General features: G+C 69.3%; 48 protein-coding genes and 4 tRNA genes (1 of these 52 only partly in view). 19 read left to right on the top strand and 33 right to left on the bottom strand.

The window, feature by feature from the left end:
- The 3 genes in view from fusA to rpsL are tightly spaced (at most 39 nt apart) and all read right to left on the bottom strand, a layout consistent with a single transcriptional unit that may run on beyond the window.
- Window positions 1-112, bottom strand: the 5' portion of a protein-coding gene (gene fusA, locus CLV30_RS20245) for an elongation factor G (protein WP_106539050.1). Its footprint begins 1,994 nt before the window's first position; only the first 112 of its 2,106 coding nucleotides appear in the window; it begins with the start codon at window positions 110-112; its stop codon lies beyond the left edge, outside the window.
- A gap of 39 nt (window positions 113-151) precedes the next feature.
- Window positions 152-622 (bottom strand): 30S ribosomal protein S7, encoded by a 471-nt coding sequence (gene rpsG, locus CLV30_RS20250; RefSeq protein WP_106539051.1) that lies wholly within the window; start codon window positions 620-622, stop codon window positions 152-154.
- Window positions 622-996, bottom strand: coding sequence for a 30S ribosomal protein S12 (gene rpsL, locus CLV30_RS20255; protein ID WP_106539052.1), 375 nt, complete (start codon window positions 994-996; stop codon window positions 622-624). The genes rpsG and rpsL overlap by 1 nt, the downstream gene beginning before the upstream one ends.
- A 559-nt stretch (window positions 997-1,555) precedes the next feature.
- Here rpsL and CLV30_RS20260 point away from each other — a divergent pair.
- From CLV30_RS20260 to CLV30_RS20300, 9 genes are all read left to right on the top strand, one after another.
- Window positions 1,556-4,324: an FtsK/SpoIIIE domain-containing protein gene (locus CLV30_RS20260; protein WP_106539053.1), complete on the top strand. Its 2,769-nt coding sequence runs from the start codon at window positions 1,556-1,558 to the stop codon at window positions 4,322-4,324.
- On the top strand, window positions 4,321-4,773 hold the full coding sequence (locus tag CLV30_RS20265) for a hypothetical protein (RefSeq protein WP_106539054.1): 453 nt from the start codon (window positions 4,321-4,323) through the stop codon (window positions 4,771-4,773). Before CLV30_RS20260 ends, CLV30_RS20265 begins: the two co-directional genes overlap by 4 nt.
- Window positions 4,774-4,796: 23 nt before the next feature.
- The gene (locus CLV30_RS20270; RefSeq protein ID WP_106539055.1) at window positions 4,797-5,057 is read left to right on the top strand and encodes a hypothetical protein; all 261 of its coding nucleotides are present in this window, start codon (window positions 4,797-4,799) and stop codon (window positions 5,055-5,057) included.
- Between the two features lie 295 nt (window positions 5,058-5,352).
- Entirely contained in the window at window positions 5,353-5,739 is a 387-nt protein-coding gene (locus CLV30_RS20275) for a hypothetical protein (protein WP_106539056.1), read from the top strand.
- Between the two features lie 7 nt (window positions 5,740-5,746).
- The gene (locus tag CLV30_RS20280) at window positions 5,747-6,166 is read left to right on the top strand and encodes a hypothetical protein (protein ID WP_106539057.1); all 420 of its coding nucleotides are present in this window, start codon (window positions 5,747-5,749) and stop codon (window positions 6,164-6,166) included.
- A gap of 154 nt (window positions 6,167-6,320) precedes the next feature.
- Window positions 6,321-6,830 carry a DnaJ family domain-containing protein gene (locus CLV30_RS20285; RefSeq protein WP_106539102.1) on the top strand — a complete coding sequence of 170 codons (510 nt, stop codon included), beginning with the start codon at window positions 6,321-6,323 and terminating at the stop codon, window positions 6,828-6,830.
- 98 nt (window positions 6,831-6,928) lie between these two features.
- Window positions 6,929-7,738 carry a hypothetical protein gene (locus tag CLV30_RS20290; protein WP_129711109.1) on the top strand — a complete coding sequence of 270 codons (810 nt, stop codon included), beginning with the start codon at window positions 6,929-6,931 and terminating at the stop codon, window positions 7,736-7,738.
- 2 nt (window positions 7,739-7,740) lie between these two features.
- On the top strand, window positions 7,741-8,187 hold the full coding sequence (locus CLV30_RS20295; RefSeq protein ID WP_106539059.1) for a hypothetical protein: 447 nt from the start codon (window positions 7,741-7,743) through the stop codon (window positions 8,185-8,187).
- A gap of 279 nt (window positions 8,188-8,466) precedes the next feature.
- Window positions 8,467-8,892, top strand: a complete 426-nt coding sequence (locus CLV30_RS20300; protein WP_106539060.1) for a hypothetical protein — start codon at window positions 8,467-8,469, stop codon at window positions 8,890-8,892.
- 180 nt (window positions 8,893-9,072) lie between these two features.
- Here the strand turns inward: CLV30_RS20300 and CLV30_RS20305 are convergent, their stop codons facing one another.
- The 13 genes from CLV30_RS20305 to CLV30_RS20365 all read right to left on the bottom strand — a co-directional run bounded on the left by CLV30_RS20305 (window position 9,073) and on the right by CLV30_RS20365 (window position 25,602).
- On the bottom strand, window positions 9,073-12,984 hold the full coding sequence (locus CLV30_RS20305) for a DNA-directed RNA polymerase subunit beta' (protein ID WP_106539061.1): 3,912 nt from the start codon (window positions 12,982-12,984) through the stop codon (window positions 9,073-9,075).
- Window positions 12,985-13,182: 198 nt separating this feature from the next.
- The gene (gene rpoB, locus CLV30_RS20310; protein ID WP_106539103.1) at window positions 13,183-16,653 is read right to left on the bottom strand and encodes a DNA-directed RNA polymerase subunit beta; all 3,471 of its coding nucleotides are present in this window, start codon (window positions 16,651-16,653) and stop codon (window positions 13,183-13,185) included.
- Window positions 16,654-16,959: 306 nt separating this feature from the next.
- Window positions 16,960-17,769, bottom strand: coding sequence for a MetQ/NlpA family ABC transporter substrate-binding protein (locus CLV30_RS20315; protein ID WP_106539062.1), 810 nt, complete (start codon window positions 17,767-17,769; stop codon window positions 16,960-16,962).
- A gap of 88 nt (window positions 17,770-17,857) precedes the next feature.
- The gene (locus CLV30_RS20320; RefSeq protein ID WP_106539063.1) at window positions 17,858-18,523 is read right to left on the bottom strand and encodes a methionine ABC transporter permease; all 666 of its coding nucleotides are present in this window, start codon (window positions 18,521-18,523) and stop codon (window positions 17,858-17,860) included.
- Window positions 18,520-19,503 (bottom strand): methionine ABC transporter ATP-binding protein, encoded by a 984-nt coding sequence (locus CLV30_RS20325; RefSeq protein ID WP_106539064.1) that lies wholly within the window; start codon window positions 19,501-19,503, stop codon window positions 18,520-18,522. The genes CLV30_RS20320 and CLV30_RS20325 overlap by 4 nt, the downstream gene beginning before the upstream one ends.
- Window positions 19,504-19,931: 428 nt before the next feature.
- On the bottom strand, window positions 19,932-20,324 hold the full coding sequence (rplL, locus tag CLV30_RS20330; protein WP_106539065.1) for a 50S ribosomal protein L7/L12: 393 nt from the start codon (window positions 20,322-20,324) through the stop codon (window positions 19,932-19,934).
- A gap of 25 nt (window positions 20,325-20,349) precedes the next feature.
- The gene (rplJ, locus tag CLV30_RS20335; RefSeq protein ID WP_106539066.1) at window positions 20,350-20,886 is read right to left on the bottom strand and encodes a 50S ribosomal protein L10; all 537 of its coding nucleotides are present in this window, start codon (window positions 20,884-20,886) and stop codon (window positions 20,350-20,352) included.
- 414 nt (window positions 20,887-21,300) lie between these two features.
- The gene (locus tag CLV30_RS20340; RefSeq protein ID WP_106539067.1) at window positions 21,301-23,043 is read right to left on the bottom strand and encodes an alpha/beta hydrolase; all 1,743 of its coding nucleotides are present in this window, start codon (window positions 23,041-23,043) and stop codon (window positions 21,301-21,303) included.
- Between the two features lie 102 nt (window positions 23,044-23,145).
- Window positions 23,146-23,856 (bottom strand): 50S ribosomal protein L1, encoded by a 711-nt coding sequence (rplA, locus tag CLV30_RS20345; protein WP_106539068.1) that lies wholly within the window; start codon window positions 23,854-23,856, stop codon window positions 23,146-23,148.
- Between the two features lie 97 nt (window positions 23,857-23,953).
- A complete protein-coding gene (rplK, locus tag CLV30_RS20350; RefSeq protein ID WP_106539069.1) occupies window positions 23,954-24,385 on the bottom strand; it encodes a 50S ribosomal protein L11 in 432 nt (143 codons plus the stop codon).
- A gap of 73 nt (window positions 24,386-24,458) precedes the next feature.
- Complete coding sequence (gene nusG / locus CLV30_RS20355) at window positions 24,459-25,211, bottom strand: transcription termination/antitermination protein NusG (protein ID WP_420842017.1); 753 nt, start codon at window positions 25,209-25,211, stop codon at window positions 24,459-24,461.
- A complete protein-coding gene (gene secE, locus CLV30_RS20360) occupies window positions 25,208-25,456 on the bottom strand; it encodes a preprotein translocase subunit SecE (protein ID WP_106539070.1) in 249 nt (82 codons plus the stop codon). Before secE ends, nusG begins: the two co-directional genes overlap by 4 nt.
- Window positions 25,457-25,529: 73 nt before the next feature.
- A tRNA-Trp gene (locus tag CLV30_RS20365) sits at window positions 25,530-25,602 on the bottom strand.
- Between the two features lie 278 nt (window positions 25,603-25,880).
- On the opposite strand from CLV30_RS20365, the gene CLV30_RS20370 reads away from it, so the two are divergent.
- The 3 genes from CLV30_RS20370 (at window position 25,881) to CLV30_RS20380 (ending at window position 28,916) form a co-directional block, all read left to right on the top strand.
- Complete coding sequence (locus tag CLV30_RS20370) at window positions 25,881-26,492, top strand: hypothetical protein (protein ID WP_106539071.1); 612 nt, start codon at window positions 25,881-25,883, stop codon at window positions 26,490-26,492.
- 82 nt (window positions 26,493-26,574) lie between these two features.
- Window positions 26,575-27,804 (top strand): pyridoxal phosphate-dependent aminotransferase, encoded by a 1,230-nt coding sequence (locus CLV30_RS20375; RefSeq protein WP_420842016.1) that lies wholly within the window; start codon window positions 26,575-26,577, stop codon window positions 27,802-27,804.
- A gap of 44 nt (window positions 27,805-27,848) precedes the next feature.
- A complete protein-coding gene (locus CLV30_RS20380) occupies window positions 27,849-28,916 on the top strand; it encodes an adenosine deaminase (protein WP_106539072.1) in 1,068 nt (355 codons plus the stop codon).
- Between the two features lie 3 nt (window positions 28,917-28,919).
- Here CLV30_RS20380 and CLV30_RS20385 read toward each other — a convergent pair whose 3' ends face one another.
- On the bottom strand, window positions 28,920-29,798 hold the full coding sequence (locus tag CLV30_RS20385; RefSeq protein ID WP_106539073.1) for a PIG-L family deacetylase: 879 nt from the start codon (window positions 29,796-29,798) through the stop codon (window positions 28,920-28,922).
- A 324-nt stretch (window positions 29,799-30,122) separates the two neighbouring features.
- Here CLV30_RS20385 and CLV30_RS20390 point away from each other — a divergent pair, with 324 nt between their 5' ends.
- Window positions 30,123-31,067, top strand: a complete 945-nt coding sequence (locus CLV30_RS20390) for a hypothetical protein (protein ID WP_106539074.1) — start codon at window positions 30,123-30,125, stop codon at window positions 31,065-31,067.
- On the top strand, window positions 31,064-31,456 hold the full coding sequence (locus CLV30_RS20395; RefSeq protein WP_106539075.1) for a GntR family transcriptional regulator: 393 nt from the start codon (window positions 31,064-31,066) through the stop codon (window positions 31,454-31,456). The genes CLV30_RS20390 and CLV30_RS20395 overlap by 4 nt, the downstream gene beginning before the upstream one ends.
- Window positions 31,457-31,477: 21 nt before the next feature.
- Here the strand turns inward: CLV30_RS20395 and CLV30_RS20400 are convergent, their stop codons facing one another.
- The 10 genes from CLV30_RS20400 to CLV30_RS20445 all read right to left on the bottom strand — a co-directional run bounded on the left by CLV30_RS20400 (window position 31,478) and on the right by CLV30_RS20445 (window position 37,093).
- A complete protein-coding gene (locus tag CLV30_RS20400) occupies window positions 31,478-32,545 on the bottom strand; it encodes a UDP-N-acetylmuramate dehydrogenase (RefSeq protein WP_106539076.1) in 1,068 nt (355 codons plus the stop codon).
- A complete protein-coding gene (locus CLV30_RS20405) occupies window positions 32,538-32,993 on the bottom strand; it encodes a MaoC/PaaZ C-terminal domain-containing protein (RefSeq protein ID WP_205741080.1) in 456 nt (151 codons plus the stop codon). The genes CLV30_RS20400 and CLV30_RS20405 overlap by 8 nt, the downstream gene beginning before the upstream one ends.
- The gene (locus tag CLV30_RS20410) at window positions 32,986-33,441 is read right to left on the bottom strand and encodes a MaoC family dehydratase N-terminal domain-containing protein (RefSeq protein WP_106539078.1); all 456 of its coding nucleotides are present in this window, start codon (window positions 33,439-33,441) and stop codon (window positions 32,986-32,988) included. Before CLV30_RS20410 ends, CLV30_RS20405 begins: the two co-directional genes overlap by 8 nt.
- 109 nt (window positions 33,442-33,550) lie before the next feature.
- Window positions 33,551-33,721 (bottom strand): 50S ribosomal protein L33, encoded by a 171-nt coding sequence (gene rpmG / locus CLV30_RS20415; RefSeq protein WP_106539079.1) that lies wholly within the window; start codon window positions 33,719-33,721, stop codon window positions 33,551-33,553.
- Window positions 33,722-33,824: 103 nt separating this feature from the next.
- Window positions 33,825-33,901: transfer RNA gene (locus tag CLV30_RS20420), tRNA-Met, on the bottom strand.
- Between the two features lie 39 nt (window positions 33,902-33,940).
- Window positions 33,941-34,013, bottom strand: a tRNA-Thr gene (locus CLV30_RS20425).
- Between the two features lie 84 nt (window positions 34,014-34,097).
- Window positions 34,098-35,756, bottom strand: a complete 1,659-nt coding sequence (locus CLV30_RS20430; protein WP_106539080.1) for a PH domain-containing protein — start codon at window positions 35,754-35,756, stop codon at window positions 34,098-34,100.
- Entirely contained in the window at window positions 35,753-36,289 is a 537-nt protein-coding gene (locus tag CLV30_RS20435) for a PH domain-containing protein (RefSeq protein ID WP_106539106.1), read from the bottom strand. Before CLV30_RS20435 ends, CLV30_RS20430 begins: the two co-directional genes overlap by 4 nt.
- Window positions 36,290-36,294: 5 nt before the next feature.
- Window positions 36,295-36,909, bottom strand: coding sequence for a TetR/AcrR family transcriptional regulator (locus tag CLV30_RS20440; RefSeq protein WP_106539081.1), 615 nt, complete (start codon window positions 36,907-36,909; stop codon window positions 36,295-36,297).
- Window positions 36,910-37,011: 102 nt separating this feature from the next.
- Window positions 37,012-37,093: transfer RNA gene (locus tag CLV30_RS20445), tRNA-Tyr, on the bottom strand.
- A 133-nt stretch (window positions 37,094-37,226) separates the two neighbouring features.
- On the opposite strand from CLV30_RS20445, the gene CLV30_RS26655 reads away from it, so the two are divergent.
- Window positions 37,227-37,721, top strand: coding sequence for a YajQ family cyclic di-GMP-binding protein (locus CLV30_RS26655; RefSeq protein WP_165358740.1), 495 nt, complete (start codon window positions 37,227-37,229; stop codon window positions 37,719-37,721).
- Between the two features lie 24 nt (window positions 37,722-37,745).
- Here the strand turns inward: CLV30_RS26655 and CLV30_RS20450 are convergent, their stop codons facing one another.
- Complete coding sequence (locus CLV30_RS20450) at window positions 37,746-38,576, bottom strand: M48 family metalloprotease (protein ID WP_205741079.1); 831 nt, start codon at window positions 38,574-38,576, stop codon at window positions 37,746-37,748.
- Window positions 38,577-38,802: 226 nt separating this feature from the next.
- On the opposite strand from CLV30_RS20450, the gene CLV30_RS20455 reads away from it, so the two are divergent.
- A complete protein-coding gene (locus CLV30_RS20455; RefSeq protein ID WP_211300086.1) occupies window positions 38,803-40,704 on the top strand; it encodes a 2-oxoacid:acceptor oxidoreductase subunit alpha in 1,902 nt (633 codons plus the stop codon).
- A gap of 80 nt (window positions 40,705-40,784) precedes the next feature.
- Window positions 40,785-41,819: a 2-oxoacid:ferredoxin oxidoreductase subunit beta gene (locus CLV30_RS20460; protein WP_106539107.1), complete on the top strand. Its 1,035-nt coding sequence runs from the start codon at window positions 40,785-40,787 to the stop codon at window positions 41,817-41,819.
- 27 nt (window positions 41,820-41,846) lie between these two features.
- On the opposite strand, the gene CLV30_RS20465 is transcribed toward CLV30_RS20460, so the two are convergent.
- A complete protein-coding gene (locus tag CLV30_RS20465) occupies window positions 41,847-43,445 on the bottom strand; it encodes an amidohydrolase (protein WP_106539084.1) in 1,599 nt (532 codons plus the stop codon).
- A gap of 218 nt (window positions 43,446-43,663) precedes the next feature.
- On the opposite strand from CLV30_RS20465, the gene rarD reads away from it, so the two are divergent.
- Together rarD and CLV30_RS20475 are read left to right on the top strand one after the other, a co-directional pair.
- Window positions 43,664-44,581, top strand: a complete 918-nt coding sequence (rarD, locus tag CLV30_RS20470) for an EamA family transporter RarD (RefSeq protein ID WP_106539085.1) — start codon at window positions 43,664-43,666, stop codon at window positions 44,579-44,581.
- A gap of 57 nt (window positions 44,582-44,638) precedes the next feature.
- The gene (locus CLV30_RS20475) at window positions 44,639-45,382 is read left to right on the top strand and encodes a GntR family transcriptional regulator (RefSeq protein WP_106539086.1); all 744 of its coding nucleotides are present in this window, start codon (window positions 44,639-44,641) and stop codon (window positions 45,380-45,382) included.
- A 12-nt stretch (window positions 45,383-45,394) separates the two neighbouring features.
- On the opposite strand, the gene CLV30_RS20480 is transcribed toward CLV30_RS20475, so the two are convergent.
- From CLV30_RS20480 to CLV30_RS20495, 4 genes are read right to left on the bottom strand one after another with little or no spacing between them, the layout of a single operon-like run.
- On the bottom strand, window positions 45,395-46,135 hold the full coding sequence (locus CLV30_RS20480) for a sugar isomerase domain-containing protein (RefSeq protein WP_106539087.1): 741 nt from the start codon (window positions 46,133-46,135) through the stop codon (window positions 45,395-45,397).
- The gene (locus tag CLV30_RS20485) at window positions 46,132-46,566 is read right to left on the bottom strand and encodes a PTS sugar transporter subunit IIA (protein ID WP_165358739.1); all 435 of its coding nucleotides are present in this window, start codon (window positions 46,564-46,566) and stop codon (window positions 46,132-46,134) included. Before CLV30_RS20485 ends, CLV30_RS20480 begins: the two co-directional genes overlap by 4 nt.
- Window positions 46,563-46,868, bottom strand: coding sequence for a PTS sugar transporter subunit IIB (locus CLV30_RS20490; protein WP_106539089.1), 306 nt, complete (start codon window positions 46,866-46,868; stop codon window positions 46,563-46,565). The genes CLV30_RS20485 and CLV30_RS20490 overlap by 4 nt, the downstream gene beginning before the upstream one ends.
- Window positions 46,869-46,880: 12 nt before the next feature.
- Window positions 46,881-48,311: a PTS ascorbate transporter subunit IIC gene (locus CLV30_RS20495; protein ID WP_106539090.1), complete on the bottom strand. Its 1,431-nt coding sequence runs from the start codon at window positions 48,309-48,311 to the stop codon at window positions 46,881-46,883.
- Window positions 48,312-48,592 lie beyond the last annotated feature (281 nt).

Consider the following 48,592-nt stretch of genomic DNA (forward strand, 5'->3'; position numbering starts at 1 on the left):
CGGTGTAGTACAGAATCCGCTCGGTCGTGGTGGTCTTGCCCGCGTCGATGTGCGCCATGATCCCGATGTTGCGGACCTTGGCCAGATCGACTTTGCGGAGGTCGGTCGCCATTCCTGCGTCGCTTCCTGGTTCGTCGAATGCCTGCGTGGATTACCAGCGGTAGTGCGCGAAGGCCTTGTTCGACTCGGCCATCTTGTGGGTGTCCTCACGACGCTTCACGCTGGCACCCAGGCCGTTGGAGGCGTCGAGAATCTCGTTCATCAGCCGCTCGGTCATCGTCTTCTCACGACGCGCGCGCGAGTAGCTGACCAGCCAGCGCAGCGCCAGCGTCGTACTGCGCCCCGAACGCACCTCGATGGGCACCTGGTAGGTGGCGCCACCGACGCGGCGGCTGCGCACCTCGAGCGTGGGCTTGACGTTGTCGAGGGCGCGCTTGAGCGTCACGACCGGGTCGGTGCCGGTCTTCTCACGGCAGCCCTCGAGGGCGCCGTGCACGATGCCCTCGGCGACCGACTTCTTGCCGTCGACGAGGACCTTGTTCACCAACTGGGTGACCAGCGGGGAACCGTAGACCGGGTCGACAATGACCGGTCGCTTCGGGGCGGGGCCCTTGCGCGGCATCAGCTCTTCTCCTTCTTCGCGCCGTACCGACTGCGCGCCTGCTTGCGGTTCTTCACGCCCTGCGTGTCGAGCGAACCGCGGACGATCTTGTACCGGACGCCGGGCAGGTCCTTCACACGACCGCCGCGCACGAGCACCATCGAGTGCTCCTGCAGGTTGTGGCCCACGCCCGGGATGTAGGCGGTGACCTCGATCTGACTGGTCAGCTTGACGCGAGCGACCTTACGCAGGGCCGAGTTCGGCTTTTTGGGGGTCGTGGTGTACACGCGCGTGCACACACCGCGCCGCTGCGGGCTGCCTTTGAGCGCCGGAGTTGTGTTCTTGGCGACCTTGTCCTGGCGGCCCTTGCGGACCAGCTGCTGGATCGTGGGCACTACGTCTCCGTTGTCCTCGTGCGTGTGTCGAACTGCCTCGACATCTGGGTTCTCGGATCGCGCTGAACGACAACCTCGTCAGCGGAATGGTGGGCGGCCGCCGTCAGGCGACCCCCGCGGTCGGGCGTGTCGGCCCGACACCACTCCACGCAACCAGGTTCCCGATCAGTGTGGTCGGTGGATCTGTCCGGTATGCGCCAGCTCGTCGGCTGGGCGCGCCGGTTGGCCCGGAACAGTCCAGGCACGAAGAATGAGGTTACCCGCTCGAGGGCACCCAGGTCAAAGCGGGCGCCGCGCTCAGGCAACCTGCCGTCGTGCGGCCACGGTAGCTCACCACGCCCGCCCGCGTCACCCCTGCACTGTGACGCCGAAGTCAAGCGTGAAGGTGAAGCAGTGATCTCGTTGACCGTCGCCGTGACTGAACTCTGTCGAACGTGGTCAGCGACCTGCTACCGTGCGTTCTCCAACTTTGATCATCCACACGGGGGTCGCCGTGCGTGTCGTATCGTCCGAGTTCGCCGCTCCGCGCGCTTCAAGCACACCCCGCCGGACGCGGTAGATGCTCGGGCGCGCCCGAACCATCCGTGCGACGCAGGCGCTGGTCGACGCCGTCGCAATACTTCACCAGGTCGCGGACCGGGACCGACAAGCACTCGAACAGCGGCGTGCCGACGATCTCAAGCAGCTGAGGGCGGGCTTTGCGGAAGAGGCCGGCGATCTGTACGAGGACCATGCCGCCGAGACATCACGACGCCGAACGGCGCTGAACGACGCCGTCACCACCTTCTCAACGCCCCAGCACGATGGGGGCCCGTTCGACGTTGCCGAGTACGTGCGCCTGGGGCAGGCGACGCTCGACACGGATCTGCCCGATCGTGCGGCGTCACCCACGATCCCCGTGTGGGCACCACTACTCGATCACGGAAATCTCGTCCTCACCGGCTCCTGGTCGGACACCGTCGCAGGGCTGATCCGATCGATGGTCCATCAGACGCTGACAGATAGCGGCCCTGGCCAGGTACGCATCCGATCAGTCGATCCGTCGGTCCGGTCCGCACTCGCCGCGTTCTCGCCACTCGCCGACGTCCGCGATGACCTCTTGACACCGCCTGCCACGTCGGAACACGAGGTCGAGGAAATGCTCCAAGGGCTCCTCGCCGACGTTCGTGCCACGGTGGACATGTTCCAGGGGCGGCGCTCCACCCTCGGCCAGCTGCGTCGCGAGACCGGCCAGCCCATCGGCACCTACCAGCTCCTCGTCGTCACCGACTTTCCCGCCGGGTTCTCCAGGCGGGCCACCGAAGGTCTGCTCAACGTCATGCGGGCTGGACCTGCCGTCGGCGTCAGCACGATCGTGCATGTCGATCCCGCCTTTCGGTCCACACCCGGTACGCCCGCCGTCGACACGCTTGCCTCCCAGGCAGAGACGATCGCGGTCACCGATCAGGGGGTGCGAACGGGTTGGCTTCCGGGCTGGACGATGACGCCGGACCCCGAGCCCGACCTCACGACCACCGCCGACCTCGCCGAGAAGGCGCGGGGAGCACAAGCTCCGCAGATCGATTTCCTCGATTGCCAGCCGAACGTTGATCTCCTGTCCGACGTGTCGACCCATCGCCTTACCGCAACCATCGGCCGTGCCGGCCAGCGCCCCGTCACTCTCACGTTGGGTGACGAGATCGATCAACGCCACAACATCCTGGTCTCCGGTGCCGTCGGCCAGGGCAAGTCGAACCTGCTCATGGTGCTCATCCACAGCCTCGCGATGCGCTATCCGCCGAGTGAACTCGAGATGCATCTCCTCGACTTCAAGGAGGGCGTGACGCTCGAACCATTGGGAGCCCGGTCGTCACCCCCGTCGTGGCTCCCCCACGCGGTATCCATCGGGTTGAACAGCGATCGGACCTACGGTGCGTCCGTCTTGTCGCACCTGGTGGCTGAGTTCGAGCGCAGGGCGACGCTGATGCGCGGGCACGGCGACAACATCACGAAGTACCGTCTCGCCGACCCGTCGCACCGGATGCCCCGAATCCTCGTCGTCATCGACGAGTTCCAGGTGCTGTTCGACGCGGACGACGACACCTCTGAACGAGCTCTGGCCGACCTCGAACGTCTCGCCCGGAAGGGCCGCGCCTATGGCATTCACCTCGTGCTCGCGTCGCAGACACTCTCAGGCATCACATCGATGCTCACAAAACAGGATGGGATCTTCGCGCAGTTCCCGATCCGCCTGGCGCTGAAGAACTCCGCAGCGGAGTCTCGCGCCGTCCTGGACCAGAACAACACGGCAGCAGCACGGCTACGCTATCGCGGCGAACTCCTCGTCAATCTCGACTTCGGCGACGTCGAGTCGAACCGCCGGGCCACGGTGTGCTGGGCCCAGGACCGCCAACTGGCTCAACTACGTCAACGTCTGTGCGATCACTCGGGGGCCGACCATTCTCGGCGACCGACAACTTTCGACGGCGCGCATGCTCCTTCACTCGCCGAGGCTCATCAGAAGTTGAGCGGCATTCGCCGGTCACCGGACTCGACAGCGGCTCGGTCGGCGCTACTCGGTACCACGGTCGACGTCCGTTCCGAGCCCGTCGGGTTCGCACTGACCGCCGACAACGGACGCCATCTCGCCGTGGTCGGCGCAGGCGCTCCTCGAAGCGGTTCCGGCATCTCTGAAGCGGACAACCAGGCCGTCGGCGCACTACAGGCCGCCGCCTTGAGTCTCGCCGCCCAGCACGGTGGCGATGGTGCGCAGATCGTCATTGTCGACCTCCTGCCGGAGACGACGTCGACGGCGTGCAACATGAACGAGTTCACGAACATCCTCGGCACGTCAGGCGTGACGGTGACCCGGTACGACAACAAGAACGTCGACGACTACCTAATCAGCCTGAACGACATGATCGAATCGCGTCAGCCGGACGATGCGCCGGTCTATGTCGTCGCGTTCGGCCTCGACCGGGTTCGAAAGTTCCGCCACCTCGATATGGCGCGTGGCGCAACGGTTACTCCAGCTGACGGTGTGCACGCCCTGCTGCGTGACGGACCACCGGTCGGCGCGCACCTGCTGGCATGGTGGTCGAGTTTGCGGGTGATGAACGAGCACCTGGGGCTCGAGGCGTCCGGGACCGTCGACGGCATCCTCGCGCTTCGAGTCACATCGAATGACGCACAGGATCTGTTCGGTCCGTTCACGGTCTGGAAACCTGACGGGCCACGCGGGCTGCTGCACGACCGCGTCGAATCGTCGGAGCCCAGCGTCATTGTCCCGTTCCGGCCTCTCATGACTGCACAGATCGATACGGTACGTCAGATGGTGGAGCAGCTTTGAACGGCTGGGACGCATACAGGCAGGCCGCCGCCCACCTGGCCGAGATGCCCGAGGAGGCCGACGCAGACGTCGAACGACTGGCCGCCGATCAGGAGCAGCGCACCGAATCCGTACGAGCTTCGTTCGAGCACGAGATTGAGCACACGTACGAGCACAAGCAGAAGTGCAACCAACTCCTCAGCGATGGCCGAGACGAACTGCGGCGTGTCCGCGGCCAGGTCCTTATCGACCGTAGCGAACCATTGGCCGACGCAGAGATAGACCCGCGCCTCGACATCCGGGAGGCGACGCGACGCGCTGACGTTGCTCTGGACGAGTTGAGAACGGCGGTGTCGAAGCAGAAGAGCCCGTCAGAACTGGCAGGTGATGTCGCAGGCGGCGTTGGCTTGTTGGTCGCTTTCGCCACGGTCGTGCTGGTCATCACCCTGATCGTGATCCAATTCATCTGACTGCCCCTATTCCGGGAGGAACGTTGTCGCAGCTCTCTCAGCTCAAGTCCCAGGTCGCCGCGCTCGGTCGCGACGCTTCGGCCACAGCCACGTCCCTGGCTGGCTACAAAGCAAAGTTCTCCGAATCGGTCGGTCAAGTCACCGCCACTGTGGGCGGCTCCGCACAGCATGTCGATCAGGACATGATCGCAACGTTGAAGGCCGCCGAGCAGCGCGTCGACGACGCCATAGTCGCACTGCAGCAGGCCGCCAAAGCTGCCAACTCTTACGCCTCCAGCCTCTGAGGCACACTCGTGTCGGAACTGGAAGACCTCGCCCGCACGATCCACGCATTGTGCGAACGGATCCAGCACGACACTCCGCACCTACACCAGAGCCAGCAGCACATCCGTCACCTTCGCCGTCCGCGCCGCACACCTCTCTCGCACCAGCAACGACCCAGGTCTTAAGCGCGTCGCCGACCTCGCCCACCACGCCGCCGAACGTCTCGCCGTCTCGATCACCGCCCTGATCGAAACCAGCAACCACGGTCACCGCTACGCCGACACCCTGACCGGATGGAATGCCGGAACACCGCGATTGTCCACCGGCAACACCGCCTCTGGCGCGCCACGGGATCCGGCACCGGAGACCACCGACACCGAACCCAAAACCGACACCGCGGCGTCACCCCCTCCGGCCGTCAATTCATACGACTGGACAGACACCGACAATCAGATCAACGAGGCGCTGCAAACGGGGCACCGTCTACGCCGTACTGAGCGTACGTGGCACGTCGCACGCGACCGGGCCATCGCCTACGCGCCGACCGGCGGTGCTCTGGTCGCGGTGTTCGCCGGCCACATCCCGGAGCCCATCCGCACCATGGTCGGCCTGCTTGGTGTCGGCGCCGGCGCGCTGGCGGAACCGGCGCAAAACCAGAAGGAGCTAGCCCATGGCACTCGACCCAGCACTCGTCCGCGCTGAAGCCGCCATGCGCCACGGCTTCGCCTGCGCCGGAGACGGAGCCGGAGCCGGCGACGAAATGGTCGCCACATTCGAAGGACTGTCCGACCACGAACACGTCGTCGCGTTCAACCTCGCCCGCCGCGTCATCATCGAAGCCCTCTCGGCCGCCAGGCCGGAAGGAATGACCGACGACGACTTCACCACCCTCGGCGCCAATATGGCGAAAACGATGGCGTGGGCCGACCTCGAACCAAATGGAGTCCAGACCTTCCTGCGCGAAGTCTGGCACGGACAGCCCTATAGCACCGACGAGGCCGACACGTTCGGCCTGGCCATCGTCTGCGGCGGATACCTCGTAGTCGGCCTCGCACCCGACGGTGACTGGTCCACCTTCCTCGACACCCTCCTCGACCGCATCGTCTTCCCCGACGGAACCGCGCAGTGAGTGCACGCCCGAGCGACACTGCCCCGCGGGCAATCGACGTCCCGTCATCGAGCTTTACGACGGGATCGGCAGTCGAGTTGCTGGATATACTTTCGGCGAGGCCAGACGTCTCGATCTCCTCCCGTGCGCACCTCAGGGAGTGGAGCGCCACCCGATGACTGAACGCAAACCTTCCGGGATCGACTTCGAAACGTGGATCGACAAGCAGATCCGCGAAGCGCAGGAACGCGGCGAGTTCGACGACCTGCCGGGCGCCGGCAAGCCCCTGCCGAACCTCGGCCGACAGCGCGACGAGCTTTGGTGGGTCCGTGACAAGCTGGCGCGCGAGGGTCTGTCGACCGAAGAAGTGCTCCCGACTGCGCTGAAGCTGCGCAAAGAGACGCACCGGCTGCCCGAGACGGTCCGCGACCTCACGTCCGAAGACGAGGTGCGTGCGGTGGTCGCCGATCTGAATGCCCGGATCAAGGCCTGGCTGCGAGCACCCTCCGGACCACACATCCGCGTCGGACTGGTGAACGCGGACACCGTCGTCGCGCAGTGGAAGGAAGACCGGGCAGCGTCTGCGTCCGACGCTTCGACGACGGTCCCGGCCTCCCAGGAAGCCGCGGCACCCAGCCGTCCACGCTGGTGGCACCGCCTCACGAGTCGGCAGCATCGAGCGTAGTCACGGTCCCAGTGCGGACAGCGCCGCGAGAACTCGCCCCGTGATGTGGCCATCTGCTCAGTTGTCACACGTTGCCCATGACGTGCACCTACAACGTCATGAGCGCCGAGAGCGGGCAGAACGGCCGCCCGGTCCGGTCGAGCGTGGACGCGTTGACCGCTACGGCGGCCGATTCCCAGGGCATCATCGACGCGGCCGGAAGCGAGATCGATTCGAGCGTGGAAGAGATTGTCCGCGTCGCCGTGTCGGAGCTTCCTCGTGACGAGGCCGCGGCCGTCGAATCCGCCGTCCGTGAGATCGCCGGTGACATGGCGCGCGTCATGGACGAATTGGCCGACGACGTCGGCACGACATTCGACGAACAGGCCACCGAACTCCGAGGGCTGCTCCAGCCTGACGACCATGACCCAGTCGACGTCGGACCTGCCGGCCTGGAACCGGGCCCGGCCAAGCACGACTCCTCGGATGCCGATCTTCGGCGCATCACGCTTCCAGACGGAACCGTCATCGTACCGGGTGCAGCTGCACCCGACCCTGTGGGATGGGAAGCAACCGCTACTGTCGATGACGAGCACATCTCGGACGATGATGACGGCGTGCCGCAACCGCACGCCGGCAGTGCCGCTGCCACCGCGCAGGACGAACCCGAGGAATTCAAAGAACGAAACGAGAATCGCTCCACTCGGCGTTCGGCCTCCCAGCGGGCCAAGGAAGCCAGGGAGATCTGGCTGGGCAATGGTAACGAGATCGGGAACCTCGCCCATGAGATTCTGGTCGAGCCGAACTACGAACCGCCAAAGCCTCCACCCGGGCTTGACGTCAACGATCCCGTCACAGCCTTGTCGATGACGCTGGCAGCTCTGTGGGAGGCACTGGCCCGGTCGACGCACAGAAGGAGAGGACGGTAACAGTGCCCGAGGAACAAACCGTCGAGAAACTGGTCCGCCAGGCGGTCGTTGACGCAAGCCGGGGCGACGCTCCGTCGTTCGCGTCTGCCATCGGCCGCCTCGAGCGACAAGGCTGGGACAAGAGTGGCATCACGATTATCGAGTCGCTGCTTCGGGCGACTGAGGAGCTTCCCTCTGTCGGACCCGCCGTTGCGGCCGAACTGACCCGTAGAGTAAGCGACCGATTTCGTGGTTCGTTGAAGATCAACCGCCCGATAATGGAGGCGATCATCCGCGGTGCGACCGACGACAGAGAGGCGTCGCACGGGGTGCCACGAGACTTGTCGGCAACCTACTCACTGCTCGTTGTCGGCCAACTCGTCCACGAGAGGTACCTGACTGTTGACGAAGCGCTCGGTTCCATGCCAACGGAGGTGTCTCCCGCTGATTTCCCTGACCAAGGCGACTGAGCGCAGCGCAAAGGTTTCGGCGAGTGGCCGGTCTGAAGATGATCTCTACCCGAAGGGGCGACGTAACAGTCTCGGCACTCAAGGTCCATCGCCAAATCTCGCCGAGGTGGGCGCGAGACGCGGACTCGCCGGTGAATGACCGGTCCCGGTTTGCCCACGGCGACCTGCGGCGGCGCGAGCGAAAGCGCGGGCTGACGGCCGTAACCGCCATCGGCAGTCGAACGAACAGCGAGATCCGAGGCGCTACCACGCCACCCGAAACCGAGGAGGACACGCCGTATGCGCGAGCTGATCGCGAGCGCCGTCGACAAAGCTGCCCGCGGCGATGCCGCCGGGTTCGTCGAGGTGACCAAGCGCCTGGAGCAGGACAACTGGGCCAGCAGCCAAGAGGACATCCTGCACGCACTCGCGGTCCTGGTCGACCGGTGCAGGCCCGAGCTCGACGCCACGCAGGCGGCCGAACTGGCTGCTGCGGTCCGTGAGCGTTTCGACAGTGTGTTCGCCGTTCAGCCGATCGCGCTCGAGAGCGTCGTGCGGGGCGTCGCCGGCGAGTCCGAGCTCCTGGAAGGCATGCCGCACAATGTGCTGCTGCTGTACGCGCTCCTGCTGGCGTCGGAACTCATCCAGGATCCCAGCAGCGGTTCGATGGACGACGTGTTCGGCGAGATCGACGACGAGCGCGCTGACCGCGACGCCGATCGCTGACCGCTACGGCGGAACCATCACCAGGATCGTGCACGCGTCACCAGGCGTGCAGGGGTGGTGACGCATGGATTTCCATCCATGCTTCAACAACGTGGATCATTCCGAGCAACGGGTAAGGGGTGTGGCGGCCGCTTGGACGCGGCTGCCACACCCCTCGTGGTGGTACGTCGGACGGGACCGTCAGCTGTAGGAGCCGAAGTCGTAGTCCTCGAGCCGGACCGCCTCGCCGGAGCCCTGGCCGAACTCGTAATCGGAGTAGTCGGCGCCGTAGTCGACCATGGAGTACATGGCCGCCTTGGCCTCCTCGGTCGGCTCCACCCGCAGGTTGCGGTACCGCGAAAGGCCGGTACCGGCCGGGATGAGCTTACCGAGGATGACGTTCTCCTTGAGCCCGATCAGCGGGTCGGACTTGGCGTTTATCGCCGCCTCCGTCAGCACCCGAGTGGTCTCCTGGAACGACGCCGCCGACAGCCACGAGTCCGTGGCCAGCGACGCCTTGGTGATGCCCATGAGCTGCGGCCGGCCGGAAGCGGGGCCGCCGCCCTCGGACACCGCACGGCGGTTCTCCTCCTCGAACCGGGAACGCTCGACGAGCTCGCCCGGCAGCAGGTCCGTGATACCACTCTCGAGCACGGTGATCCGCCGCAGCATCTGCCGCACGATGATCTCGATGTGCTTGTCGTGGATGGACACACCCTGCGACCGGTAGACCTCCTGCACCTGGTCGGTGAGGAACACCTGCACGGCCCGCTGGCCCTGCACACGCAGCACGTCGTGCGGGTCCGCGGTACCGGAGTGCAGCAGCTCGCCCACGTCGACGCGGTCGCCGTCCTGCACACGCCACTGGGCGATGCCCGGCGCGCGCCGGTTCGACCACTCCGACACCCGGCGGCTCAGCGGGAACGACTGCTCGTCGGAACCGTCGTCGGGGACGATCACCGCGTGGGTGCCCTTCGCGTCCTCTTCGATACGGACCCGGCCGGTCACCTCCGACAGCGGCGCCTTCCCCTTCGGGGCGCGCGCCTCGAACAGCTCGACGACACGCGGCAGACCGTGCGTGATGTCCTCGCCGGCGACACCGCCGGTGTGGAACGTACGCATGGTCAGCTGGGTACCCGGCTCACCGATCGACTGCGCCGCGATGATGCCGACGGCCTCCCCGACGTCCACCAGCTGACCGGTCGCGAGCGAACGGCCATAGCACATCGCGCAGACGCCGGTCTTGCTCTCGCATGTCAGCACGCTGCGCACGCGGACCTTCTCGACACCCGCCGCCACGAGGCGGCCGATCTCGACGTCGCCGACGTCGTCGCCGGCCTGGGCGACCGTCGTCCCGTCCGGGGCGACGACGTCCTCGGACAGCGCCCGCGCGTACACCGACGTCTCGGCGTGCTCGTCCTGGACCAGCGTGCCGTCCGAACCCGCCGCCGCGATCGGCAGCACCAGCCCACGCTCCGTGCCGCAGTCGACCTCACGGATGATGACGTCCTGCGAGACGTCCACCAGCCGCCGGGTGAGGTAACCCGAGTCGGCGGTACGCAGCGCGGTGTCCGCGAGACCCTTCCGCGCACCGTGCGTGGAGATGAAGAACTCCACCACGGAGAGCCCTTCGCGGAAGCTCGACTTGATCGGCCGCGGGATGGTCTCACCCTTCGGGTTCGCCACCAGGCCGCGCATCCCGGACAGCTGCCGGATCTGCATCCAGTTACCACGCGCACCGGACGCGACCATCATGTCGATGCTGTTGCCCGGCACGAACGACTCGCGCATCGCCTCGTCGACGGCGTTCGTGGCGTCCGTCCAGATGTCGATGAGCTCCTCGCGGCGCTCGCCGTCGGAGATCACGCCACGGCCGAAGTTGCGCTCGACCTTCTCGGCCTTCGCCTCGAAGCCCTCGAGGATCTGGCCCTTCGTCTCGGGCGCGACGATGTCGTCGACGGACACCGTGACACCGGAGCGGGTCGACCAGTGGAACCCGATCTCCTTCAACGAGTCCAGCGTCGCCGCGACCTGGATCTTCTGGTACCGCTCGGCCAGGTCGTTGATCAGCGCACCGAGGCGCTTCTTCTCCACGGCGCTGTTGACGAACGGATAGTCCGGCGGCAGCGCCTCGTTGAACAGCGCCCGGCCCAGCGTCGTCTGCACCGTCAGCGGCTCGCCCGGCTCCCAGCCCTCGGGGGTCGGGGTCCCGTCCGGCGGCACGACACTGTCGAGCCGGATGGAGATCGGCGCCTGCAACGACAGCTCACCACGGTCGAACGCGGAGATCGCCTCGGCGATCGACGAGAACGCGCGGCCCTCGCCCACCTGATCGTCGCGGTCGGAGGTGAGGTAGTAGATGCCCAGCACCATGTCCTGCGTCGGCATCGTCACCGGCCGGCCGTCGGCCGGCTTGAGGATGTTGTTGCTCGACAGCATCAGGATCCGTGCCTCGGCCTGCGCCTCGGCCGACAGCGGCAGGTGGACCGCCATCTGGTCACCGTCGAAGTCCGCGTTGAACGCGGTGCAGACGAGCGGGTGGATCTGGATGGCCTTGCCCTCGACCAGCTGCGGCTCGAACGCCTGGATACCCAGGCGGTGCAGTGTCGGCGCACGGTTCAGCAGCACCGGGTGCTCGGCGATGACCTCTTCGAGGACGTCCCACACCACCGGCCGCTGCCGCTCGACCATCCGCTTGGCGCTCTTGATGTTCTGCGCGTGCGACAGGTCGACCAGCCGCTTCATCACGAACGGCTTGAACAGCTCGATGGCCATGCCCTTCGGCAGCCCGCACTGGTGCAGCTTGAGCTGCGGACCGACGACGATGACGGACCGGCCGGAGTAGTCGACCCGCTTACCGAGCAGGTTCTGGCGGAACCGGCCCTGCTTGCCCTTGAGCATGTCCGAGATGGACTTCAGCGGCCGGTTGCCCGGGCCGGTGACCGGCCGTCCGCGGCGCCCGTTGTCGAACAACGCGTCGACGGACTCCTGCAGCATCCGCTTCTCGTTGTTGACGATGATCTCCGGGGCACCCAGGTCGAGCAGCCGCTTGAGGCGGTTGTTCCGGTTGATGACCCGGCGGTAGAGGTCGTTCAGGTCGCTGGTCGCGAAGCGCCCGCCGTCGAGCTGAACCATCGGCCGCAGGTCCGGCGGAATGACCGGGACGGCGTCGAGCACCATGCCGCGGGGGTCGTTGCGCGTGGTCAGGAACGGCGAGACCACCTTGAGCCGCTTCAGGGCCCGGGTCTTCTTCTGCCCCTTGCCGGTGCGGATCAGCTCGCGCAGCTTCTCCGCCTCGGCCTCGAGGTCGAAGTGGTCGAGGCGCTCCTTGATCGCCTGTGCGCCCATACCGCCGCGGAAGTACTGGCCGAAACGGTCACGCATCTCGCGGTACAGCATCTCGTCGCCCTCGAGGTCCTGGACCTTGAGGTTGCGGAAGCGGTCCCAGACGGCGTTGAGCCGGTCGACCTCGCCCTCCGCGCGCTTGCGCAGCTGGCTCATCTCACGCTCGGCCGACTCCTTGACCTTGCGCCGGACATCGCCCTTGGCGCCTTCGGCCTCGAGCTCGGCCAGGTCGGACTCGAGCTTCTTCGCCCGCGCCTCGATGTCGGCGTCACGGCGCTGTTCGACCTGCTTGCGCTCGACGTCGATCTGGCCCTCGAGCGACGACAGGTCGCGGTGCCGCGCTTCCTCGTCCACCCAGGTGATCATGTACGCCGCGAAGTAGATGACCTTCTCGAGGTCCTTCGGCGCAAGATCGAGCAGGTAGCCGAGCCGCGACGGCACGCCCTTGAAATACCAGATGTGCGTGACCGGGGCGGCCAGCTCGATGTGGCCCATCCGCTCACGACGCACCTTCGCGCGGGTCACCTCGACACCGCAGCGCTCACAGATGATGCCCTTGAAGCGCACCCGCTTGTACTTGCCGCAGTAGCACTCCCAGTCCCGGGTGGGACCGAAGATCTTCTCGCAGAAGAGCCCGTCCTTCTCCGGCTTCAGGGTTCGGTAGTTGATGGTCTCCGGCTTCTTGACCTCGCCGTGCGACCACTCGCGGATGTTGTCGGCAGTGGCGAGGCCGATGCGCAGCTCGTCGTAGAAGTTGACGTCGAGCACGTGTGTCCTTCTCTCGCTAAGTATCTCGCTGTTGTCGTCGACGCTTGGTGTCGAGTTCGCTGCTCACCCGGGTGGATGGTGTCGGCGGTGGGACGATCTGCTTCGGGCGGTCAGGCTTGATCCCTGCGCATCTCGTCCCACCGCCGACCACCTCACTGTCCGTGGCTCGCTGCGTGTGTCGTCATGCTTCTCGACGCGTCATACTTCCTCGACGCTGCTCGGCTCGCGCCGGGACAGATCGATACCGAGTTCCTCCGCGGCGCGGAAGACGTCCTCGTCCGTTTCGCGCATCTCGATCTGAGATCCGTCACTGGAGAGCACCTCGACGTTGAGACACAGTGCCTGCATCTCCTTGTAGAGCACCTTGAACGACTCCGGCAGGCCGGACTCGGGGATGTTCTCGCCCTTGACGATCGCCTCGTAGACCTTCACGCGGCCGGGGACGTCGTCGGACTTGATGGTGAGCAGCTCCTGCAGCGCGTAGGCCGCGCCGTAGGCCTGCAGCGCCCAGACCTCCATCTCGCCGAACCGCTGGCCGCCGAACTGGGCCTTGCCGCCCAGCGGCTGCTGGGTGACCATCGAGTACGGCCCCGTCGAGCGGGCGTGGATCTTGTCGTCGACGTGGTGGTTGAGCTTCAGCATGTACATGTAGCCCACCGCCACCGGGGACGGGAACGGCTCACCCGAGCGCCCGTCGAACAACCGGGCCTTGCCATCACCCTTGACCAGCCGGTCGCCGTCTCGGGTCGGCAGCGTGGACGCCAGCAGGCCGGCGATCTCGTCCTCGCGAGCACCGTCGAACACCGGAGTGGCGACGTTGGTGTCGGCCGGCGCCTCGGTGGCGCCGATCGACGCCAGCCGCTGCTGCCACTCCTCGTCGTCGCCCTCGACCTGCCAGCCGGTCTTGGCCACCCAGCCCAGGTGGGTCTCCATCACCTGGCCGAGGTTCATCCGGCTGGGCACACCCAGCGGGTTCAGCACGATGTCGACCGGCGTGCCGTCCTCGAGGAACGGCATGTCCTCGACCGGAAGGATCTTCGCGATGACGCCCTTGTTGCCGTGCCGGCCGGCGAGCTTGTCGCCGTCCTGGATCTTGCGCATCTGTGCGATGTAGACCCGGACCAGCTGGTTGACACCCGGGGGCAGTTCGTCGCCCTCGTCGCGGTCGAAGACCCGGACGCCGATGACCTTGCCGGACTCGCCGTGCGGCACCTTCAGCGACGTGTCCCTGACCTCGCGGGCCTTCTCGCCGAAGATCGCCCGCAACAGCCGCTCTTCGGGGGTCAGCTCGGTCTCGCCCTTCGGGGTGACCTTGCCGACGAGGATGTCGCCGTTGCCGACCTCGGCACCGATGCGGATGATCCCGCGCTCGTCGAGGTCGGCGAGGACCTCGTCGGACACGTTCGGGATGTCCCGGGTGATCTCCTCCGGGCCGAGCTTGGTGTCGCGGGCGTCGACCTCGTGCTCCTCGATCTTGATCGAGGTGAGGACGTCGTCCTGGATGAGCCGCTGCGAGATGACGATGGCGTCCTCGTAGTTGTGGCCCTCCCAGGACATGAACGCGACCAGCAGGTTCTTGCCCAGGGCCATCTCGCCCATGTCGGTGGACGGCCCGTCGGCGATGACCTGGCCGACCTCGACCCGCTGTCCCTCGTCGACGATCGGGCGCTGGTTGATGCACGAGCCCGCGTTCGACCGGCGGAACTTCGCCAGCTGGTAGGTCTGGTACGTGCCGTCGTCGGCCATGACCGTGACGTAGTCGGCGGACATCTCGGTCACCACGCCGGCCTTGTCGACCACGATCACGTCGCCGGCGTCCTCCGCCGCGTGCGACTCCATGCCGGTGCCGACCAGCGGCGACTCGGCCTGCAGCAACGGCACGGCCTGGCGCTGCATGTTGGAGCCCATCAGCGCGCGGTTGGCGTCGTCGTGCTCGAGGAACGGGATCATGGCGGTGGCCACCGACACCATCTGGCGCGGCGAGACGTCCATGTAGTCGACCTGGTCGCCCGCGACCGCCTCGACCTCGCCGCCGCGCTTACGGACCAGGACCTTGTCCTCGGCGAAGTAGCCGTCCTCGCCCAGCTGCGTGTTGGCCTGCGCGATGACGTTGCGGTCCTCTTCGTCCGCGCTGAGGTAGCGGATCTCGTCGGTGACCCGGCCGTCGTGGACGCGGCGGTACGGCGTCTCGATGAAACCGAACGCGTTGATGCGTCCGTACGTGGCCAGAGAGCCGATCAAGCCGATGTTCGGGCCCTCCGGCGTTTCGATCGGGCACATCCGGCCGTAGTGCGACGGATGGACGTCGCGGACCTCCATGCTGGCGCGCTCGCGGGACAGACCGCCCGGGCCCAGCGCGTTGACGCGGCGCTTGTGCGTCAGCCCGGCCAGCGGGTTGGTCTGGTCCATGAACTGCGACAGCTGCGAGGTGCCGAAGAACTCCCGGATCGCGGCCACGACCGGGCGGATGTTGATCAGGGTCTGCGGCGTGATCGCCTCGACGTCCTGAGTGGTCATCCGCTCGCGCACCACGCGCTCCATCCGCGACAGGCCGGTGCGCACCTGGTTCTGGATGAGCTCGCCGACCGTGCGGATACGGCGGTTGCCGAAGTGGTCGATGTCGTCGACCTCGACCGGCACCGTGGTGCCCTCGTGCGTCAGCTCGGTCTCGCCGGCGTGCAGCCGGACCAGGTACCGCAGCGTGGCGATGATGTCGTCCATGGTCAGCGTGCTCTGGTCGAGCTGCGACTCGAACCCGAGCTTCTTGCCCAGCTTGTACCGGCCGACCTTGGCGAGGTCGTAGCGCTTGGGGTTGAAGTACGCGTTCTCGAGAAGCTGCTGTGCCGCCTCCCGGGTCGGCGGCTCACCCGGGCGCATCTTCCGGTAGATGTCGAGCAGCGCCTCTTCCTGGGTGGTGGTGTGGTCCTTCTCCAGGGTCGCGCGCATCGACTCGTAGTCGCCGAACTCTTCGAGGATCTGCTCGTTCGTCCAGCCCATGGCCTTGAGCAGTACCGTGACGTTCTGCTTGCGCTTGCGGTCGAGCCGGACGCCGACGGTGTCGCGCTTGTCGACCTCGAACTCCAGCCAGGCACCACGGGACGGGATGACCTTGGCGGTGTAGATGTCGCGGTCGGACGTCTTGTCGAGGCCGCGCTCGAAGTACACACCCGGTGAACGGACCAGCTGCGAGACCACGACACGCTCGGTGCCGTTGACGATGAACGTGCCCTTGGGCGTCATGAGCGGGAAGTCGCCCATGAAGACGGTCTGGGACTTGATCTCGCCGGTCTCGTTGTTGATGAACTCGGCGGTGACGAACAGCGGCGCGGAGTACGTGAAGTCGCGCATCTTGCACTCGTCGATGCTGTTCTTCGGCTCCTCGAACCGGGGGTTCGAGAAGGACAGGGACATCGTCGCCGAGAAGTCCTCGATGGGACTGATCTCGTCGAGCGTCTCCTGCAGACCCGACGTCGTGTTGACGTCGGTGCGCCCCTCCGCTTCGGCGGCGGCGACGTGCGCCTGCCAGCGCTCGTTTCCGAGCAGCCAGTCGAAGCTGTCTAGCTGAAGGGCGAGAAGGTTGGGTACCTCGAGAGGTTCCCGGATCTTGGCGAAGGAAAGGCGGCGCGAGCCGTTCTTGGTCTCATGAGCGGTGGGCGTGACGGCCAACAGGGGTCCTTCCGAGGGCACACGGATGGAGTGAATCGCGTGGTTGCGCCGTCTTCAGACCCACGCAAAAACACGGGCAGACGACAGCGCAAAGCTGCAGTCTAACCCAAAGGGCACACTGCTGTCGAGTGGCGTCCCACTCCGCGTCTTCTTCTCCCTTGCATCTCCCACCTCGGTACGCATGAAGCATCTCGTCCACGAGACGCGCTCGTCAAGCACCGCGGCCGAAGATCGGTCCGATTCGACCCTGAACGCCCCCTGTGTCCTGCGCGGATACCGATCCGGTGACGGGCGACACGGCCCGGCGGCTCAGGCCGCCGGGACGATCGCGCCGTCGTAGTTCTCCTCGATGAACCGCACGACCTCCTCCGAGGTCAGCAGGTCCGCCAGCGTCGAGATGCTCTCGCTGTTCTCCGATCCCGTGGGAACGACCAGCACGTTGGCGTACGGGTTGTCCTCAGCCGACTCCATCGCCAGCGCGTCCTCACCGGGCGCCAGGTCCGCCTCGAGCGCGTAGTTCGTGTTGATCACGGCGAGATCGGCGTCCGGCAGGCTCCGCGGCAGGCTCGCCGCCTCCAGCTCCTCGATCTCGAGACCGCCGTCGTCGACGATGTCCTGGCGCGTCGCCGAGATGCCGGCGTCGTCGGCCAGCTCGATCAGGCCCTCGTCGGCGAGCAGGTTGAGCGCCCGCCCGCTGTTGCTCGGGTCGTTCGGGATGATGACCTGAGCACCGGACGACAGCTGGCTCAACGAGTCGATCTTCGTGGAGTACATGCCGAGCGGTTCGAGATGCACCGGGGTCACCGCTTCGAAGTCGTAGCCGCGGTCGGCCTCCTGGGCATCCAGGTACGGGACGTGCTGGAAGAAGTTCGCGTCCAGCTCGCCCTCGCTGAGCGCCACGTTCGGCTGCACGTAGTCGGTGAACTCGACGAGCTCCAGTTCGATGCCCGCGTCCTCGGCGAGCTCGTCCTGGACGAACTGCATGATCTCGCCGTGCGGCACCGGAGTGACACCGACGCGGACGACACCGTCGCCGGCGCTGGACCCGTCGTCGGCTCCGCAGCCGGCCAGCAGGACGGCCGAGGCCAGCCCGGCGACGGCGATGGTCGTTCTCTTCATCTGGGATCTCCTGAGAGTCGAACTTCACTTCCCGGGCCGGCGCCGCGGGTGTGCGGCACGTGGCTCGGCTGGACGGTGCCGGCGGCGCTCAACGGTGCGACAGCCGCCGGGCACACAGGTCGCCCGCGGTCTGCACCGCTTTGACGACGACGACGAGGATCGCCACTGTCACCCAGGTGACACCGGTCTCGAAGCGGTGGTAGCCATAGCTCACCGCGAGCTCGCCCAGACCGCCCCCGCCCACGGCGCCGGCCATGGCGGTGTAACCGATCATGGCCACGACCGTCACGGTCAGCCCGGCCACGATGGACGGCAGCGCCTCGGGCACGAGGACCTTGACGATCAGCTGCCGCCGTGAGGCGCCCATCGACGCGCCCGCGTCGACCACGCCCGGCGACACCTCACGGAGTGCGGCCTCCACGAGCCGGGCGAAGAACGGGATCGCGGCGACGGTCAGCGGCACCGCCGCCGCCGAGCTCCCGATGGTCGTGCCGACGACGAGCCGGGTGAACGGCACGATCGCGATCATCAGGATGATGAACGGGATCGAACGGCCGATGTCAACGACCGCTCCCAGCACCCGCGAGACCGTGCGCGACGGCGTCAGCCCACCCGGCCCGGTGACCGACAGCGCCACGCCCAGGGGCAGCCCGAGCAGCACCGTCACCACGCCCGCGATGCCGACGATGGCCAACGTCTCGAGCGTCGCCTGCCACAGTTCGGGCGCCCAGCGGTCCCAGCCCTCCCCCGTCATGCGACCGCCTCGACTCGGGCACCGCCGGTCCGTAGGACCTTCGTGGCCTCACTCACCGCCGTGGTGTCGACCGCCACCCGCAGCCGGCCGACCCGGCTGCCGCGCACCGTCTCCACCCCGCCGGCCAGGATCGTCACGTCGCCGTCGGTCGCCCGGATCGCCTCGCTCAACAGCGGACGGTCGGCCGCGTCACCGAGGAACGACACGTCCAGGACGGCGCGGCCGTCGCCGGCCACGTCGGCGGCTCCGAGCTGCGGGAACAGCCCGTCCGACAGCATCGTTCCCGGTGTCGCCGCCAGCTCCGCCACCGGACCGCTGGCCGCCACCGTGCCCTTCTCGAGGATCGCGGCCGTGTCGCACACCGTGGTCACGACGTCCATCTCGTGCGTGATCAGCACGATCGTGACGCCGAGTTCCTCGTTCACTCGGCGCAGCAGCGCCAGGACCGACCGCGTCGTCTCCGGGTCCAGCGCCGACGTCGCCTCGTCGCACAGCAACAGGTCCGGCCGCGCCGCCAGCGCACGCGCCACGCCTACGCGCTGCTGCTGACCGCCCGAGAGCTGGGCCGGGTACGACGACTTCTTGTCCGACAGGCCGACCAGCTCGAGCAGCTCGTCCACCCGGGCGGCGCGGCGTGACCGGGGCTCGCCGGCCAGCTCGAGCGGGAGTGCGACGTTGCCGGCGACGGTCCGCGAGTCCAGAAGGTTGAACCGCTGGAAGACGTTCCCGATGCGCCGCCGCGCGGCCAGCAGGTCCGCACCCGACAGGCCGGAAAGATCGGCCCCGTCCACCAGCACCGACCCGGACGTCGGCCGGTCCAGCAGCGACACACAGCGCAGCAGCGTGCTCTTCCCGGCGCCGCTGCGGCCGAGGACGCCCGCGACCCGGCCGGTCGGCACGTCGATGTCGACGCCGTCGAGGGCGACCACGTCACCGGTCGGAGTCGGATAGACCTTGCGAAGTTCACGGATGGAGATCAAAACGAAAAACCTGACGGACGGGAACGTGCGGCACCGGCCCGGACGGCCGGGCCGTGCATCGGCACTGCGGGAACTCGAGGAACTGGGCGGACGGTGCGGCGAGGGTCACCGACAGGCGCCGCCGAGGCGGCTCGGCGCGCGCTCGGCCCGGCTCGGAAGACGCACCGCGTCCGCGCGAGGCATTCGGCACACGAACTCGTCAGCGGTCACGACAGTCCATGTAAGGACTTTCGCCGCCGGTTTTCAAATTGGAAGACACCTGCGCTCACCATATGAGACAGGTGTGACCGGCCTCACGGCTCCTGACAACCGGCCGTGAACGACAACAGGGGCCGCGCCGGACCCGCGAGTCATGACGACTCACGGACCGGCACGGCCCCTGCCGTACCGCGATGCACAGACGCTTCGAGAACCGAAGCGTCAGCGGATCACTTGACCGAGATGCTGGCGCCGGCGGCCTCGAGGGTCTCCTTGGCCTGGTCGGCGGTCTCCTTGTTGACCTTCTCGAGCAGCGGCTTCGGCGCGCCCTCGACGAGGTCCTTGGCCTCCTTGAGGCCCAGCGACGTCAGCGTCCGGACCTCCTTGATGACCTGGATCTTCTTGTCGCCGGCGTCGTCGAGCACGACGTCGAACTCGTCCTGCTCCTCCTCGGCCTCGACCTCCTCGCCGCCGCCCGCGGCCGGCGCTCCGGCTGCGACGGCGACCGGCGCGGCGGCCGTGACGTCGAAGGTCTCCTCGAACTGCTTCACGAACTCCGACAGCTCCAGGAGCGACATCTCCTTGAATGCGTCGAGCAGTTCGTCGGTGCTGAGCTTCGCCATGGTGGCGTCCTTTCTGTGGTGGTGGTCAGCTCTGGCCGGAGCCGTCGCCGGCTTCGACCTTCTGCCGGAGCGCGTCGACAGCGCGCGCGGTCTTCTCCAGCGGGGCATTGAAGAGCGACGCCGCGTTCTGCGTGGACGCCTTCATCGCGCCGGCCAGCTTGGCCAGCAACACCTCTCGCGACTCGACGTCGGCGAGTCGGTTCATCTCGTCGGCCGACAAGTGGCTGCCCTCGAGCAGCCCGCCCTTGATGGCCAGCGACGGGTTGGCCTTGGCGAAGGTACGCAGCCCCTTGGCGGCCTCGACCGGGTCGCCCTTGACGAAGGCGATGGCGGACGGGCCGACGAGGTAGTCGTCGATGCCCTCCACGCCAGCGTCCTTCGCTGCGATCTTGGTCAGCGTATTCTTCACCACGGCGTAGGAGACGGTCTCACCGAGCGCCCGACGGAGTTCCGTCAGTTGCTTCACGCTGAGACCCCGGTACTCGGTCAGCACGATCGCGTTGCTACTGCGGAACTCGTCCGCCAGCTCGGCGACGGCGGCTGCCTTGTCTGGCCTCGCCATGTGGCTCCTTCTGCGGTAACGGTCGCGAAGGGCCCAGACATGAAGAACGCCCCGGCGCAGGCACGGGGCGTGGGCGGCACACTGGTCCGCTCTCGTCTCGCCTGCGCGGGCCGTCCGCCTGTGCGGAACCTTCGCCACGCCCGGAGGGCGTGAAACCAGCGGTCTCTGGCGCGGACGACTATACGTGTAGTCAGGACCGCGCCCCAAATCGAGCGTCGAGCCATCCACGATGATCGACCGATGCTGGGCGGCGGCGTTGGATGGTCCGACAGGCAGACGGTCTTCGTTTCCGCGGCGGTGACGCAGCGGGCAACAGTTGCCTCCGGTGCCAACCCCTTGAAACGCGGCTCCACTCCTGTCGGTGACCCAACGGGCCGCGCCCCCGCGGGTCCCCCCCCGGCACGCGTCACGGCCTCAGTTCACCGGGGCGAACGAGCGCACCATCTCGCGCAGCTCGTCGGTGCGCTCGTGGTCCCAGTCGCCCGGCGGCGCCACCGCCAGCCACGCGTCGACGAGCTCGCCGCCGTAGTTGTGCCCGTGCCCGGCCGGAACCGTGGCCGACAGCGCCATGTCGGCGGTGATCTGCCAGAACGTGACGAACGGATACCAGTCGAAGTTGTCGATGACGTCCGGTCCGTGCTCCTCGGTGATCCATTCCGGCTGCGAGAACATCAGGTCCCACGACCACAGCGCCACCGGGTCGGAGGCGTGTTGCAGGAACAGCACCGGCGGCTCGTCGCCGGAGAACTCCAGGTCCATCGGCTCCTGCCAGCCGCCCCAGAACTTCACGTCCTCGCCGCCCTCGTACACCGGCAGCCGCGCCGGCGAGCCCGGGTCGCGCTGCTCGGTCAGCTCGGAGCGCAGCGCGTGCCCGGTCGGCGAGCCCACCCAGAGCGCTCCGTCCACCTTGTCCTGCAGATCGTCCAGACCGTCGAACGGCGCCGAGCTTCCCAGCGCGCCGAGGCTCTCGCCGTAGACCACCAGCCGTGGCCGCGAGTCGGCGGGCAGCTCCCGCCACGCCGCGTGCACCGCCTCGAACAGCGCCCGGCCCGCGATGCGCACCTGCTCCTGGTCGGCGACGAACGAGATCCAGCTGGGCAGGTACGAGTACTGCGTCGCGACGATCGCGGAGTCGCCGTTGTACAAGTACTCGAGCGCATCCGCCGCGGCGCCGTCCACCCACCCGGTCCCCGTCGTGGTGACGACGACCAGCACCTCGCGTTCGAACCCGCCCGCACGCTCGAGCTCGCGCACCGCCAGCGACGCCAGGCCCGCAGGGGTCTCCGCCGAGTTCATGCCGACGTAGGCGCGCACCGGGTCCGTCGCCGGGCGGCCGTTGAACGCCGTCAATTCGGCCGCGGTCGGCCCGGAGGACACGAACTCGCGGCCCTTACGCCCGAGTGAGTCCCACGTCACCAGCGAATCCGGTCCACCGGAGTGGGTGCGGCTGGTCGGCGCGTTGTTCCCCGCCTCGGTCTCCTGGTTGACCGCCGCGAAAGCATCGTTCGCCACACCGAGCAGCGACGGGTACAACAGCCCCGTCCACGACCAGAAGGACACCACCGCGACGCACGTCACCGAGGCCACCAGCGCCGCCAACGGTGGCACCCAGCGCCCGAAGAACCGGCGCAGGCGCCTCGACGCACCGCGCACCAGCCGGCCGACGGCCAGGAACGCCACGAAGATCGCCCCCGCCACCAGAACGATCAGCACGTAGTGGTTCGGCCCCGGGCTCTCCACGCCCATCAACGACCGGATCTGCGTCTGCCACCCGGCCGCGGCGGTGAGGTACCAGCTCGCCGCCACGGTCGCGACCACGCTCAACGCCCACCAGGCGATCAGCCGGACGCGCCGCGACGGGGACAGCAACGACGGACGCACCTGTCGCACGACCACCCGGACCAGCCAGCCGAGCAGCGAGCCCAGCGCATAGCCGATGATCGCGGTCAGCCCGCTGACGATCGCCTGGTAGATCCACGTCCGCGGCAGCAGGGACGGCGTCAGCGACCAGCAGAAGAAGCACGTCGCCCCGATCAGCCCGCCGTAGTCCGGCGTCAGCCACCGCAGGAACCGGCCGAGCACCGGAACGTCGAGCACCGGCCGGATCCGGCGTGCCACCTGTGCCGAACGGTCCGGCAGCAGCGTCGTCACCGGCACGACGACCTCCAGGTACCACGAAGCGGCCGCCGTGCCCCGACGGTTCGGGTCACGGCGGCCGGTGTCTGACGAGAGCCGTTCAACGGCTCACCGGTCTCGGGTTCACGCGTCGGCGGTCTCCGTCGCCCGGACCTTCGACGGGTCGAGCGGGATGCCCGGTCCCATGGTCGTGGTCAGCGTGACCTTCTTGATGTAGCGGCCCTTGGCCGCCGAGGGCTTGAGCCGCGTCACCTCGTCGATGGCGGCGACGTAGTTATCGGCCAGCGCCTGGTCGGAGAACGAGGTCTTGCCGATGACGAAGTGCAGGTTCGCGTGCCGGTCCACCCGGAACTCGATCTTCCCGCCCTTGATGTCGCCGACGGCCTTCTCGACGTCCATGGTGACCGTGCCGGTCTTCGGGTTCGGCATCAGGCCGCGCGGCCCGAGAACCCGGCCCAGCCGGCCGACCTTGCCCATCATGTCCGGCGTCGCGACGACCGCGTCGAAGTCGAGCCGGCCGCCCGACACCTCTTCGACCAGCTCGTCGCCGCCGACGATGTCGGCGCCGGCCGCGGTGGCCTCCTCCGCCTTGGGACCGACGGCGAAGACCAGGACCCGAGCGGTCTTGCCGGTGCCGTGCGGAAGGTTGACGGTGCCGCGCACCATCTGGTCGGCCTTGCGCGGGTCGACGCCGAGCCGCAACGCGACCTCGACCGTCGCGTCGTACTTCACCGGGGAGGTCTCACGTGCCAGCCGGACGGCCTCGCCGGGCGTGTAGAGCCGGTCCGCGTCGATCTTTTCGGCGGCCGACCGGTATGCCTTGCTGCGCTTCATTTCTGCTCCTCGTGCGTTCTCCGGGAGTCGTGGTACGGACCGGCGCTTCGGCCCTGCCACTCACCACGGCGCCACTGTGGCCCGTGGCACGACTGCGTCAGTCGTTGACGGTCACGCCCATCTGCCGCGCCGTCCCCGCGATGATCTTCTCCGCGGATTCGAAGTCGTAGGCGTTGAGATCGGGCATCTTCTGCTCGGCGATCGCGCGCACCTGGTCGCGGCTGATGGAGGCGACCTTGATGCGATGGGGCTCGCTGGAGCCCTTGTCGACACCGGCGGCCTTCAGGATCAGCTTCGCGGCCGGCGGCGTCTTCGTGACGAAGGTGAAGGAACGGTCCTCGTAGACCGTGATCTCCACCGGCACGACGTTGCCGCGCTGCGCCTCGGTAGCGGCGTTGTAGGCCTTGCAGAACTCCATGATGTTCACGCCGTGCTGACCCAGCGCGGGGCCCACGGGCGGCGCGGGGGTCGCCTGGCCGGCCTGGATCTGGAGCTTGATCAGGCCTGCGACCTTCTTCTTCGCTGGCATTCCTCGGGTCCTTCTCGTGGTGTGACTGCTGAGCACCGGTGACCGGACGCACCGGCCGGTGCGGTGGATGCCGTCAGAGCTTCTGGATCTGGTTGAACGAAAGCTCGACGGGGGTTTCACGACCGAAGATCTCGACCAGACCCTTGATCTTCTGCGAGTCGGTGTTGATCTCGTTGATCGTCGCGTGCAACGTCGCGAACGGGCCGTCGATGACCATGACGGAGTCGCCGACCTGGAAGTCGAGGACCTCGACCTGCTTCTTCTCTTCCTCGGCCGCAGGCTTGGTCTCCTCGGGCACCTCCGGCGCGAGCCAACGCTCGACCTCGTCGAGGCTCAGCGGGATCGGCTGGTGCGCATGCCCGACGAACCCGGTGACGGCCGGGGTGTTGCGCACCGCCGCCCACGACTCGTCGGTCATTTCCATGCGGACGAGCACGTACCCGGGGAACCGGTGGCGCTTGACCATACGCCGCTGGTTGTTCTTGATCTCGGCCACCTCTTCGGTGGGCACCTCGACCTCGTAGATGAAGTCTTCCATGTTGAGGCTCGTGATGCGGTTCTCGAGATTGGCGCGGACCCGGTTCTCCATGCCCGAGTACGTCTGCACGACGAACCACTCGCCCGGCTTGGCGCGAAGTGCACGGCGGAACTCGCCCAGCGGGTCGGCCCCTTCGGACTCGGCGTTGGGCGCCTCTTCGGCAGGCTCCGCCGGGCCGTCCGCGCCTTCGTTCGGCTGGGCGGCCTCGAGGTCCTCGATGGTCGACTCGTGCTCGGACACGGTGTGTGCTTCTTCCTCCTCGATGCGGCTGATCGCGGGCCGACTCAGCCGAAGATCTCGAACATCGCCCAGCCCAGACCGAGGTCGAGCAGAGTGACGTAGGTGATCATGATCGCGACGAACACGAGCACCACTGCCGTGTACGTCAGGAGCTGCTTGCGGGTCGGATAGACGACCTTGCGCAGCTCCGCCACCACCTGGCGGACCCACAGCGACAACCGCGCGAACGGGCCACGCCGTCTGGGCGAATGTGGACGCTCGGGGGTAGCGGTCCTCCCGCTGGTCTCCGTCACGTGCTACCTCGCTTGAGTCGTGTACGTCACCCGGCCGGGCGCCGCAGTGGGTCCGGCCGCTGGATGCGGCCAGCAGGGCAGGAGGGACTCGAACCCCCAACCGCCGGTTTTGGAGACCGGTGCTCTACCAATTGAGCCACTGCCCTTCGGTGAACTGCACGTCGCCCGCCGAAGCCGTGCGGGCGCACTTCGACTGGGGTCCGTCGACCACCAAGCAACAGAGTGTACGTGCTCGGCGGCACTTCGGTCTAACTCACCCGCCGACAGCCCGCGCGGTGCCACGCCGAACTCCTGCCGAACCGCCTGCCCAGGGAGTGGACACACCGGGCGTCCGGGCGACGCGAACGTGCAGAACCTCGCGGTCGGCGGCCAACCCGGCTATCGTCCGGTTCGACATCGAGTCAACCACGACGGAGACTGAACCATGAGCGGCACCACGCCCCCACCGGGCTCCGAGCCGAACAACGACAACTCCAATCCGTACGCGCAGCCGAACGAGCCCGCGTCCGGGCAGCCGTGGGCGAGCGGTCCGCCCGACCAGCCTCCGGCCTGGAGCGGGTCCGCGTACGACGCCAACCCCGTGTCCGCGCCCGAACCACCGCCGTCGATCCTGAACGCGGTCAAGCTCATGTACGTGGGCGCCGCGCTGTCCCTGGTGGGTGTGCTGTTCGCGGCCCTGAGCACGGGCAGCATCCGCGACGCCGTCGAGGAGAGCGACCCCAACCTCACCGAGAGCGAGATCGACGCCGCGGCGAACCTGGCCATCGGCGTCGCTGTCGTCGTGTCGCTCCTCGGCGTCGCACTGTGGCTGTGGATGGCCGTCAAGAACAAGCAGGGCCGGTCGTGGGCACGGGTCGTCGCGACCGTGCTCGGAGGGCTGAACATCGTGTTCACGTTGTTCTCGCTCGGCAACACCGCGGGGCTCAACCTCGTCGTCAACCTCGTCACCGTCGTCCTGGCCGCGGTGATCCTGTGGTTCCTGTACCGGCCGGAGTCGACCGAGTACTACCGAGCCGTCAGCAGGATGACGAGCTGACCCGAAGCTCGAGCTTCGACGGACCGCTTCGACGGTCCGCTTCGGGGAACTGCTTGGCGGGGCGCGGCGAGATGATGCCAGGATGGACCGCATGATCTCGCCCGCCCCCGCCGAACGTTCCCACCCGCGCGTGTCCACCCGCATCGCCTCGATCGCCGAGTCCGCGACGCTCGCCGTGGACGCGAAGGCCAAGGCGCTCAAGGCGGCGGGCAGGCCGGTCATCGGGTTCGGCGCCGGCGAGCCGGACTTCCCGACCCCCGACTACATCGTCGACGCGGCGGTCGAGGCCTGCCGCGATCCCCGGAACCACCGCTACACCCCGGCCGGCGGGCTGCCCGAGCTGAAAGAGGCCGTCGCGGCCAAGACCGCACGCGACTCGGGCTTGCACGTCGACCCCGCGCAGGTCCTGATCACCAACGGCGGCAAGCAGGCCGTGTACGAGGCGTTCGCCGCCCTGCTCGACCCGGGCGACGAGGTTCTCGTGCCGGCGCCGTACTGGACCACCTACCCCGAGTCGATCAAGCTGGCCGGCGGCGTACCGGTCGAGGTGCTCGCCGACGAGAGCACCGGCTACCGCATCGACGTCGACCAGCTCGAGGCCGCCCGCACCGAGCGTACGAAGGTCCTGCTGTTCGTCTCACCGTCGAACCCCACGGGCGCGGTGTACCCGCCCGAGCAGGTCGCCGAGATCGGCCGGTGGGCACACCGCAACGGCCTCTGGGTCGTCACCGACGAGATCTACGAGCACCTCACCTACGGCGACGCGTCGTTCTCCTCCGTGCCGGTCCAGGTCCCCGAGCTGGCCGACACCTGCGTCGTCGTGAACGGGGTCGCCAAGACCTACGCGATGACCGGCTGGCGGGTCGGCTGGATGGTCGGCCCCGCGGACCTGGTCAAGGCCGCGGCGAACATGCAGTCGCACGCCACCTCGAACGTCGCGAACGTCTCCCAGCGCGCCGCCCTCGCGGCCGTCTCCGGTGACCTGTCCGCCGTCTCGGCGATGCGCGAGGCCTTCGACCGGCGCCGGCGCACCATCGTGGCAATGCTCAACGAGATCGACGGCGTCTACTGCCCGGAGCCCGAGGGCGCGTTCTACGCCTACCCCTCGGTCAAGGGCGTTCTGGGCCGCGACGTCGCCGGGCGCACCCCGGCCACCAGCGCGGAGCTCGCCGAGGTCATCCTGGACGAGGCCGAGGTGGCGGTCGTGCCCGGCGAGGCGTTCGGCCCGAGCGGATACCTCCGGCTGTCGTACGCACTCGGCGACGACGACCTCGCCGAGGGGGTCGGGCGGATCCAGCGTCTGCTCAGCTGACCGGCGCGCACGGCCACGATCGGGTGAGGAGTGTGGTGGAGCCAGTGGACGACGCCAGCCCGGCGGTCTCGACCGGACCGGCCGCGACGACGTCCGGACGTGACCTGCGCGCCCTGCCCAAGGCGCACCTGCATCTGCACTTCACCGGGTCGATGCGGCACTCGACGCTGCTCGACCTCGCCGACGAGCACGACGTCAGGCTGCCGGACTCGCTGCGCAACGAATGGCCGCCGCAGCTGTCCGCGGCCGACGAGAAGGGCTGGTTCCGGTTCCAGCGGCTGTACGACCTCGCGCGTTCGGTGCTGCGCACCGAGGCGGACGTGCGCCGGCTGATGCGCGAGGCGGCCGAGGACGAGGCGGCCGAGGGCTCGCGCTGGCTGGAGATCCAGGTCGACCCGTCCGGCTACGGTGCCCGGTTCGGGGGCATCACCGCGTTCACCGATCTCGTGCTCGACGCGGCCCGGGTGGCGTCGGAGCACACCGGCGTCGGCATCGCCGTCGTCATCGCGGCCAACCGCACCAAGCACCCGCTCGACGCACGCACGCTCGCCCGGCTGGCCGCCAAGTACGCCGGGCGCGGCGTGGTGGGGTTCGGGCTGTCCAACGACGAGCGGCGCGGCACGATCCACGACTTCGCACCCGCGTTCTCGATCGCCCATCGCGCCGGCCTGCTGTCGGTGCCGCACGGTGGAGAGCTGCTCGGACCGGACAGCGCCCGGTCGTGCCTGAACGACCTGCGCGCACGGCGCCTGGGACACGGAATCCGCGCCACCGAGGATCCCGCGCTGCTCGAGCGGATAGCCGGCGAGGAGGTCACCCTCGAGGTCTGCCCGGCCTCGAACGTGAGCCTCGGTGTCTACCCGACCTCCGCTGACGTGCCGTTGCGGACGTTGCTCGCCGCGGGCGTCCCGGTGGCGCTCGGCGCCGACGACCCGTTGCTGTTCGGTTCCCGGCTGCTCGCGCAGTACACGACGGCCCGCGCGACCCACGGTCTCGACGACGCGGAGCTGGCGGCTCTCGCGCGCGGGTCGATCCACGGGTCGTCGGCGCCGCCGGAGCTGCGCAAACAGTGGGCCGAAGAGGTCGAGGACTGGCTCGCGACTACGCCGTGATCATCAACGATTCACCACGTCACGAGCAGGCTCATGGTGTGGTGCATCGTTGATGATCACGGGAGTGGGGCTGGACAGGACCGCGTCCAGCGGCCCCGCCCCGCCGGTCCGCACGAACCACTCCAACCCGTACGCGTCGTCGAACGCGGCGTGGGTGACGTCCTCGGCGGTGATCTGGCTCGCGTGCGCCGCGATGGCCGCTCGTTTGACGGCGAGCTCCGTCGCCGTCGCCGTGAGCGTCAGCGCGATCTGCTCGGTCTCGACGCCGATCGGCAGGCCGGTGGCGCGGGCCGCGGCGTGCACGAGGTGGGCCCGCCCTGCCGGATCGTGCAGGTGCCCGCGGTCGACCGTGGACTCGTAGGCCGGGACGCCCGCGAGACGCGCGGCGAGCGTGCCGATGCGGTGCGCGGCCAGGTGGTCCGGGTGGCCGTAGATGCCGCCGCCGTCGTCGTACACGATCGCGTCGGCGTGTTCCTCGCCGGCGAGTGCGGCCAGGCGGCGCGCCACCCGGGCCGGATCCGCGGCGGCGAGCGCGTCACGGTGCGCGTTGTCCGCGGCACCCGGCAGCCCGGAGTCGCGATGACCCAGCAGAACCAGCCGCTGCACGCCGAGCAGATCGGCGGCCCGCTCGAGCTCGGCGACCCGCCGCTGGGCCATCGTCTCGCCCGCCGCCAACGACACGTGCTCGGCTCCCAGCTCGCCGAGGGTGGCCGTCGCCAGGACGACACGCGCGCCGGCGTCGGCCAGGCGGCGCATCGTCGCGCCGGTGAAGATCGCCTCGTCGTCGGGATGGGCGTGCAGCACCATGACGGTGCGTCCACGCAGGTCGGCGTGCTCGCCGAAGACGTGACGACGACCGAGTTCGGGAACATTGGTGACCATCGATGTGCCTGCTGTCGTGAGCGGCCGCGACACGGCGGCCTGGTGGTCGGGGAGCGTTCGAGGAGAGCCGCGCTCAGCGACAACAGCAACAGCACAGGCTGAACGTCGAGGCCGCTGCGGGAGCGGCCTCGACGTTCAGCACGGTGATCACGAGAAGAGATTGTGCCACAACCTCGCTGGCGACACACCGAGCCGGAGCGGAAATCTGGACGCGGTGGGTTGCGGCCGCGCGACGGCCCCAGAGGCCGGCTGTATCAGCCATTTGACACAGATGACGTGCCACTGCTTCGCTCTCTGTGCCAGAGACATGACACAGGAGGTCACGTGAGCGCGCTGCTGGCCGTCGTCGTCACCATGATCGTCGCGATCGCCGTGATCGCGCTGGCCGGAGCGGCACGACGGACGCCACCGCCGGCGGCCGGCACACCTGCCAGCGAGGCGAGCCGTCGCGTCGACGCCCATCTGCGCCGCGCCCGTCTCGCCGGCATCACCCTGGTGATCGCGGCCGCCACCAGCATCGCGGCCAGCTCCGCAGCGCTGAGCCGGGCCGAGCAGGGCTGGCCGCTGTTCGTCGCCGTCCCGCTCGCCGCCCTGCTGCTGCCGATCGCTGTCGCCGTCGGCGAGTCCACCGCGCCGATCCGGCGCACGTCCGTGGTCCGCACCGCCACACTGCGCCCTCGCGACTCGGCGACGTACCTGCCGGCGTGGCGGCTGTCCCTGATGCGTGCGAGCGCCGGTACGGCGGCCATCGCGATGATCATCGGCATCGTCACGGCCACCGACGGTCGGCGCCTCGTCTACTCGTGCGCCGACCTGTCCACCTCGTTCGCGGGCGGGGCCAGCAGCCCTTACCCGGGCGCCGTCTACGCCGTGCCCGGTGTGCTCGCACTCACCGCCGTCGTGCTGGTCGCCGAGCTCACGGTGCGCCGGATCGTCGGCCGTCCCCCGGCCGGTGACCCCGAGCTCGATCCGGACGCCGAGCTCGACGAGCGGCTGCGGTGCACGGCCCTGCGGTCGGTCGCCCGCGCTGCGAGCACTGCCGCCGCCGTTCTCCTCGTCCAGACGAGCCTGCCGATGGCGTGGCAACTGAACCGAGCGGCGGACGCACTCGCGGACGCGGGGTGTGGCGACGGCAGCATCGCCGCCTGGTGGGACGTCCCCGCGTATGCCGGGGCAGCGCTCGGTCTGTCGATTCTGGCCGCTCTCGCGGTGGACGTGTACGCCGGCCGGCCTGCCCGGGTGCGCACGCGTTCCGGAGCGAGGTCGTGACCGCCGCGGAGGCGGTGGTCATCGACACGTCCAGCCCCACCCCGCCGTACGAGCAGATCCGCCGCCAGATCACCGCCCAGGTCGCCGCAGGTCGGCTGCCGCTCGGCGCACGGTTGCCCAGTGTCCGTCAGCTCGCCGCCGACCTGGGCATCGCCGCCGGGACCGTCGCGCGAGCGTACCGGGAACTCGAGGCCGACGGAGTCGTACAGGCGCGGCTGCGTGGCGGCACCCGGGTCACCGCGGCGCCACCGGAACTCGACACCGAGCACCGGTCCCGGCGGCTGCACGAAGCGGCCACGGAGTACGTCCGGGCAGCGCGCCTCACCGGCGCGGACGACGACGCCCTGCTGGACGCGGTGCGAGCGGCACTGCGCGCTCGTGACGGGTAGACGCGCCCCGTTGCGTGCGGTCTACAGCGAGCAGCCGACGAGCATGGGCTCGTTGACCAGTTCGACGCCGAACGCGGCCCGCACGCCGTCGCGGACCTCGCGGGCGAGCGCGAGCAGTTCGCCGGTGCTGGCGCCGCCACGGTTGCACAGTGCAAGCGTGTGCTTGCCGGACAGTGCCACCCGTTCCCGGCCACCCGTATAGCCGCGCGTGAAGCCGGCCCGCTCGATCAGCCAGCCGGCGCTGGTCTTGACCCGCCCGTCCGGCATCGGCCAGCGCGGCGCCGCGTCCGGCAGATCGGCCGCCGCGGCAGCGTCGAGCACCGGGTTGGTGAAGAACGAGCCGGCGCTCCACGTGTCGTGATCGGCCGGGTCGAGCACCATGCCCTTGCCCGCCCGCAGCCGCAGCACGGCGGCGCGCACGTCGGCCTGCGGCGCCCGCTCGCCGACGGCGACGCCGAGCTCACGCGCCAGCTCGGGATAGCTGACCGGCGCACCCAGGGACCCCTGCCGGAGCTGGTAGCTGACCTGCAGGATGACATAACGCGACGATCCCTTGAACACGCTGTCGCGGTAGGCGAAGCGGCAGTCGGCGTTCGCGAACGTACGGATACGCTGCGCGCGACGGTCGTACGTGCGGACCTGCCAGACGGTTTCGGCGACCTCCTGGCCGTAGGCGCCCACGTTCTGCATGGGCGTCGCGCCCACCAGCCCGGGGATTCCCGACAGCGCCTCGACCCCGGACCACTCCTCGGCGACGCAGCGGGCCACCAGCTCGTCCCACGGCTCGCCCGCGGCCACCGTGACGACGATGCCGCCGCACGCCGCGAGATCGTCCGACTCGCACGACGCCGACGTGTCGGCCTCGACCCCGCGCGTGCCCACCCGGACCACCGTGCCCTCGAACCCGGAGTCGGCCACCACCACGTTCGAGCCGCCGCCGAGCACCAGCACCGGCTCGCCGCGGTCGTCGCAGTTGCGCACGGCCCCGACGAGGTCGTCGATGGTGTCGACGTCGACGACACGCTTCGCCGGGCCACCGAGCCGCAGCGTGGTCAGTTCGGCGAGCGAGACGTCCGGGGCGTCACGCATCGGATTCGACGGGACCGTCCGCCGCCGGTGGCCTGGCCAGGGCCCGCGCCTGGGTCAGCACCTTCTGCTCGCCCGCCCGGACGTTGATCTCCAGAGCCACCACGCCGTCGTCGCGCACCGCCGTCACCGACGCGGCCACACGCACCGCGATGCCGGTGTCGTCGTCGGGGACCACGACCGGACGCGCGAAGCGCACTCCGTACTCGATGACGGCCGCCGGGTCACCCGTCCAGTCGGTGAGCAACCGCCCGGCCAGCGCCATGGTGAGCATGCCGTGGGCGAGCACTCCCGGTAGGCCCACCGCCTCGGCCACGCGGTCGTTCCAGTGGATCGGGTTGAAGTCGCCGGAGGCACCGGCATAGCGCACGAGGTGCTCGCGCGTGATCCAGTACGTCTGGTCCGCGACGACGTCGCCGACGGCGAGCGGCTCGGAAATCCGGTCAGTCACCTGGCTCCCCCTCGTCTTCTGGACGGACGAGCAGCGTGGCGAGTGACTCGCACACTCCCTCGCCACGATCGTCACGGACATCGGACCGGATGGTGAGCAGGTCGTTGCCCGCGACCTGGCGCACCTGGTCGAGGGTCGTGGTGGTCTCGAGCCGGTCGCCGACGGCGATGGCCCGCGCGTACGTGAAGCGCTGGTCGACGTGGACGACCCGGGCGAACTCCACGCCGAGATCGTCCATCAGCATGTCGACGCCCCGCATGACCGGGATCATCGCGAACGTCGGCGGCGCCACCACGTCGGTGTGCCCTCGTTCACGTGCGGCCGACGTCTCGACGTACACCGGGTTCGGATCGCCGATCGCCTCGGCGAACTCGCGCACCTTCTCCCGGCTGACCTCGTAGGGCTGCGCGGGATAGGTCCAACCGACGACCGAAGGGGCAATGGGCATGGTGACGACGTTACAGCCACGGCCGTCCGATCCGGACCGGCCTACCCATGGACACCCGGGATCTTACCCATGTGTCATGATTGTCGGTCTTGCTGTCGAGCGGACCGGCTCAGCGGGTCTCGCGGTGCGTCGTGTGCGCACGGCAGCGCGGGCAGAACTTCTTGAGGTCGAGCCGGTCGGGGTCGTTCCGACGGTTCTTCTTCGTGATGTAGTTGCGCTCCTTGCACTCCGTGCAGGCCATGGTGACGCTGGGGCGCAGTTCGGTGCTCTTGGTGGCCACGGGTGCCTCTCTTGAACGACGGACGACGGTTCGACAACCTCGACAGGGTAGCCGACACGGGCCGAGCCCAGCCAATCGAGCAGCGGACGGCACCGGCCGGCGTTGGTAGCGGGGGCGGGACTCGAACCCGCGACACAACGATTATGAGCCGTTTGCTCTAACCTCCTGAGCTACCCCGCCGCAGGGAGCCCACACCGCCGCGGCGGTGTGCCTCGCCAGAGCCCCAATACGGAATCGAACCGTAGACCTTCTCCTTACCATGGAGACGCTCTGCCGACTGAGCTATTGGGGCGTGCGCGCCAGACGAGGGTACACAACGACCGCCCGCCGCGCGAAATCCGCTGCCCGCGTGCTGTGCGTCGAGCGCCGGACGGGCTCACGGCGACGACGCCGCCTGCTGCCGCCGCGGCCCGGGCACCGGGTCGGGCCGGTCCAGGAACGGTTCCAGCAGACCGGGAGCGGCGTCGGCGGCGAAGGCCACCGCGTCCTCCGCCGCGACGTCGCCGGCCCGGTACGCACCCCATCCGGCCGACGTCATCGCCGTCACCGTCTTCAGCCCGAGCCGGCGCTGCAGCCACGACTCGCGGATCGCGATCGTGCTCACGGCGCTGCGCCGCAGCGCGACCGTGGACCTGCTCATCAGCCCGGAACGCACGACCAGGTACGAGCCGGCGACGGTGTGGCCCAGCGCGCGGTACGCGACGAGCGCGCCCAGCAGGCCGAGCGGCCAGAGACCGGCGCCGGCCCAGAGCGTCCAGGCCGGCACGACACCGGTGAGCCACAGCCATGCCAGCACGCCCGTGACGGCCGCCGCGGTGGACGTCGCCCACCACAGCCGTCGCCGGAGCGCTGCGCGTGGATGCCGCGTGAGCGGCGCCTCCAGCGGGCTCGGATCCACACCGAGGACCCGGCCGGCCACCCGGCGGGCCACCGTGATCGGACCGCGCGGCAGGATCGCCGTCGGCTCGTACAGCGACCAGAGGTTCAGCCCCGTCGTGACGACGTTCGTGTCCGCCATGCCCATCCACCGCCACAGCACCGGCTCGCTGATCTGCAGTCCGCGCATGCGGTTGTCGTCGCGGTTCACCTCGCGCGTGGTGAACAGCCCCTTGCGGGTACGCAGCAGGGTGCCGTCGTCCCCCGGTACCCGGGCGAGCTCGAAGTTCCAGTTCTCGACGAAGAAGTTCGCGGCCAGACCCACGACCCCCACCGCCCCCACCACCAGCACGGCGATCACGACCGTCCACGCGACACCGATTGCGTCCCAGTCGGCCAGACCGCCGACGAACCCGGCGGCGTCCAGGCCGAACATCGAGGCGGTCCAGTAGCCGCCCCACGTGAGCCCGAGGGCCATCAGGTACGCCCACGCGTTGAACACGTTGTAGACCACCCACGACGGCTTCAGCCGGGCGAAGACCTCGACCGGAACGCCGCCGGCTCCGTCCGGCCGGACGGCGGTGCTGGTCTCCGTGGCCGCGACGGATTCCCCGGTCGCGCCGGACGGGGCAGCCGGTGCGTCGCCCAGCCGGGTGCGCAGCAACGCGCCGCGCAACCGTTCCGCCTCGGGTCTGCGCACCGCGTCCAGCACGAACGCCGACTCACCGGCGCTGGACTGCTGCCCGGCCCCGATGTTGACGATCCGGAGCCCCGCCACGCGGTGCCGCAGCTTGGCCGTGGCGTCGACGCTGCGGATCCGGTCGCGGCGCACCGAGCGATGGCGGCGGACGACGACGCCGGTGCGGCGCTCGACGCGGTCCGGCGTCACCCGGTAGCGAGTGAACGTCCACCGCAGCATGTCCGCGACGGCGCCGACGGTGCCCACCACACCGATGACGGCGACCGGTCCGAGCGTGCCCCAGGACGGCTCGACCCGGAAGACCACCAGCGCGACCGCCGCCGGCACGAGGGACAGCAGCGACTGGGCGACGTCCACCCAGATCAGGCGGACGTCGAGGCGCTGCCAGACCGCGGCGCCCGCATCGGCTCCGCCGCCGTTCGGTTCTCCGGCGTTCGGTCGCGGCCCCGGCGCGCTCATGTCGCGTCACCCGGGGTGCGCTGGGTGATCGCGTTGAGCCGCTCGGCCGCCGCGGCCGCGACGTCGCTGTCCAGCCCACCGATGGTGATCGCCCCGCGGGACGAGGCGGTCGTGACGCGTAGCGTGGCCAGTCCCATGACCTGTTCGAGCGGCCCGCGCACCGCGTCGACCGTCTGGATGCGCGAGATCGGCGCCACCCGCCATTCGCGGACGATCCAGCCGGTCAGCGCGTAGACGGCGTCGTCGGTGGCTTCCCACCGGTGCACCGCGTAGCGCCAGAACGGCTCGATCAGGACGCCCACGGCGGTGAACACCGCCAGGGCGATCACCACGACGACCAGCCAGGGACGCGCTGCCTCCCAGACGACACACGCGATCGCGACCGCGGCCGTGAGCGTGCCGGGGAACGCGACGGCGCCGAGCATCCACCGGAGGATCGCCCGTCGTTCGACACGGTGCCGGGGCGGAAGCAGGCCGACCGCGCGTTCGCTCTGCACGCCGCCGTCCGGTTCCGCCGTCGGATCGGGGGTCATGGCCGTCACCGCCCTATCGCGTTGTCCACGAAGTCGCGCAGCGCTCGGCTCTGCACGGAAAGGTCGACGGCCTCGTCGAGTGCCCAGCGGGAGAGCGCGCCCTCCATGGCCTGGCTGATGATCATGGCGTACGTCCGGGTGTCGAAGTCCCGGAACTCGCCGGCGCTCTGGCCGTCGGCCAGGACCTCGGCCAGCGCCTCGAGCTCCTCCTGTTCGGAGGCCGCGAACGGGCGCGTGCCGTCGGCACGCCGGTGGTTCGCGACGATCTCGATCATGGCCAGGAAGGCGGGACGGTGCGCGGCGAAGTACGACATCTGCGCGTCGATCCACGCCCGTACCCGCTCGGCCGCCGAGCCCGCCGCGGCGATCCTCGGCTCCATGTACTCCCAGGTCTGCTCGAAGAACTGGGTAGCCACCTGTTCGAGCAGTTCGTCCTTGCCGTCGAAGTGGTAGGAGATGACGCTCTTGCTGATACCCGCGTGCTCGGCGATGCGGGCGAGCGAGGCGTTCGCGTGACCGACGGCGGCCACGGTCTCTCGAGCCGCCTGCACGACCTGCGCGCGGCGCGCGTCCTCGATGAACGATCGTTTCCGGCCGGATGGCTCGTTTTCAGGCCGCATGGCCTGATTCTAGCCCGCGCGGGCTACCGGCGGTACCCCGCCGCACGACAGCGCCCGGAACGCGAATCGGCCCCGCCGGTCGATCCGGCGGGGCCGCTGGTGTGGCAGGTGTAGGATTCGAACCTACGAAGGCTGTGCCGGCTGATTTACAGTCAGCTCCCTTTGGCCGCTCGGGCAACCTGCCGGGGCCGGGCTGCGCGCCCGGACCGAAGAGAGAATACACGAGTGCACGCCTTCGACGACAATCCGCAGCGCACAGGGTAGGTTGTGCGGCCGTCACACCCGCTGTGAAGGCGCAGAACCGGAGGGAGCAGAAGGTGGCGAGCGAGTCCTCGTTCGATGTGGTGAGTTCCGTTGACCGGCAGGAGGTGGACAACGCCCTCAACCAGGCCGCCAAGGAGATCGCGCAGCGGTTCGACTTCCGCGGCACCGACGCCGCGATCCGGTGGGCCGGCGAACTCGGCATCGAGATGGAAGCCTCCGGCGAGGACCGCGCCCGGGCCGTTCTCGACGTCTTCAAGGACAAGCTCGTCAGGCGCAAGGTCTCACTGAAGGCGCTCGACGCCGGCGAGCCGCGTTCGTCCGGCACGCTGCACAAGATCACCGCCACGCTGCAGGAGGGCCTGACGCAGGATCAGGCCAAGAAGATCGCCAAGACGATCCGCGACGAGGGCCCCAAGGGCGTCAAGTCGCAGGTGCAGGGCGACGAGGTGCGGGTGTCGTCGAAGAAGAAGGACGACCTGCAGGCGGTCAAGTCACTACTCGAGAACCAGGACTTCGACTTCGCCGTGCAGTTCACCAACTACCGGTAACCCGCCCTGGCGGCGTCCACGGCGTCACCGGCGATAGCCGGCGCGCTGTTCGAGCCGTGCCACCCGCTCGGCCATCGGCGGGTGGGTGCCGAACAGTCTCGCGACTCCCGCTCGATGCACCGGCGTGGCCAGCATCAGGTGGCTCATCGCGACGATCTGCCGCTCGGGCGGCAACACCAGCCGCCGTGTGCTGTGGTCCACCTGGCGCAGCGCCGACGCCAGGCCGAGCGGGTCGCCGGTGATCCGTGCCGCGTCGGCGTCGGCGTCGTACTCGCGTCGCGAGCCGACACCAGCGCGGACGATGCCGGCGGCGAGCGGGGCGAGCACGACCAGCAGCAGCCGGGCGGCGCGACCGGGACCCGCCCGCCCCGGACCCGGGGCGAACGCGTTCGCCCCGGTCGGCGCCATCACGAGACTCGCGACCACCGCCACGGCGGCGCCGACGAGCGTGTCCCGGCGCCGGATGTGCGCGAGCTCGTGCCCGACGACCGCCCGCAGCTCGCGCTCGTCGAACAGCGCGAGGGCGCCCTCCGTGCAGCACACCGCCGCACGCGCGGGGCGACGGCCGACGGCGAACGAGTTGACCGCGCGCGTCGGGCTGACGTGGATCGTCGGCATCGGGACCCGCGCCGCGACGCTCAGCTCCCGGACAGCGCGGTAGAGAGCGGGCTGCTCGGCCTCGCCGACCGGGTACGCGCGCATCGCGCGCAGCACGATCACGTCGCCGCGCAGGCAGACACAGCCGAGCACCGCGGACACCGCGAGCACGGCCAGAACGATTCCCGGCCAGCCCCACGGGACGGCGAGGGCCATCGCACCCACCGAGACCGCCCCCAGCAGCGCGACCGCCCTCATCCGGTTGCGATGCACTCTCACCTCTCGTCCGATGCACCGCACGCCGGTCGTACGGTGCCGATGGGGTCAACGGCCGGTCCGGGCCCCGGGTTCCACGACACGACCGCCCACCGGACAGCCGTCTTGAATAGCAAGACGTGCTTCTCATCACCTGGACGGGATTCGGGGACGGCTCGCCGGTCGCCGTAGCATGGTCGACCGGTGGCAGTTTGAGGGACCGGCCCCCATGCCAGGCACCGTTAGGAGGCGTCGACACACGGTGACGGTGAAGCAGGTACGCGAAATCGACCGTGTGGTGATCAGATTCGCCGGCGACTCCGGAGACGGAATGCAGCTGACCGGTGATCGATTCACTGCTGAGACCGCTTCCTTCGGCAACGATCTCTCGACACTGCCGAACTTCCCGGCCGAGATCCGCGCTCCCGCCGGAACGATGCCGGGCGTGTCGAGCTTCCAGTTGCACTTCGCGAACTACGACATCCTCACACCCGGCGACGCGCCGGACGTCCTGGTCGCGATGAACCCGGCGGCGCTGCGCGCGAACGCCGGCGACCTGCCCAAGGGCGCGACCATCATCGTCGACACCGCCGACTTCACGTCGCGGGCGCTGAAGAAGGCCGGCTACGAGTCCAACCCGCTCGAGGACGGCTCACTCAGCGCCTACAAGGTGCACACCGTCGACCTTTCCGGCATCACCATGGAGGCGCTGACCCCGTTCGGGCTCAGCCGCAAAGAGGCCTCGCGGTCGAAGAACATGTTCGCGCTCGGCCTTGTGTCCTGGATGTACGGACGCAGCATCGACGGCACCGTCAACTTCCTCGAGGAGAAGTTCGCCGGCAAGGAGAACATCCGCGACGCCAACATCGCCGCGTTGCGCGCCGGCTGGAACTACGGCGAGACCACCGAGGACTTCGCCGTCAGGTACGAGGTCAAGCCCGCCGCACTGCCGTCCGGCACGTACCGCAACATCACCGGCAACCTCGCCCTGTCGTACGGCATGATCGCCGCCGCGAAACAGTCGGGGCTGCCGCTGTTCCTCGGCTCCTACCCGATCACCCCGGCGTCGGACATCCTGCACGAGCTCTCCAAGCACAAGCGCTTCGGCGTGCGCACGTTCCAGGCCGAGGACGAGGTCGCCGCCATCGGCGCAGCACTCGGCGCGTCGTTCGGCGGCGCGCTCGGGGTCACCACCACGTCCGGACCGGGTGTCGCACTCAAGGGCGAGACCGTCGGCCTCGCGGTCTCCCTCGAGCTGCCGCTCGTGCTGGTCGACGTGCAACGCGGCGGGCCGTCCACCGGTATGCCCACCAAGACCGAGCAGGCCGACCTGTTGCAGGTGCTCTACGGGCGCAACGGCGAGTCCCCGGTTCCGGTGGTCGCCGCGTCGTCGCCGTCGGACTGCTTCGACGCCGCCATCGAGGCCGTGCGCATCGCGGTCACCTACCGCACGCCCGTCGTGCTGCTGTCCGACGGTTACCTGGCCAACGGCTCCGAGCCGTGGCACATCCCGGACGTCGACACGTTGCCGGCCATCGCGCCCGGTTTCGCCACCGAGCCGAACCACCAGGCCGACGGCGACGAGAAGCCGGCCGAGTTCTGGCCGTACCTGCGCGACCCCCAGACGCTGGCCCGGCCGTGGGCGGTGCCGGGCACCGCCGGGCTCGAACACCGCGTCGGCGGCATCGAGAAGCTCGACGGCGCGGGCAGCATCTCCTACGACCCGGCGAACCACGACCGCATGGTGCGCCTGCGCCAGGCTAAAGTGGATGGAATTGCCGGCATCCCAGATCTCGACGTCGACGACCCGAACGGCGACGCCCAACTGCTGGTGCTCGGCTGGGGTTCGACCTACGGGCCCATCGGCGCGGCCGTGCGGCGGGCACGACGGGCGGGGCACTCGATCGCCCAGGCCCATCTGCGGCACCTCAACCCGATGCCCGCCAACACCGGCGAGGTGCTGCGTTCCTACGACCGCGTCCTCGTTCCGGAGATGAACCTCGGGCAACTCGCACTGCTGCTGCGCGGGCGCTACCTCGTCGACGTCGTCAGCTACAACAGGGTGCGAGGGCTGCCGTTCAAGGCCGAGGAACTGGCCGACGTGATCATGGAGGAGGTCGGGTCACTGTGAGTGGCGCAGCGACGAGCGAGGAACGAGCGAGGACCGGAGCGCGAGCCGGCCAGCCTGTGAGCGCGTCCACCGACATCGGCATGCCGGGGCTGCGGGACGTACCCGCCACCGACGCGCCACAGAACAAGAAGGACTTCACCAGCGACCAGGAGGTCCGCTGGTGCCCCGGGTGCGGCGACTACGCCGTGCTCGCCTCGGTGCAGGGCTTCCTGCCCGACCTCGGGCTGGCGCGAGAGAACATCGTGTTCGTCTCGGGCATCGGCTGCTCGTCGCGGTTCCCGTACTACATGAACACGTACGGGATGCACTCCATCCACGGCCGGGCACCGGCCATCGCGACCGGCCTGGCCGCCTCGCGCCCGGACCTGTCGGTGTGGGTCGTCACCGGCGACGGCGACGCGCTCTCGATCGGCGGCAACCACCTGATCCACGCCCTGCGGCGCAACGTCAACATGACGATCCTGCTGTTCAACAACCGCATCTACGGGCTGACCAAGGGTCAGTACTCCCCCACCAGCGAGCAGGGCAAGGTCACCAAGTCGACGCCGATGGGCTCGTTGGAATCGCCGTTCAACCCGGTCTCGCTCGCGCTCGGCGCCGAGGCCACCTTCGTCGCTCGCACCATCGACTCCGACCGCGCCCACCTGACCTCGGTGCTCAGCGCCGCCGCAGCGCATCGCGGCACGTCGCTGGTCGAGATCTACCAGAACTGCAACATCTTCAACGACGGCGCGTTCGAGATCCTGAAGAACGAGGACAGCCGTGACGAGGTGCTGATCCGCCTCGAGCAGGGCGAGCCGGTACGTTTCGGCGCCGAGGGCCAGTACGGCGTGCGCCGCGACCCGGCGAGCGGCGGGTTCGAGGTCGGCCCGAGCGACGACCCGAACCTGGTGGTGCACGACGCCACGGACGACGACCCCACCCAGGCGTTCGGCCTGTCCCGCCTCGCCGACCCCGGGACGCTCGCGCGCAGCCCCATCGGCATCTTCCGCCAGGTGGACCGCCCGGCGTACGGCGATCTCATGGCCGAGCAGCTCGACGAGGCCGTCGCCGCGAAGGGTGACGGCGACCTCGGCGCGCTGCTGCGCGGCAGCGACACCTGGACGGTCGGCTGAGGCGCCGGCCGCGGACCGTGGGTGGCGCTAGGGGTGCTGGTGTGCCCCAGGTGACCGGCCGGACGAACAGGTGGCGTCGCCGGGCGGGTAGGACACCGCGCCCTCGAAGGTGATCTTGCCGTTGGTCACCGTCATGAGCCTGGTGGCGGCGGCCAGGCAGTCGCGCGGCTGGGTCAGCAGGTTCTCGCGGGTCACGACGAGGTCGGCGTACTTGCCCGGCTCGACGGTTCCGCGTTCGTCCTCCTCGAAGCTGGCGTAGGCGCAGTCGGCGGTGATCAGCCGGAGGCCGTCGTGGACGGTGACCCGCTCGTTCGGGACGAACCCACCGGTGGGGCTGTCGTCGAACTCCTGCCTGGTGACCGAGCGCTGCAGCCCCCACAACGGGTCGAGAACCTCGACGTTGAAGTCGGTGCCACCGGCCAGCGTCAGCCCGCGCTTGCGCATCGTGTCCCACCGGTACGACTCTTGTCGCGTGCGCTGCCGGCCCAGGGCGCTCTCGGCGAACCGGTGGTCGGTGGTCGGGAAGCTGAGCTGGATACTGCCGACGACACCGCGGTCGGCCATCCGGTCCAGCAGGTCGTCACCGGCCACCTGGACGTGTTCGAGGCACCACCGGTCGGCCGGCGTCACGCCGGCCTTGTCGTAGGCGTTGAGCATCGTCTGGATGCCGAGGTCGCCGATCGCGTGCGTGGTGATGTTGAACCCGAGCTCGCGGGCCCGGGCGACGTCGGCGTCGGCGCGCTGCTGGGCGAGGAACAGCACACCGTGCGGAAGATCCCAGTCGTACGGGTCGTCGTTGTAGGGCTCGCGCAGCGCGCTCGTCCGCGGGCCCAGCCACCCGTCGGCGTACATCTTGACCCCGAGGATCTTCACCCACTCGTTGCCGTAGCCGCTGGTCCACCCCAGTTGGGCGGCGCGCTCGATGGCGCCCCACCGCACCCGGACGAGGTGCCGCACCTTGAGCCGGTCCTCGGCGGCGAGCTGGAAGAGCGCGTCCAGCACCCGGAGGTCGGTGAGACCGGCCTCGACGACGGTCGTGACGCCCTGCTTGGCCGCCTCGTCGTGCATGCGCAGGATGCTGTCGATGAGCTCCTGGTCGACGGTGCCGTGCCGGAACTCGTCCACCGGGCTGTGGCCCTCGGCGAGGGTGTCGATGTGCCCCTGGCCGACACGTCTCCTGCCCTCGAACGCCGCTTCCTCGTCGTACCCGTCCCAGACCGGGCGGTACGTCTGCGCGTCCGCACCGCCGTCGGCGACGTTGAGCAGGTGCGTGTGCTGGTCGCGGAAGCCCGGCGCGACGAAAGCGCCGTCGAGGTCGACGACGCGGGTGCCGTTGCCGGCCCATGCCAGGACGTCGCGGTTCGGCCCGACGGCGACGATGCGCCGGCCGGAGACCGCGACGGCTTCCGCGTCCGGCGCGTGCGGCACGCCGGTCCAGACGGTGCCGGAGTGCAGCACCAGGTCGGCCGGCGCGGAGCCGGACCGCGGGCCGGCCGCGGCCGGGTGCGCGGTGAGGCCGAGCGCGCCGGCACCGGCTCCGGCACCCAGAATCCGAAGCACTCGGCGCCGGTCGAGCTGGTGGATCGGGCCCACTCGCGGGGAGTTGGCGTCGTCGACGTGGGACATGTGGCCTCCACTTGACGGGGACGTCGGATGTCGCGTCAACACCGAAGTCTTCTGTGAGCCATGTCCGTCAGTCAAGATCTCGTCCACGAAAAACTGCGCCGCCACGGGCGCCAGGCCGGAAATCGTTGTGCACACAACCACGATCGCCGACGTTCCGGCGCCGTCTCGCGTCATGAGCGATTCACGCGTTCGGTGCTGCTCTTCCGTAGGATGCGCCCGTGAGCTCGTCCCGGTCCGGTATCGCCTTCGCCGTCGGCGCCTATGGCCTCTGGGGCCTGTTCCCGCTGTACCTGAAGCAGCTCTCGGACATCGGCGACATCGAGGTGCTGGCGCACCGAATCGTCTGGTCGCTGGTCTTCGTCGGGTTGATACTCGCCGTGACCCGGGGCGTGGCCGCGTTCCGGCGGATCGGCCCGCGCGGATACGGGCTGCTGGCACTCGCCGCCGCGGTCATCACCGTCAACTGGGGCACGTACATCTGGGCCGTCAGCAACGACAAGGTGGTCGACGCCTCACTGGGCTACTACATCAACCCGCTGGTGACGGTCCTGCTCGGCGTCCTGGTCCTCGGTGAGCGGATGCGCCGCGACCAGTGGGTGGCCATGGCCATCGCCACCGCGGGCGTCACCATCCTGACCGTCGGCTACGGACACCCGCCCTGGGTCGCCCTCACCCTCGCGTGCTCGTTCGGCACGTACGGGCTGATCAAGAAGAAGGTCGGCGCCGGCGCCGTGGCCAGTCTCGGGATCGAGACCAGCGTGCTGTTCCCGGTCGCACTGGCCTACCTGGTCGTGCTCGACACCGGCGGAGCGGCCAGCTTCGCCCGTACCGGCTGGACGGACACGCTGCTGCTCGCGGGCTGCGGCATCGTCACGGCGGTCCCGTTGATGCTGTTCGGCGCCGCGGCCGTGCGGGTGCCACTGACCGTACTCGGGCCGCTGCAGTACATCGCGCCGACCACGCTGTTCCTGCTCGGCGTGCTGCTGTACGACGAGCCGGTGTCGACGACACGCGCCGTCGGCTTCGTGCTGATCTGGACGGCGCTCGCCATCCTGACGATCGGAGCCATCCGGCGCGCTCGCCGCCAGGCGCGGCCGCCCGAGGCGACGGTACGCACCGGCGCACCCGCCGACTGATCCCCTCGCCCGTACGATGTGAGCTGTGAACCGGCGCAGAACAGCAGGCGGACGGCCATGACCGTCGACCCGGCGGACCCGATGCCGAAGTACCTCCAGCTCCGGGAGCTCCTGCTCGACGAGATCGACCGCACCCTCGAGGTGCACAGCCCGGTGCCGTCCGAGCGTGAGCTGGAGGCGCGCTACGGCCTGTCCCGCATGACCGCTCGCAAGGCCCTCGACCAGCTCGTCGCCGAAGGCCGCCTGTACCGGGTGGCGGGCAAGGGCACGTTCGTCGCCGCCCCGCGCATCGAGCTGCCGCTGCGGCTCACGTCGTTCAGCGACGACATGCGCGCCCGCGGGCTCGTGCCCGGCGCGCAGGACATCGGGCACGCCTACGGGCCGGCCGGCGCCACCGTCGCCGCACACCTCGGTGTCGCCGACGACGAGCCGATCCACCGCCTCACCCGGCTGCGCACCGCCGACGGCGAGCCGATGGCCGTCGAGCGCTGCCACCTGCTGGCTTCGGTCACACCCGGTCTGCTGGACGAGGACCTCAGCGGACGGTCGCTGTACGCCGTGCTCGCCGAGCGCTACGGCATCGTCTTCGACTCCGGCGACGAACGCATCCAGGCGGCCAACGCGGACGACGACGACGCGCGCCTGCTCGACGTCCGGCCCGGAGCGGCGCTACTGCGGCTGCAGCGCATCTCGCGGCGGCGCGGCCAGTGCATCGAGTTCACCGCGTCCAGCTACCGCGGCGACCGCTACCAGCTGTCCGCGTCCATCGACTCCCCCGGCGGGCCGGTCAGCCTCGACTGAGGCGCGCCGTCGTCAGTCCAGCTCGGGGATGCGCGAGTGGTACGTGTCCATGACCGACTCGTTCGACTCGCCCTCCGCCGTGTTGGCGCTGCGCCACATCGGGATCTCCAGGCCCCGCTCGACCGCCTCGACGTGCGCGGCCGCGAGGACGAGGTTCCACACGAACACGTTCGCCAGCGACGACAACGGCGCGGTGGCCGCTCCGTCCGGCGGCCATGCCGCGTCCCCCGGAGGCACCAGGGTGTCCAGCGTCCGGTCGGCCAGCTCGTACAGCCGGCGGCCCGCACGCAGCGGAGCCGCCGAGCTCGCCGCGGTCGAGGTGACGGCGACGACCGTCGCCCCCGCCTCCGACGACAACTGCGCCAGCTCGACCGGATACGGGTTGATGCCCGAGTTGGAGAAGATCACGACGACGTCGCCGGCGCCGACCGCGTAGCGCGACAGGACGTCCGCGGCCAGGCCGGACTCCCGTTCGGCGGTCGTGCTCGCCCGCGCCCCGTTCAGCGGGAACAGTCGCGGGTCGTGCACCGGGCGGACGAACGCCAGCCCGCCGGCGCGGAAGAAGGTCTCGTTGACCGCCGCCAGCGAGTGCCCCGCGCCGGCCGCGTAGACCAGATGGTCCGCACTCCAGCACCGCACGATCAGCGAGCCGACGGCGCTCGCCGCGCTCGCGTTCGCCGCCTCGACGGCGTGCAGGAAGTCCCGCATCATGGCACCCGAGCCGTCGCCGGGCGACGGGTCCGCCCCCGTCATGGCGCACCGTCCAACAGCGCCCGCATCCCCTCGCCGCTGCCGGCCGCGCGCAGCTCGTCGGCGAGTCCGGCCTGCAGCCGCTTCGCCAGCCCGGCGAGCATCGCGACGTGATCGCCGTCGTCCGTGGCGCTGAAGGCCAGCACGAGGTCGACCGGATCGTTGTCGGGATGCCCGAACTCGACCGGAGCGGCGAGCCTCGCGGCGACGACGCCGGATGCGTGCGCGCCGCCCTCGGGACGGGCGTGCGCCAGCGCGAGGCCCGGCGTCAGCACGATGTACGGGCCGTGCTCCTCGACCGTCGCCACGCACGCGTCCGGATACTCGGCACTCGCGGCTCCCGCGTCGACGAGCAGTCCGGCGGCGGCGCGAACGGCCGCACGCCAGTCGCGCGCTTCGACGCCGACGGCGCCGGCGACCGTGTACTCGCTCACGCCAGCCATCCCTGCTCCCGCAGCGGCTCGCGCAGCTGTTCGGTGAGCCCGTCGGCGTCCAGGAAGTCGCTGATCGTCACCACGACCGGCGCGAGATCACCGAGGTCGTCGGTGTGCATCCCCTGGCCGACGACGACGTCCGGCGACATGCCGCGTGCACTGGACACATCGGTGTTCTCGACCGACGCCTCGAGCCCGAGGGCCTGCATCGCCGACTCCGCCGTCATCTTCAGGATCAGGCTCGACCCCATGCCGACGCCACACACCGCCAGGACCTTCAGCGGCTCGCCTCGTTGTGTCATCCGATGTCCTCTCTACTTCTCCTCGGCCGCGGCGGTGTCCGCGTCGACGGTCTCGGTGGGGCGGCGCTCACGCCGGCCGAGCGCCAGCAGGACGCCGACGGTCGCGGCGAGCACGATGGCGGGCAGCACCCAGATCCCGCCGGGCATCGCGCTCAACGGCTCGCCGGCGGCCATGAGCAGCCATCCCACGGCGTACCAGTCGGCGTCGGCGAGCGTCGCGAGCTCGGGCGCGGTGTCGGAGTACAGCTGCCAGCCGATCCACTGGCCGAACCCGAGCACGAACCCGTTGACGACGCCGCCGAACACGGCACCGCGCCAGCCGGCGACGGCGTTGCCGAACGCGCCGGCCGCGCCGCCGCCGAAGAAAAGCATGATCATCGGCGGCACCAGCACGAACCAGCCGGTCGCCGCGAACACGCCCATCAGCACCAGGAAGGTGGCCGTCGTGGCCAGGAACCCGACCATCACGGCCGTCGGCGCCTTGGGGAAGATCGTCGGGACGTCCAGGGCGGGACGCGAGTTCGGAATGATCTTGTCGCTGATGCCCTTGAACGCCGGGACGATCTCGGCGAGGAACATCCGCACGCCGTAGAGCAGGATGGCGATACCGGCGGCGAAACGCAGCGCCGCGATGAACCCCCACGCCCACGGGCTGATGGACTCGTCGTAGGCGGCCGCCTGCTCCGCCACCACGTCGTGGTCGGCGAAGACCATCGCCACCAGCATGATGACGCCGATGACCAGCGCCGTGCTGACGGTGACGTCCTTGAAGAACGACAGCTGACGCGGCAGCTTCAGCTTCTCGGTGTCGTGCTCCTCCGGATCGCCGAGCCGCTTCGCGCCGTAGCCGGCGGCCAGGTTCACCACCGAGGTGGTGTGGGCCAGGCCGAAGTCGCTCGTGCCGACGACGCGGCGCATCAGCGGGGCGATCCACAGCGGCTGCAGCGTCCAGTAGCAGGCGAGCACGACCGACCCGACGACCACGAGCGGGACCGCGTCGACCTCGCCGAACGCCTCGACGAGCGTGGCGGCGACGACGACGCTCATCCAGAACAGCAGGTGACCGGTCAGGTACACGTACCGTGCCGCCGGGAAGATCCGCACGAGGATCAGGTGCAGAAGGAACCCGAACGCGATCACGAGCGGCACCCGCGAGCCCGCGCCCGCGAGGAAGTCGTTGAGCGTGTTGTCCGCCGAGGGCGCGTCCAGCCCGACGGCGCTCGAGACGATCTCCTGGAAGCTGGACAGCCCGCCGGTGAAGATGTCGATGCCGATCAGCAGCACCACCACCCCGACGGTGGCGCGCAGCGTCCCGCCCACGACGTCCTCGACCGCCTTGCGCTGGGCGACGAGGCCGGCGAGAGTGATCAGCCCGATCAGGATCGGGACCTGGCTGAAGACGTTGTCGGCGATCCAGACGACGACGTCCTGCGTGGCGTCCACGGCGAACCTCCGCTGCAGGTGTGGGAACGGTGAAGACGGCGCTATCCGGTATATACCAGGCTCCGGCGGCCGTGCAACCGAGCGGCGGGGTCACCTTCGCGATGGGGTGGTGGGGCGGACGTGGGCGGCGTCACATCACCAGGCTTTTCCCCGCATCACCAGGCCTGCAGGGGTGGTGACGCATGGAATTCCGGCTGTTGTGACTGATCCGTGGGTCAGGTTCGGCCTGGGAGGTTGGGGCGGTAGCCGCCGAGGTTGAGCATGGTGAGGGCGATGAGGGG

The organism is Haloactinopolyspora alba, assembly GCF_003014555.1.
In the GTDB taxonomy this organism is placed as follows: domain Bacteria; phylum Actinomycetota; class Actinomycetes; order Jiangellales; family Jiangellaceae; genus Haloactinopolyspora; species Haloactinopolyspora alba.

Excerpts from the sequence above, each read along its gene's own strand:
- CLV30_RS20460 (WP_106539107.1), top strand. The coding sequence starts at position 40,785 with ATGCCGGGGCTGCGGGACGTACCCGCCACCGACGCGCCACAGAACAAG.
- CLV30_RS20400 (WP_106539076.1), bottom strand. The coding sequence starts at position 32,545 with ATGCGTGACGCCCCGGACGTCTCGCTCGCCGAACTGACCACGCTGCGG.
- rpsG (WP_106539051.1), bottom strand. The coding sequence starts at position 622 with ATGCCGCGCAAGGGCCCCGCCCCGAAGCGACCGGTCATTGTCGACCCG.
- CLV30_RS20385 (WP_106539073.1), bottom strand. The coding sequence starts at position 29,798 with ATGGTCACCAATGTTCCCGAACTCGGTCGTCGTCACGTCTTCGGCGAG.
- CLV30_RS20480 (WP_106539087.1), bottom strand. The coding sequence starts at position 46,135 with ATGACGGGGGCGGACCCGTCGCCCGGCGACGGCTCGGGTGCCATGATG.
- CLV30_RS20475 (WP_106539086.1), top strand. The coding sequence starts at position 44,639 with ATGACCGTCGACCCGGCGGACCCGATGCCGAAGTACCTCCAGCTCCGG.
- CLV30_RS20290 (WP_129711109.1), top strand. The coding sequence starts at position 6,929 with ATGAGCGCCGAGAGCGGGCAGAACGGCCGCCCGGTCCGGTCGAGCGTG.
- CLV30_RS20320 (WP_106539063.1), bottom strand. The coding sequence starts at position 18,523 with ATGACGGGGGAGGGCTGGGACCGCTGGGCGCCCGAACTGTGGCAGGCG.
- CLV30_RS20430 (WP_106539080.1), bottom strand. The coding sequence starts at position 35,756 with ATGAGCGCGCCGGGGCCGCGACCGAACGCCGGAGAACCGAACGGCGGC.
- CLV30_RS20410 (WP_106539078.1), bottom strand. The coding sequence starts at position 33,441 with ATGCCCATTGCCCCTTCGGTCGTCGGTTGGACCTATCCCGCGCAGCCC.
- CLV30_RS20370 (WP_106539071.1), top strand. The coding sequence starts at position 25,881 with ATGAGCGGCACCACGCCCCCACCGGGCTCCGAGCCGAACAACGACAAC.
- CLV30_RS20440 (WP_106539081.1), bottom strand. The coding sequence starts at position 36,909 with ATGCGGCCTGAAAACGAGCCATCCGGCCGGAAACGATCGTTCATCGAG.
- rplJ (WP_106539066.1), bottom strand. The coding sequence starts at position 20,886 with ATGGCGAGGCCAGACAAGGCAGCCGCCGTCGCCGAGCTGGCGGACGAG.
- CLV30_RS20315 (WP_106539062.1), bottom strand. The coding sequence starts at position 17,769 with ATGAAGAGAACGACCATCGCCGTCGCCGGGCTGGCCTCGGCCGTCCTG.
- CLV30_RS20375 (WP_420842016.1), top strand. The coding sequence starts at position 26,575 with ATGGACCGCATGATCTCGCCCGCCCCCGCCGAACGTTCCCACCCGCGC.
- CLV30_RS20465 (WP_106539084.1), bottom strand. The coding sequence starts at position 43,445 with ATGTCCCACGTCGACGACGCCAACTCCCCGCGAGTGGGCCCGATCCAC.
- CLV30_RS20260 (WP_106539053.1), top strand. The coding sequence starts at position 1,556 with ATGCTCGGGCGCGCCCGAACCATCCGTGCGACGCAGGCGCTGGTCGAC.
- CLV30_RS20285 (WP_106539102.1), top strand. The coding sequence starts at position 6,321 with ATGACTGAACGCAAACCTTCCGGGATCGACTTCGAAACGTGGATCGAC.
- CLV30_RS20455 (WP_211300086.1), top strand. The coding sequence starts at position 38,803 with ATGCCAGGCACCGTTAGGAGGCGTCGACACACGGTGACGGTGAAGCAG.
- CLV30_RS20280 (WP_106539057.1), top strand. The coding sequence starts at position 5,747 with ATGCGCCACGGCTTCGCCTGCGCCGGAGACGGAGCCGGAGCCGGCGAC.
- rplA (WP_106539068.1), bottom strand. The coding sequence starts at position 23,856 with ATGAAGCGCAGCAAGGCATACCGGTCGGCCGCCGAAAAGATCGACGCG.
- rplL (WP_106539065.1), bottom strand. The coding sequence starts at position 20,324 with ATGGCGAAGCTCAGCACCGACGAACTGCTCGACGCATTCAAGGAGATG.
- CLV30_RS20300 (WP_106539060.1), top strand. The coding sequence starts at position 8,467 with ATGCGCGAGCTGATCGCGAGCGCCGTCGACAAAGCTGCCCGCGGCGAT.
- CLV30_RS20450 (WP_205741079.1), bottom strand. The coding sequence starts at position 38,576 with ATGAGGGCGGTCGCGCTGCTGGGGGCGGTCTCGGTGGGTGCGATGGCC.
- rplK (WP_106539069.1), bottom strand. The coding sequence starts at position 24,385 with ATGCCAGCGAAGAAGAAGGTCGCAGGCCTGATCAAGCTCCAGATCCAG.
- CLV30_RS20435 (WP_106539106.1), bottom strand. The coding sequence starts at position 36,289 with ATGACCCCCGATCCGACGGCGGAACCGGACGGCGGCGTGCAGAGCGAA.
- CLV30_RS20490 (WP_106539089.1), bottom strand. The coding sequence starts at position 46,868 with ATGACACAACGAGGCGAGCCGCTGAAGGTCCTGGCGGTGTGTGGCGTC.